The organism is Streptacidiphilus sp. PB12-B1b (genome assembly GCF_014084125.1).
Taxonomy (GTDB): Bacteria; Actinomycetota; Actinomycetes; order Streptomycetales; family Streptomycetaceae; genus Streptacidiphilus.
This window is the reverse complement of sequence record NZ_CP048405.1, coordinates 229024-286694: the sequence shown is the minus strand read 5'-3', so window position 1 is coordinate 286694 and position 57671 is coordinate 229024. Positions and strand designations below refer to the sequence as shown.

47 protein-coding genes, 1 tRNA gene and 1 other RNA gene (2 of these 49 only partly in view) are annotated in these 57671 nt (G+C 69.5%); 28 read left to right on the top strand and 21 right to left on the bottom strand.

From position 1 onward, the window contains the following. Positions 1–1672, bottom strand: partial view of an acyl-CoA carboxylase subunit beta gene (locus GXW83_RS01280; RefSeq protein WP_225446678.1) — the 5' portion only. The gene continues 128 nt to the left of window position 1, outside the view; 1672 of the gene's 1800 nt are visible here — the first part of the coding sequence; its start codon is at positions 1670–1672; its stop codon lies off the left edge, out of view. A 495-nt stretch (positions 1673–2167) separates the two neighbouring features. Between GXW83_RS01280 and GXW83_RS01275 the strand changes: the two genes are divergently transcribed. The 3 genes from GXW83_RS01275 to GXW83_RS01265 all read left to right on the top strand — a co-directional run bounded on the left by GXW83_RS01275 (position 2168) and on the right by GXW83_RS01265 (position 9414). Continuing rightward, positions 2168–3613 (top strand): MFS transporter, encoded by a 1446-nt coding sequence (locus GXW83_RS01275; RefSeq protein ID WP_225446677.1) that lies wholly within the window; start codon positions 2168–2170, stop codon positions 3611–3613. 705 nt (positions 3614–4318) lie between these two features. Then, positions 4319–7426, top strand: coding sequence for a S53 family peptidase (locus tag GXW83_RS01270; protein WP_182441030.1), 3108 nt, complete (start codon positions 4319–4321; stop codon positions 7424–7426). 137 nt (positions 7427–7563) lie between these two features. Continuing rightward, on the top strand, positions 7564–9414 hold the full coding sequence (locus GXW83_RS01265) for a prolyl oligopeptidase family serine peptidase (protein ID WP_182441029.1): 1851 nt from the start codon (positions 7564–7566) through the stop codon (positions 9412–9414). 240 nt (positions 9415–9654) lie between these two features. Here the strand turns inward: GXW83_RS01265 and GXW83_RS01260 are convergent, their stop codons facing one another. From GXW83_RS01260 to ffs, 9 genes are all read right to left on the bottom strand, one after another. Next, on the bottom strand, positions 9655–10431 hold the full coding sequence (locus GXW83_RS01260; RefSeq protein WP_182441028.1) for an SURF1 family protein: 777 nt from the start codon (positions 10429–10431) through the stop codon (positions 9655–9657). Positions 10432–10547: 116 nt separating this feature from the next. Continuing rightward, the gene (locus tag GXW83_RS01255; RefSeq protein WP_182441027.1) at positions 10548–12038 is read right to left on the bottom strand and encodes a hypothetical protein; all 1491 of its coding nucleotides are present in this window, start codon (positions 12036–12038) and stop codon (positions 10548–10550) included. After that, positions 12035–12703 carry a SigE family RNA polymerase sigma factor gene (locus GXW83_RS01250; protein ID WP_182441026.1) on the bottom strand — a complete coding sequence of 223 codons (669 nt, stop codon included), beginning with the start codon at positions 12701–12703 and terminating at the stop codon, positions 12035–12037. The genes GXW83_RS01255 and GXW83_RS01250 overlap by 4 nt, the downstream gene beginning before the upstream one ends. 305 nt (positions 12704–13008) lie before the next feature. After that, positions 13009–14277, bottom strand: coding sequence for an aspartate kinase (locus GXW83_RS01245; protein WP_182441025.1), 1269 nt, complete (start codon positions 14275–14277; stop codon positions 13009–13011). A 209-nt stretch (positions 14278–14486) separates the two neighbouring features. Then, positions 14487–15197 (bottom strand): DUF5063 domain-containing protein, encoded by a 711-nt coding sequence (locus GXW83_RS01240; protein ID WP_182441024.1) that lies wholly within the window; start codon positions 15195–15197, stop codon positions 14487–14489. Continuing rightward, complete coding sequence (recR, locus tag GXW83_RS01235) at positions 15190–15789, bottom strand: recombination mediator RecR (RefSeq protein WP_182441023.1); 600 nt, start codon at positions 15787–15789, stop codon at positions 15190–15192. Before recR ends, GXW83_RS01240 begins: the two co-directional genes overlap by 8 nt. 532 nt (positions 15790–16321) lie before the next feature. Further along, on the bottom strand, positions 16322–16663 hold the full coding sequence (locus tag GXW83_RS01230; RefSeq protein ID WP_182441022.1) for a YbaB/EbfC family nucleoid-associated protein: 342 nt from the start codon (positions 16661–16663) through the stop codon (positions 16322–16324). A 184-nt stretch (positions 16664–16847) separates the two neighbouring features. Further along, complete coding sequence (locus GXW83_RS01225; protein WP_182441021.1) at positions 16848–19142, bottom strand: DNA polymerase III subunit gamma and tau; 2295 nt, start codon at positions 19140–19142, stop codon at positions 16848–16850. A gap of 47 nt (positions 19143–19189) precedes the next feature. Continuing rightward, positions 19190–19285: signal recognition particle sRNA small type (gene ffs, locus GXW83_RS01220), an RNA gene on the bottom strand. A gap of 98 nt (positions 19286–19383) precedes the next feature. Between ffs and GXW83_RS01215 the strand changes: the two genes are divergently transcribed. Then, a tRNA-Ser gene (locus GXW83_RS01215) sits at positions 19384–19468 on the top strand. Between the two features lie 93 nt (positions 19469–19561). Here GXW83_RS01215 and GXW83_RS01210 read toward each other — a convergent pair. From GXW83_RS01210 to GXW83_RS01200, 3 genes are all read right to left on the bottom strand, one after another. Beyond that, positions 19562–20797, bottom strand: coding sequence for a site-specific integrase (locus tag GXW83_RS01210; protein WP_182441020.1), 1236 nt, complete (start codon positions 20795–20797; stop codon positions 19562–19564). A 10-nt stretch (positions 20798–20807) separates the two neighbouring features. Next, the gene (locus GXW83_RS01205) at positions 20808–21113 is read right to left on the bottom strand and encodes a helix-turn-helix domain-containing protein (RefSeq protein ID WP_182441019.1); all 306 of its coding nucleotides are present in this window, start codon (positions 21111–21113) and stop codon (positions 20808–20810) included. Between the two features lie 282 nt (positions 21114–21395). Continuing rightward, a complete protein-coding gene (locus tag GXW83_RS01200) occupies positions 21396–21902 on the bottom strand; it encodes a helix-turn-helix domain-containing protein (RefSeq protein WP_182441018.1) in 507 nt (168 codons plus the stop codon). 409 nt (positions 21903–22311) lie between these two features. Between GXW83_RS01200 and GXW83_RS01195 the strand changes: the two genes are divergently transcribed. The 5 genes from GXW83_RS01195 to GXW83_RS01175 all read left to right on the top strand — a co-directional run bounded on the left by GXW83_RS01195 (position 22312) and on the right by GXW83_RS01175 (position 28243). After that, positions 22312–23655, top strand: coding sequence for a DUF3631 domain-containing protein (locus GXW83_RS01195; RefSeq protein ID WP_182441017.1), 1344 nt, complete (start codon positions 22312–22314; stop codon positions 23653–23655). Positions 23656–24079: 424 nt separating this feature from the next. Next, a complete protein-coding gene (locus GXW83_RS01190) occupies positions 24080–24994 on the top strand; it encodes a DUF2637 domain-containing protein (protein ID WP_182441016.1) in 915 nt (304 codons plus the stop codon). A gap of 426 nt (positions 24995–25420) precedes the next feature. Next, positions 25421–26005 (top strand): MobC family plasmid mobilization relaxosome protein, encoded by a 585-nt coding sequence (locus GXW83_RS01185; RefSeq protein ID WP_182441015.1) that lies wholly within the window; start codon positions 25421–25423, stop codon positions 26003–26005. A gap of 6 nt (positions 26006–26011) precedes the next feature. Beyond that, entirely contained in the window at positions 26012–27754 is a 1743-nt protein-coding gene (locus GXW83_RS01180) for a mobilization protein (protein WP_182441014.1), read from the top strand. Between the two features lie 162 nt (positions 27755–27916). Beyond that, positions 27917–28243 (top strand): hypothetical protein, encoded by a 327-nt coding sequence (locus GXW83_RS01175; RefSeq protein WP_182441013.1) that lies wholly within the window; start codon positions 27917–27919, stop codon positions 28241–28243. 59 nt (positions 28244–28302) lie between these two features. On the opposite strand, the gene GXW83_RS01170 is transcribed toward GXW83_RS01175, so the two are convergent. From GXW83_RS01170 to GXW83_RS01160, 3 genes are read right to left on the bottom strand one after another with little or no spacing between them, the layout of a single operon-like run. Next, positions 28303–28668 carry a hypothetical protein gene (locus GXW83_RS01170; protein ID WP_182441012.1) on the bottom strand — a complete coding sequence of 122 codons (366 nt, stop codon included), beginning with the start codon at positions 28666–28668 and terminating at the stop codon, positions 28303–28305. Positions 28669–28688: 20 nt separating this feature from the next. Next, a complete protein-coding gene (locus GXW83_RS01165; RefSeq protein WP_182441011.1) occupies positions 28689–29324 on the bottom strand; it encodes a GNAT family N-acetyltransferase in 636 nt (211 codons plus the stop codon). 23 nt (positions 29325–29347) lie between these two features. Continuing rightward, positions 29348–30754 (bottom strand): hypothetical protein, encoded by a 1407-nt coding sequence (locus GXW83_RS01160; RefSeq protein WP_225446676.1) that lies wholly within the window; start codon positions 30752–30754, stop codon positions 29348–29350. A 377-nt stretch (positions 30755–31131) separates the two neighbouring features. Here GXW83_RS01160 and GXW83_RS01155 point away from each other — a divergent pair, with 377 nt between their 5' ends. The 6 genes from GXW83_RS01155 to alaS all read left to right on the top strand — a co-directional run bounded on the left by GXW83_RS01155 (position 31132) and on the right by alaS (position 37568). Further along, entirely contained in the window at positions 31132–31956 is an 825-nt protein-coding gene (locus tag GXW83_RS01155; RefSeq protein ID WP_182441010.1) for an aspartyl/asparaginyl beta-hydroxylase domain-containing protein, read from the top strand. A 37-nt stretch (positions 31957–31993) separates the two neighbouring features. Further along, complete coding sequence (locus GXW83_RS01150) at positions 31994–32878, top strand: hypothetical protein (RefSeq protein ID WP_182441009.1); 885 nt, start codon at positions 31994–31996, stop codon at positions 32876–32878. Continuing rightward, positions 32875–33474, top strand: coding sequence for an LOG family protein (locus GXW83_RS01145; protein ID WP_182441008.1), 600 nt, complete (start codon positions 32875–32877; stop codon positions 33472–33474). Before GXW83_RS01150 ends, GXW83_RS01145 begins: the two co-directional genes overlap by 4 nt. Then, the gene (locus tag GXW83_RS01140) at positions 33471–34022 is read left to right on the top strand and encodes an orotate phosphoribosyltransferase (RefSeq protein WP_182441007.1); all 552 of its coding nucleotides are present in this window, start codon (positions 33471–33473) and stop codon (positions 34020–34022) included. Before GXW83_RS01145 ends, GXW83_RS01140 begins: the two co-directional genes overlap by 4 nt. Beyond that, a complete protein-coding gene (locus GXW83_RS01135; RefSeq protein ID WP_225446675.1) occupies positions 34019–34687 on the top strand; it encodes an HAD family hydrolase in 669 nt (222 codons plus the stop codon). The genes GXW83_RS01140 and GXW83_RS01135 overlap by 4 nt, the downstream gene beginning before the upstream one ends. Positions 34688–34913: 226 nt before the next feature. Further along, entirely contained in the window at positions 34914–37568 is a 2655-nt protein-coding gene (gene alaS / locus GXW83_RS01130; RefSeq protein ID WP_182441006.1) for an alanine--tRNA ligase, read from the top strand. An 81-nt stretch (positions 37569–37649) separates the two neighbouring features. On the opposite strand, the gene GXW83_RS01125 is transcribed toward alaS, so the two are convergent. Together GXW83_RS01125 and GXW83_RS33640 are read right to left on the bottom strand one after the other, a co-directional pair. Next, positions 37650–38198: a GNAT family N-acetyltransferase gene (locus tag GXW83_RS01125; protein WP_182441005.1), complete on the bottom strand. Its 549-nt coding sequence runs from the start codon at positions 38196–38198 to the stop codon at positions 37650–37652. Between the two features lie 288 nt (positions 38199–38486). Further along, positions 38487–38762, bottom strand: coding sequence for a very short patch repair endonuclease (locus GXW83_RS33640; RefSeq protein ID WP_225447403.1), 276 nt, complete (start codon positions 38760–38762; stop codon positions 38487–38489). 163 nt (positions 38763–38925) lie between these two features. Here GXW83_RS33640 and GXW83_RS01115 point away from each other — a divergent pair, with 163 nt between their 5' ends. From GXW83_RS01115 to GXW83_RS01080, 8 genes are all read left to right on the top strand, one after another. Continuing rightward, positions 38926–39132, top strand: a complete 207-nt coding sequence (locus GXW83_RS01115) for a helix-turn-helix domain-containing protein (RefSeq protein ID WP_182441004.1) — start codon at positions 38926–38928, stop codon at positions 39130–39132. Between the two features lie 68 nt (positions 39133–39200). After that, positions 39201–39833 (top strand): DUF1819 family protein, encoded by a 633-nt coding sequence (locus GXW83_RS01110; protein WP_182441003.1) that lies wholly within the window; start codon positions 39201–39203, stop codon positions 39831–39833. Continuing rightward, positions 39830–40429, top strand: coding sequence for a DUF1788 domain-containing protein (locus GXW83_RS01105; RefSeq protein WP_225446673.1), 600 nt, complete (start codon positions 39830–39832; stop codon positions 40427–40429). The genes GXW83_RS01110 and GXW83_RS01105 overlap by 4 nt, the downstream gene beginning before the upstream one ends. Positions 40430–40434: 5 nt before the next feature. After that, the gene (gene brxC / locus GXW83_RS01100) at positions 40435–43914 is read left to right on the top strand and encodes a BREX system P-loop protein BrxC (RefSeq protein ID WP_182441002.1); all 3480 of its coding nucleotides are present in this window, start codon (positions 40435–40437) and stop codon (positions 43912–43914) included. Next, the gene (gene pglX, locus GXW83_RS01095) at positions 43914–47462 is read left to right on the top strand and encodes a BREX-1 system adenine-specific DNA-methyltransferase PglX (protein WP_182441001.1); all 3549 of its coding nucleotides are present in this window, start codon (positions 43914–43916) and stop codon (positions 47460–47462) included. Before brxC ends, pglX begins: the two co-directional genes overlap by 1 nt. Continuing rightward, the gene (pglZ, locus tag GXW83_RS01090) at positions 47455–49950 is read left to right on the top strand and encodes a BREX-1 system phosphatase PglZ type A (RefSeq protein WP_182441000.1); all 2496 of its coding nucleotides are present in this window, start codon (positions 47455–47457) and stop codon (positions 49948–49950) included. Before pglX ends, pglZ begins: the two co-directional genes overlap by 8 nt. Positions 49951–49967: 17 nt before the next feature. Next, positions 49968–52106, top strand: a complete 2139-nt coding sequence (gene brxL, locus GXW83_RS01085) for a BREX system Lon protease-like protein BrxL (RefSeq protein ID WP_182440999.1) — start codon at positions 49968–49970, stop codon at positions 52104–52106. Between the two features lie 81 nt (positions 52107–52187). Then, positions 52188–52901 carry a hypothetical protein gene (locus tag GXW83_RS01080; protein ID WP_182440998.1) on the top strand — a complete coding sequence of 238 codons (714 nt, stop codon included), beginning with the start codon at positions 52188–52190 and terminating at the stop codon, positions 52899–52901. A 3-nt stretch (positions 52902–52904) separates the two neighbouring features. Here the strand turns inward: GXW83_RS01080 and GXW83_RS01075 are convergent, their stop codons facing one another. After that, entirely contained in the window at positions 52905–53246 is a 342-nt protein-coding gene (locus tag GXW83_RS01075; RefSeq protein WP_182440997.1) for a hypothetical protein, read from the bottom strand. Between the two features lie 176 nt (positions 53247–53422). On the opposite strand from GXW83_RS01075, the gene GXW83_RS01070 reads away from it, so the two are divergent. After that, positions 53423–53662 (top strand): hypothetical protein, encoded by a 240-nt coding sequence (locus GXW83_RS01070; protein ID WP_182447736.1) that lies wholly within the window; start codon positions 53423–53425, stop codon positions 53660–53662. Positions 53663–53725: 63 nt separating this feature from the next. Here GXW83_RS01070 and GXW83_RS01065 read toward each other — a convergent pair whose 3' ends face one another. Continuing rightward, entirely contained in the window at positions 53726–54571 is an 846-nt protein-coding gene (locus tag GXW83_RS01065) for a hypothetical protein (RefSeq protein ID WP_182440996.1), read from the bottom strand. Positions 54572–54965: 394 nt separating this feature from the next. On the opposite strand from GXW83_RS01065, the gene GXW83_RS01060 reads away from it, so the two are divergent. The 4 genes from GXW83_RS01060 (at position 54966) to GXW83_RS01045 (ending at position 56692) form a co-directional block, all read left to right on the top strand. Then, positions 54966–55529, top strand: coding sequence for an SMI1/KNR4 family protein (locus GXW83_RS01060; protein ID WP_225446672.1), 564 nt, complete (start codon positions 54966–54968; stop codon positions 55527–55529). A 42-nt stretch (positions 55530–55571) separates the two neighbouring features. Then, the gene (locus GXW83_RS01055) at positions 55572–55841 is read left to right on the top strand and encodes a type II toxin-antitoxin system Phd/YefM family antitoxin (RefSeq protein ID WP_225446671.1); all 270 of its coding nucleotides are present in this window, start codon (positions 55572–55574) and stop codon (positions 55839–55841) included. Then, the gene (locus GXW83_RS01050) at positions 55838–56104 is read left to right on the top strand and encodes a Txe/YoeB family addiction module toxin (RefSeq protein ID WP_182440994.1); all 267 of its coding nucleotides are present in this window, start codon (positions 55838–55840) and stop codon (positions 56102–56104) included. The genes GXW83_RS01055 and GXW83_RS01050 overlap by 4 nt, the downstream gene beginning before the upstream one ends. 162 nt (positions 56105–56266) lie before the next feature. After that, on the top strand, positions 56267–56692 hold the full coding sequence (locus GXW83_RS01045) for a helix-hairpin-helix domain-containing protein (RefSeq protein ID WP_182447735.1): 426 nt from the start codon (positions 56267–56269) through the stop codon (positions 56690–56692). A 137-nt stretch (positions 56693–56829) separates the two neighbouring features. Here the strand turns inward: GXW83_RS01045 and GXW83_RS01040 are convergent, their stop codons facing one another. Next, positions 56830–57671 carry the 3' portion of a VWA-like domain-containing protein gene (locus tag GXW83_RS01040; RefSeq protein WP_182440993.1) on the bottom strand. It continues 364 nt past the right edge of the window, so the window shows 842 of its 1206 coding nt (coding positions 365–1206); the start codon falls outside the window, past its right edge; it ends in the stop codon at positions 56830–56832.

The following is a 57671-nucleotide window of genomic DNA, read 5'->3' as shown; positions in this document are numbered from 1 at the left end:
CGGCCGCGTAGTAGGGGTGCATCAGCTCCTCCTTGTACTCCTTGATGAGCCGCGCCCGGGTCACCTCGGGCTCGTCCGAGGCGGCGATCTCGCGGCGGAACACCACGTTGGCGGCGCCCTCGGCGCCCATCACCGCGATCTCGTTGGTGGGCCAGGCGAGCGAGAGGTCGGTGCCGATGGACTGGGAGTCCATGACGATGTAAGCACCGCCGTACGCCTTGCGCAGGATCAGCGAGATCCTGGGCACGGTGGCGTTGCAGTACGCGTACAGCAGTTTCGCGCCGTGCCGGATCACCCCGCCGTGCTCCTGGTCGACGCCGGGCAGGAAGCCGGGCACGTCGACCAGGGTGACCAGCGGGATGTTGAAGGAGTCGCAGAACTGGACGAAGCGGGAGGCCTTCTCGGAGGAGTTGATGTCCAAGACCCCGGCCAGCACCGACGGCTGGTTGGCGACGATGCCGACGACCTGTCCGCCGAGCCGGGCCAGGGCGCAGATGACGTTGCCCGCCCAGCGCTCCTGCACCTCGAAGAACTCGCCGTGGTCGGTGATCTCCCGCAGCACCGCGCGCATGTCGTAGGCGCGGCCCGGGTCGGCCGGGACGAGGTCGAGCAGCGCCTCGCAGCGCCGGTCGGCCGGGTCGTCGGGCTCCTCCGCCGGGGGCAGCTCGCGGTTGTTGGCGGGCAGCAGCGACAGCAGGTAGCGAACGTCGGCCAGGCAGCTCTCCTCGTCGTCGTAGGCGGCGTGGGCCACGCCCGAGGTCACGGCGTGGACGTCGGCGCCGCCGAGGCCCTCGGCGGTGATCTCCTCGCCGGTGACCGCCTGGACGACGTCCGGTCCGGTGATGAACATCTGCGAGGTGCCGCGCACCATCAGGACGAAGTCGGTGAGCGCGGGCGAGTACGCGGCGCCGCCCGCGCAGGGCCCGAGCATCACGCTGATCTGCGGGATCACCCCGGAGTTGCGGACGTTGCGCTGGAAGATGCCGCCGTACCCGGCCAGTGCGGTGACGCCCTCCTGGATGCGGGCCCCCGCGCCGTCGCACAGGCCGACCACGGGGCGGCCGGTGGTGGCGGCCATGGTCATGATCTTCTGGATCTTCTGGGCGTGGGCCTCGCCCAGCGCGCCGCCGAAGATGCGGAAGTCGTGGGCGTAGACGAAGACCTGGCGTCCGTCCACCAGGCCCCAGCCGGTGATCACGCCGTCGGTGTGCGGCCGCTTGTGCTCCAGGCCGAAGCCGCTGGCCCGGTGTCGGCGCAGGCCCTCGACCTCGGTGAAGGAGCCGGGGTCGAAGAGCAGCTCGATACGTTCCCGGGCGGTGAGCTTGCCCTTGGCGTGCTGTGCGTCGGTGGCCTGCGGGCTGGGCCCGCTCAGCACCCGTGCGCGGAGCTCGGCCAGCTCGGCCGCGCGGTCGACGGTACGCGCGGCGGCTGGCTGCGCGTCGGCGGGCTGCGCGGCAGGTACGGCGTCTGGCGGGGCGGCAGCGGGCGGGGCGGCGGCGGGCTGCGCGTCGGCGGGTGGGTCGGTCGGCGGGGCCCCGGCCGGACGCGGGGGTTCGGCGGCGTGCGGCGACGGGGACGCGGCGGGCCTGAGCGGGACCTCCTGGACGACGAGGGCCGGACCGGCCTCACATTCCAGGACGGCGGCTGCGGTGCTCTCGTCCATGATGGTCATCTGCGTCCTCCTGTGGCGTTCCGAGCGGCGCCCGGGCGGCGGCCCCCGAGCACCGGGCCTGCCCGGGGGCGGCCCCCGGAGTCCCGCCGGGGGCTCCGGTCCTGCCGTCGTGCGCGCCCCTGACCGATGCGCCGGCGGCAGCGGGGCCAAAGGATGCAAGCCGCCGCTCGAGCGCGGGTGGACCGCGCGGGCGCCCCAGGCGAGGGCGGCTCCAGCGGGCCCCGACGGGGTTCGAACCGGAACCCAGCGCGCACAGGGACGGCCGCGCGGCGAAGCCGACCGCCGGGGCCCGTGCCTGACCGGGCTGAGCCGCATCCCCCGTCCGAATCGGCGGTGTCCGGGCTGCCGCCGAGCGGCCAGAGACGGACTTCAGCCAGGGCGCGCCCGAAGCACCGCCGACGACGGGAAGCATCCCTCTACGAGTATGTCTGTGGCAGACATATAATCGGAGCGGAGGGCGGCACCTGGCCGCCCGGTACCGCTCGGGGAGCGATCGTGGCGACCGTCAATGACCAGCTCCCGACGCTGCCCTCCGGGCGGCCGCGCGGCTGGGCGGTCCTGCACCAGGAACGCCCCCGGCCGGAGCGGATACGCACCCGTCCGTGGGCTTGGCGGCTGGCCGTCGCCACCGTCTGCTTCGGCGCGTTCATGGGCCAGTTGGACGCCAGCGTGGTCACGCTCACCTACCAGCCGCTCGGCGAGCAGTTCCACGCCGGGCCCGCCGCCGTCGAGTGGGTCTCGCTCTCCTACCTGCTGGCGTTGGTAGCGCTGCTCGTCCCGGTCGGCCGCTTCTCCGACGCGCACGGCCGCAAGCTGATGTACCTGTACGGCTTCGCGGTGTTCACCCTCGCCTCCGCCGCCTGCGGGCTGGCGCCCGGCCTCGGCGTCCTGGTCGGCTTCCGGGTGGTGCAGGCGCTGGGCGCGGCGCTGATGCAGGCCAACAGCGTGGCGCTGGTCACCACCAGCGCCCCCGCCGCGCGGATGCGCTCGGCGCTGGGGATGCAGGCCGCCGGGCAGGCCGTGGGGCTGGCGCTGGGCCCGACCGTCGGCGGGGCGCTGGTCGCCACCGTCGGTTGGCGCTGGGTGTTCCTGGTCAACGTCCCGATCGGGATCGTGGCGCTGGTCAGCGGGCACTACCTGCTGCCGCGCACACGGGCCGCAGCCCCCGGGCGGCCCCGGGTGGACGCCCTCAGCGTGCTGTTGCTGGGCGGCGCCACCACCGCCGGGATGCTCGTCCTCTCCGTCGGATCCGGCCTGGGACTGCCGGTGTGGACCGCCGCCGGTCCCGCGCTCGCCGCCCTGACCTGCGGCCGGGCCTTCGTCCGGCGCCAGCGGCGGGGGCCGGACCCGCTGGTGGATCTGGCTTTGCTGCGCCGGGGCGGCATCGCGCCCGGGCTGGTCGGCGGGCTCTGCGGCTACCTGGTGCTGTTCGGCCCGCTGGTGCTGGTGCCGGTGGTCCTCGGCCGAGGCGGCGCGTCCGCGCTCTCCTGCGGGCTGGTGCTGACCGCTCTGCCGCTGGGCTTCGCACTCGCCGCCACCCTGGCCGACCGGCTGCTGCCGCCCGGCTGGGACGACCGCAGACGCTGCCGGGCCGGTGCGGCCGGCTGCGTGGCGGCGCTGGCTCTTCTGGCGGCGCTGCCGATGACACCCGGGCTGCTGCCGGTGCCGCTGGGCCTGCTGGGCATCGCCCTGGGCGTGTTCACACCGGCCAACAACACGCTGGTGATGCGAGCCGTCCCGCAGACCTCGGCGGGCACCGGCGGCGGCATGGTCAACCTCGGGCGCGGCCTGGGCACCGCGCTGGGAGTGGCGGCGGTGACGCTGACGCTGCATCTGGCCCCCGCCGGGGCGGGCGCCCGGGCAGCGGCCGGAGTCCTGCTGGCCTTCGCGGCGCTGGCACTGGCCACGACGAGCGCGAGGCAGCCCCGGGCCAAGGCGTAGGCCGCACAGCGGGTGCAGGCGCGGGCTGCGGGCCGCGCGGCGGGCGCAGGCTGCGGTTGGTCCGGGCGAGCGGCGGACACGGACCGAGCAACGGTCCCGGCCGAAGCGCAGACCGAGGGCGGCAGACACGGCCGAAGCGTAGGCCAAGTGACGGGCACAGACAGAGCGACTGGCGCTGACGGAGCAGCGACACGGGCCGGACGGCGGGTGCAGGCCAAGCAGAGGGCACGGGCCGGGCGGCGGGCACAGGCCAAGGGCGGGCGTAGGCCGAGCGACGGGCACGGGCCGAGCAACAGGCGCAGGCCGGGCGATGGACACGGGCCGGACGACGGGCGCGGCCGAAGCGCAGGCCGAGCAGCGGGCGCAGGCCGCGGGCCGCGCGGCGGACACGGCCGGGCTGCCGCCGGTGGTGGTGGGCACGGGGCAACAGGGACATCCTGCCCACCCGTTGCGTCAATCTCATAACAAAAGCTCACCCCAACCACCCTGCCCGGCCACCGATCGATCACCACTGATAGAAAACTCTTCTGATTAGTCCACACACGGTGGCTGTTCCCGTGCATTTGTGCGCACCGAGGAACACCCTGCGCCGACATTTGTCTCGTATTCGGGCCTGACGCCCCTACTTGACGGCGAATGTTCGCACGGGTCCTGTTCGCGCGGGGCCGCCGACGTTGACGTCGCGCACGTTCATAGGAGAGCTGTATGACCGACAAGGTCATTGCGGCGCCGGGGGGTTCCATGGACCCTGCCCCTGGCAGCCGCGACCACGCCGCCCGCAAGCGGCGGCACACCACCCGTCTGGCGATCGCCGCCTCGACCGCGGCCCTGGCCATGGTCTCGGTGGCGGCCACGGCCGACGCCGTCACCGTGGCGCCGGTCTCGGCGAGCCCGCTCGCCGGGGGCGTGTCCGCCTCGCCGCAGCGGGTCGGCACCGCCGCCCGCGTCCCGGCCGGAGCCGTCAAGACCGGCGCGCCCGCCGGGAGCACCGCCGTCCAGCTGGCCGTGGGGCTGACGCCGCGCGACCCGGGCGCGCTCCAGGCGTTCGCCACCGCCGTCTCCACCAAGGGCAGCGCCCAGTACCACCGCTACCTGGCCAAGGGGCAGTTCGCCTCGGTGTTCGGCCCGACCCAGGACACCATCGCCAAGGTGACCGCCGCGCTCAAGGCCCAGGGCCTGAAGCCGGGCAAGGTCAGCGCCGACGGCCTGACCATCCCGGTCGACACCACGCTGGCCGCCGCGTCGCGCGCCTTCGGCACCGGCTTCGCCGACTACCGGCTGAAGGACGGCACCACCGGCTTCGTCAACACCGCGGCGCCGCAGATCTCCGGGTCGGTGGCGGCGGACATCTCTGGCGTCGGCGGCCTGGACACGCTGAACCGCCGCGAGACCGACCACACCAAGCTGATCACCCCGGCCACGGCCGCGTCGGTCCACGTCAAGGGCTCGACCCGGAGCCGCGCCACCGCCCCGGCGGCCACCACCGGTCCGCAGCTCTGCGGCACCGCCGCGCAGACGCTCTCGAACGACTACGGCTTCAGCGACGGCAACGGCTACTACAGCGCTGAGGACCTCGCCGCGTCGTACAACATGGCGCACAGCAGCACCAGCGGCGCCGGCACCACCATCGGCGTCTTCGAGCTGGAGAACTACTCCGCCTCGGACCTCGCCGCCTACCAGGCCTGCTACGGCACCCACGTGCCGGTCAGCGTGGTCAAGGTCGACGGTGGCCCGAAGCAGGCGCCGAACCCCTCCGCGAACGTCGGCGTCGAGTCGCTGCTGGACCTGGAGGACGTCACCAGCCTCGCCCCCGGCGCCTCGGTCATCGACTACGAGGGCCCGGACCTCGGCCCCAACCTCACCGACGCCCAGTGGCTCGCCACCTACCAGGCGATGGTGACCGACGACCGCGCCCAGGTGCTGTCCATCAGCTACGGCGGCTGCGAGTACTACACCGACGGCTCGGTCATCAACGCCGAGAACTACGACTCGCAGGAGGCCGCGGCGCAGGGGCAGACGATCTTCGTCGCCTCCGGTGACGCCGGCGCCAACGCCTGCGAGCCGGCCGGCGGCACCGACCAGAACGTCCTCTCCGTCTCCGACCCGGCCAGCCAGCCGTTCGTGACCGGCGTCGGCGGCACCCTGCTCTCCGGCGACCCCGCCACCTCGCGTTCCGCCTGGAACAGCAACAACGGCGGCACCGGCGGCGGCACCTCCAACGTCTGGTCCCTGACCGGCGCCGGCTTCCAGAACGGCTTCACCGGCGCGGGCTTCAACTCCGCCGCGTGCAAGGCGGCTTCCGGTTCCGTCTGCCGCCAGGTCCCCGACGTCTCCGCCCTGGCGGACCCGGACTCGGGCTACCCGGTCTACATCGGCGGCGGCTGGGGCACCATCGGCGGCACCAGCGGCGCCTCGCCGACCTGGGCCGCGCTGACCGCCATCGCGGACGCGCAGCCGACCTGCCAGGCCAACGGCCCGCTCGGCTACCTGAACTACGCCCTGTACGGGCTGGCGTCCAAGAGCTACGGCAGCTACTACACCGACATCACCGCCGGCAACAACAACGTCTACAGCCACGGCGGCTACAACGCCGGCACCGGCTACGACCTGACCACCGGCCTCGGTGAGCCCAACGCGGCCACCCTCACCGCCGCGCTGTGCGCCGCGGACCCGGCTCCGGCCACCGGCCCGGGCACCTACCACCCGGTCACCCCGACCCGGCTGCTGGACACCCGCACCATCAGCGGCGGCAGCGTCGTCCCGGCCAGCGGCATGACCGGCGTCCAGATCGAGGGCAACTCCAAGATCGCGGGCATTCCGTCCACCGGCGTGACCGCGGTGGTCCTGAACGTCACCGTCACCAACACCACCGGTGCGGGCAACCTCACCGCCTGGGGCGACAACACCACCCGGCCGAAGACGTCCAACCTGAACTGGACGGCCAAGGGCCAGACCATCTCCAACCTGGTGACCGTGGCGGTCCCGGGCGATGGCGCGATCGACTTCTACACCAACAGCGCCACGTCCGTCATCGCCGACATCCAGGGCTACTTCACCAAGGCCACCACCGGTGACACCTTCACCGGCGTGAGCCCCAGCCGTCTGCTGGACACCCGCAACGCGACCGGCATCGCCACCAAGACGCCGATCACCAATCAGACGGTCAGCCTGGCCGTCCGCGGCCACGGCAACGTCCCCGCCGACGCCACGGCCGCCGTGCTCAACCTGACGGCCACGCAGACCACCGGTGGCGGCGGCTACATCGAGGCGTTCCCCGAGGGCGTCTCCGCCCCCGGCGTCTCCAATGTCAACTGGGCCGCCAACGGCACCACCCAGGCCGGCCTGGCGATCGTGCCGATCGGCGCGGACGGCAACGTCAGCCTGATGGTGCACGGCAGCGCACACGTCATCGCGGACGTCTTCGGCTACTACACCGCCGACGCCACCGGCACCTCGTTCACCGGTGTCACGCCGAACCGGATCCTGGACACCCGCAGCGCGGTCGGCGTCTCCACCACCGCCCCGATCACCGGCGGCAGCACCATCGTGCTGCAGGTCACCGGCAAGGGCGGGGTTCCGTCGGGCGCCAAGACGGCGGTCCTGAACGTCACCGTCACCAGCACCGCCGGCTCGGGCAACCTGATCGCCTGGGCCGACGGCAGCACCAAGCCGACCACCTCCAACCTCAACTGGATCAAGGGCGAGACCGTCCCCAACCAGGTCGTGGTCCCGATCGGCGCCGACGGCAAGGTCGACCTGTACGTCAACAGCACCACCCACGTGATCGCCGACGTGTTCGGCTACTACATGTAGTGCACAGCCCCACCGCACCAGCGCCGCAACGGCGTTGACGCACAGCCGACGCCCCGCCGAGCCCTGCGCCCGGCGGGGCGTCCGCATTCCCGCGCACCGACTCCCGCCCGCCGCCGGGAGGCGGCAGGATGGTGGCCATGAGCAGCGAGACGCAGCAACAGCAGGACTTCGCCGAACTCCCCGTCTGGGAACAGCGGTACCGGGCCGCCCGGATCAGCCTGCCCGCGTGGGCCGACCAGGCCCCCGACCGGTCCCTCTTCGTGTCCAACGCCACCGGCACGTTCGAGGTCTACGCCTGGGACCGCGCCACCGGCGCGCAGCGCCAGGTGACCGCCCGCGCCAACGGCACCACCGACGCCCTCCTCACCCCGGACGGCGAGTGGATCTGGTGGTTCGACGACAAGGACGGCGACGAGTTCGGCATCTGGCGGCGGCAGCGCTTCCACCCCGGCCCGGACGCCGCCGACGGCCGCAGCGGGGGCGCGGCCGACGAGGAGGCCGTCCCCGGGCTGCCCCCGGCGTACGCGGAGGGCCTGGCCCTGGGCCGCCCGGGCACCGGCGTCACCGCGGTCGTCGGCCGCTGCACCGACGAGGACGGCACCACGCTGCACCTGGTGCGTCCCGGCGCGGAGCCGGTCGAGGTGTACCGGCACCGCGAGTCGGCGCATGTCGGCGGGCTCTCCCAGGACGGCACGCTGATCGTGATCGAGCACACCGAGCACGGCGACGCCATGCACGCCTCGCTGCGGGTGATCCGCACCGCCGACGCCTCGACCGTCGCCGAGATGGACGACGCCACCGGCCGCGAGGAGCCGCTGGGCCTGGGCAGCCTGGGCTTCGCCCCGCTCGACGGCGATCCCCGGCTGCTGGTCGCGCACCAGCGCCGGGGCCGCTGGGAGCTGATGCTGTGGGACACCGCCACCGACGACCGGACCGAGCTGCGGCTGGAGCTGCCCGGCGACATCTCCGCCGAGTGGTACCCGGACGCCTCCGCACTGCTGGTGGACCACACCTACCGGGCCCGCAGCGAGATCTACCGCTACGACCTGGCGTCCGGCTCGCTGGAGCAGCTGCACACCCCGCCCGGCACGGTGTTGGACGCGACCGCGCGGCCCGACGGCAGCGTGGAGTACCTGTGGTCCTCCTCGGAACAGCCGCCGGTCATCCGCTCCACCGACGGCACGGTGGTGCTGGCCGCGCCCGGCCCGCAGGCGCCGCCGTCCGCCCCGGTCGAGGACGTCTGGGTGGACGGCCCCGGCGGCCCGGTCCACGCACTGGTGCAGCGTCCGGCCACCGGCAGCGAGCCGTTCCCGACCGTGTTCCACATCCACGGCGGGCCGATGGCCCACGACGGCGACGAATTCGCGGCCGCCCCGGCCACCTGGCTGGACCACGGCTTCGCGGTGATCCGGGTCAACTACCGCGGCTCGACCGGCTACGGGCAGGCGTGGGCCGACGCGCTGAAGCACCGGGTGGGCCTGATCGAGCTGGAGGACATCGCCGCCGTCCGTGCCTGGGCCGTCGACTCCGGCCTGGCCGACCCGGCCCGGCTGGTGCTCACCGGCGGCTCCTGGGGCGGCTACCTGACCCTGCTCGGCCTCGGCTCCCAGCCGGAGCTGTGGACGCTGGGCGTGGCCGCCGTCCCGGTCGCCGACTACGTCACCGCCTACCACGACGAGATGGAGGGGCTGAAGGCCATCGACCGCACCCTCTTCGGCGGCGCCCCGGAGGACGTCCCCGAGCGGTACCGGGACTCCTCGCCGATCACCTACGTGGACGCGGTCAAGGCCCCGGTCTACATCAGCGCCGGGCTCAACGACCCGCGCTGCCCGATCGCCCAGATCGACAACTACATCCAGCTGCTGGAGAAGTCCGGCAAGGTGCACGAGGTCTACCGCTACGAGGCCGGGCACGGCACGCTGGTGGTGGAAGAGCGCATCAAGCAGCTCCGCCTCGAGCTGGACTTCGTCGCCCGCCACCTGGTCTGACCCCCGAGCGGCCCGCACCCCGGCACCGGGCCGGGCAGGGCCGGGCCCGCGCGGCACCGGGCCGGGACAGCCGGGCCGGGCGGGGCCGGGGAGGCCGCTGGGACCGCTGGCCGCGCGACTCGGACGGCCGGGGGCGGGTGGGTGCTCGGGCCGGTGACCGCCCTGCCGGGGAGCGCGGGCCGGGACGGCCGCGCGGGCTGGGGCGGGCGACGGCTCGGGCCGGGGCGGGCGTGGTGGGGGCTAGGCGGTGACGATGCCGAGTCGGCGGTCGCGGACGAGTTCGGCTTCGCGGCGGACCAGCCGGGCCCACATGAAGACGGCGAAGCCGGCGAAGACGAACCACTGGCAGGTGTAGCCCAGGTTCTGGAACGCCTCCAGGGTCAGCCCGTCGCCCTCGGCGGCCTGGTAGGTCGGCACCGGCACGAGGTCGGTCGAGCCGGCGTCCAGCGCGATCCAGCCGTCGTACACCCCGTACGGCAGCAGGTTCACCAGCGTCGAGGGGCTGATCATGCCCACCTGGCCCTGGGGCAGGCTACCGGTGGAGATCACCTGCGGGGAGCTCTCGTCCTCGGAGATCTGCAGCCGTCCACGCAGCTGGACCTCGCCGGTCGGCGGCGCGGCGAGGTGCGCGGCGCCGGCGGTCCAGCCGCGGATCACCGCGATGTGCGTGCCGTCGGCCAGTTGCAGCGGGGTGAGCACGTAGTAGCCGTTCCGGCCGTTCACCACCCGCTGCGGGACCAGCAGCTGTTCCTTGGCGTCGTACCGCCCGGAGAAGGTCACCTCGCGGCCGGCGTCCCCGGCGGTCACGGTGTGCGCGTCGGCCCCGGCCATCAGCCCGGCGAGCGGCACGGGGTGGGTGACCAGTGCGGCGGCCTGGGCGGCCCGGTGGTCGCCGGTGTGCGTGCGCTGCTCGAAGCGGCTGAGCTGCCACACGCCCAGCCAGATGCACAGCGGCACGGCCAGCACGGCGAACAGGTGGAGGCCGAGCCAGCGCGGGGTCAGGAGGAACCGGTACACACCCCCACGGTAACCACCCTTCATTCGGCGGCCGCAGAGGGGTCAGCCCCCGGCGAGAACCCCAGCTGACGGCCGCGCCCACGGCCCCTCCCGGCAGTCCGGCCAACCTCAGGCGCTCAGCCGGTGGCGAGCGGGGCGGTGGCGTAGACCGTGCCCGCGCAGGCGTCGGTGAGGGTGGCGCTGGCCGCCAGCGGCCCGCCCGAGCCGGGGGTGTGCGCCAGCGTGACGGTCGGGTCGGCGCCCGGCTGCGGGGAGGGGCTCAGCCCGGCGTCCTGACCGTGCCGGGCGGCCGGCGCCGGGGGCGCGGGCGGGCCGTTGCTGACCGGGCTGTCGGTGCTGGCCGAGGCGGTCACGGTCGGACCGGCGCTGCCGCAGCTGGGCGCGTTGGCGCCGGTGGCGGGCACGTACGCGAAGTCCACGACGTACGACTGCCCCGGCGCGAGCAGCACCGGGCTGGGCGTGGCCGCCGGGGGCGGCAGCAGCGTCGCCGGGTCCGAGGCGCTGTGCTGCTGCACGGTGATCCGGGAGGCCAGGGTGCCGCTGACGGAGACCACCGCGACCGTCCCCGGCTCGGACACCTGGCAGGTGGTCCGGGAGACGTTGGTGACCTGGAACGAGCCGTACATGGTGCCGGCCGCGTCCGGGGCGCCCACGGTCGCGGCGCCGCTGCCCAGCTGCGCCCGGCTGCACTCGGCGGCCGGCGGGGAGGTGACCGAGCCGGTCCCCCCGGCCGTGGTCCCGCCGGTCCACGGCGCGGACGATCCCGACCGGGAGCCGACGGCCGCTCCGGGCGCCGGACCGGACGGCGCGCCCCCGGAGACCGGCCAGGCCGAGCCGCCGGTCGGGCCGGGCAGGTAGGGCACGACCGGATCACCGGTGGAGTCGGGGCTGCCGCTGCGGGCGGAGGAGGCGGTGGCCGCGTTCTGGTAGCCCGGCCCGGACTGGGGGCCCTGCGAGGTCCCGCCCGCGTCCGCCAGCGAGTGCAGGACCAGGCCGCCGAGCACACCGAGGACCAGCGCGGTGGCGATCCCGCCGCATCTGCGGCGGCGGGCCCGGCGCAGCGGCACCGCCCGGCGCAGCAGCTCCAGCGAGTCCGGGGCGGGCTGCAGCCCGTCGACGGAGCGCTGCAGCAGCTCGCGCAGCTGCGCCTCCTCCGGGAGGAGGCCGCCGTCCTGCGCCGCCCCCGTACCGCCGGTGCCCGCCGAGCCGGCGGCGGTCAGCCACGGCGGCAGCACACTGGGCGGTGCCATCGGCATCGGCGGGATCTCCCCGAGGCGGCCGCTGCCCCCGCCCACGCTCCCCCCGGGCCGCACCACCCGCACATACGCCCGTCCCCCGGCCTGGCCGACGGCCTGTCCCCCGGCTTGTCCAGCCGCCCCGGTGCCCGAGGGGGCGGCGGGGACGGCCGGTCCGCCGACGTCGCCGCCCGCGAGGGTGCCCGCCAGGGCGGAGTCGCCGCCCGCAGGCCCGTGGCCGCCGCCGGGAGGGACGTCCGGGCCGACGGGCAGGCTACCGGGCAGGCCGCCGCCCGGCTGCCCGCTGCCGGTTCCGGTTCCGGTTCCGGTGCCGGTGCCGGTGCCGGTTCCGTCCAGGATGCCGTCGGTCATGACGCCGACTCCATGCTCAGCCGCAGCGCCGCGAGCCCGCGCGAGCCGTACGCCTTGACCGAGCCCACCGAGATGCCGAGGCTGTCCGCCACCTGCGCCTCGGTCATGTCGGCGAAGTACCGCAGCACCAGCACCTCGCGCTGGCGTCGCTGGAGTCCGCGCATGGCCTGCAGCAGCTGGTCGCGTTCGAGCGCGTCGTACGCGCCCTCCTCGGCGCTGGCCATGTCCGGCATGGGCTTCTGCAGCAGCCGCAGGCTCATGATCCGGCGGCGCAGCGTGGAGCGGGACAGGTTGACGACGGTCTGCCGCAGGTACGCCAGGGTCTTGTCCGGCTCGCGCACCCGGCGCCGGGCCGCGTGGACCCGGATGAACGCCTCCTGCACGACGTCCTCGCAGGAGGCGGCGTCGTCCAGGAGCAGCGCGGCCAGGCCCAGCAGCGAGCGGTAGTGCGCCTGGTAGGTCTCGGTGAGCAGGTCGACGCTGGTGCCCTCGGCGACGGCCGCGGCCGCGGTGTACTCGGCCCGGTCCAGCCCGTGCTCGACGCCGCGCCCGTGCTCGACGGCGCGGTCGATCGTACGGTCGACCACCCGGTCCACCGCTCTGCGGACGCCGGGAAAGGGCGCGGTCACGGGCAACCCCCCGACCAGCACCGGACTCCCCGCCATCTCTGCCACGACTCTTTGACGTCCGGGAGGCCGGGATGGTTGTACCGGCGCGCCAGGGAATCGCCGGGCCGACACGGTCGGTCCTGCCGGGAGCTTCCGCCCATCCCGTCCGCCTCCCCGCAGCCAGCGCCCGCCGTTGTGAAGCACCCACGGTACGGGGCGGTTTCACCTGCGTCACCGGAACGGGCCGACTGAGATGAATGGATCGGGCGGCGACCCCCGCTCACGCGAAAGACGCAGCCCGATCCCCGTCCGTCCAGCGGCCGTTGGCGCCGGCAACCGCCGACGCCGGAGGGCCCGCGGTGTCAGCGGCCGGTGCCGCCGTAGACCACGGCCTCGTCGCTCTCGGTGTCGAGTCCGAAGGCGCTGTGCACGGCCCGGACCGCCTCGCTGACGTCGTCCACGCGGGTCACCACCGAGATCCGGATCTCCGAGGTGGAGATCAGCTCGATGTTGACGCTCGCGCCGGACAGCGCCTCGAAGAACGCCGCGGTCACCCCGGGGTTGGACCGCATACCGGCCCCGACCAGCGAGATCTTGCCGATCTCGTCGTCGTAGCGGAGTGAGGTGAAGCCGATCCCCTCCTGCACCCGCTCCAACGCCTCGATGGCCTTGCGGCCCTCGGCCTTGGGCACGGTGAAGGTGATGTCGGTCAGACCGGTCGACGCGGCGGAGACGTTCTGCACCACCATGTCGATGTTGATCTCGGCATCGGCGACGGCGCGGAAGATCCGGGCCGCCTCACCGGGCTTGTCGGGCACTCCGACGACGGTGACCTTGGCCTCCGACGTGTCGTGGGCGACCCCGGAGATGATGGCGTGCTCCATTTCGCCCCCTTCGGGCTGGTTACGGACCCAGGTACCGACATGTCCGGAGAAGGACGACCGTACGTGGATGGGCATGTTGTAGCGGCGGGCGTACTCGACGCAGCGGGCGAGCAGCACCTTGGAGCCGGACGAGGCCAGCTCCAGCATGTCCTCGTAGCCGATCTCGTTGATCTTGCGGGCCTTCTTCACCACGCGCGGGTCGGCGGTGAAGACGCCGTCGACGTCGGTGTAGATCTCGCAGCACTCGGCGTCGAGCGCCGCCGCCAGCGCCACCGCGGTGGTGTCCGACCCGCCCCGGCCCAGCGTGGTGATGTCCTTGCTGTCCTGGGAGACGCCCTGGAAGCCGGCCACGATGGCGATGTTGCCGCCGTCGAGCGCGGTACGGATCCGACCCGGCGTCACATCGATGATGCGGGCCTTGTTGTGGACGGAGTCGGTGATGACCCCGGCCTGGCTGCCGGTGAAGGACTGGGCCTCGTGGCCCAGGGATTTGATCGCCATGGCCAGCAGCGCCATGGAGATGCGCTCGCCGGAGGTCAGCAGCATGTCCAGTTCGCGTCCGGCGGGGAAGGGTGACACCTGCTCTGCGAGGTCGATGAGCTCGTCCGTCGTGTCGCCCATCGCGGACACCACGACGACGACCTCATGGCCCGCCTTCTTGGTGTCGACGATTCGCCTGGCGACGCGCTTGATGCCCTCGGCATCGGCGACGGAGGAGCCGCCGTACTTCTGCACGACAAGGCCCACGTGCGCTCCTCGTATCTTCCGGTCTCCCGGTACTGCGGTGGTTCAGGCCGCGCAGCCTCACAGGGCGTGCGCGGGGCCCAGTCTATCGACCGGGGCCCCCGCGCCCAGCGTCATCCGCATGATGAGACCGTCGGCTCAACCGTCGAGACGCCCGCGCCTCGCGTGCCGCCGCCGTACGCCGGCTTCACAGGCCGCCTCGTGGGCCGCTGCTAGCTGGTCGGCTCCTGGCTGTGGACGCCCAGCTCGGCGGCCATCAGCTCGCCCGCCTGCTGTCCCAGCTGCTCGTCGGTGAGGCCGTCGTCGTCGGTGTCGGCGCCTTCGACCGCCGCGCCGATCGGGCTGTCCAGGCGGACGTGCGCCACCAGCGAGTGCAGGGCGCGCAGCACGGACGTCGTGGTCGAGCCCCAGTTGGCCAGGTAGGAAAACTGCCACCACCACAGCGCCTCGGAGATCCGGCCCTCGCGGTAGTGCACCAGCCCGTGCTGCAGGTCGGCGACCACCCCGGCGATGTCGTCGGAGATCCGGCAGGCGACCGGCTTGTCCGGGATGCCGTACGGGTCGAACACCTCGTGGTAGACGTCGATCGGCGCGAGCAGCTCGGCCAGGCACTGGCGCAGGTCGGACTCGTCCACGTCCGGGCCGGTGTCCGGCTCGTAGCGGTCCTCCGGCAGGACGTCCTCGATCGCGCCGAGGCGGCCACCGGCCAGCAGCAGCTGCGACACCTCCAGCAGCAGCAGGGAGATGGCGCTGCCGGGCTCGTCGCCCTTGGCGACCTCGTGGACGGCGAGGACGAAACTGTCCACGGAGTCCGCGATCTGCACGGCGAACTCGTCCGGCTCCGCCGCGTGCCCGGGCTCCGCTCCCGACCCCGGTTCCGGCTGGCGGGCGCGCGTGGTCGTGGTGGTAGTGGCGTCAGACATCGAGAAGTCGTCTCCCTTCGAAGGCCCGTCCGAGGGTGACCTCGTCGGCGTACTCCAGGTCTCCCCCGACCGGCAGGCCGCTGGCCAGACGGGTCACTTTCAGGCCCATGGGCTTGAGCAGGCGTGCCAGGTAGGTGGCAGTCGCCTCACCCTCAAGGTTGGGATCGGTGGCCAGGATCAGTTCGGTCACCACACCGTCGGCGAGCCTGGCCATCAGCTCCCTGATCCGCAGGTCGTCCGGCCCGACGCCCTCGATCGGGCTGATGGCCCCGCCGAGGACGTGGTAGCGGCCCCGGAACTCGCGGGTCCGCTCGACCGCGACGACGTCCTTGGGCTCCTCGACCACGCAGATCACCGAGAGGTCGCGGCGCTGATCCAGGCACACCCGGCAGCGCTCGGACTCGGAGACGTTCCCGCAGACCACGCAGAAACGTACCTTCTCCTTGACCTCGTTGAGGGCGTGCGCCAGCCGGCGGACATCCACCGGATCCGACTGCAGGATGTGGAAGGCGATCCGCTGCGCGCTCTTGGGGCCGACGCCGGGCAACCTGCCCAACTCGTCGATGAGGTCCTGGACCACGCCCTCGTACACGCTGCTCGTCCTGCCCTTCCGCTGTCGGTACTGCTGCCGTCCGGCTGCTCGGCCGGACATCTGGATAACACGTGCTGGGAGCCATCATCCTCTGGCCCCGGCGGTCTACACACCCGTGCGACACACCAAGAGTGGTCGTGCGAGGGGGCGCGCGGAAGTCTTCGGGACTGCGAAGAAGTAAACAGAAACGCCCACCCCTCGCGCACGAGCGCTCCGTCCGGGCCTGGCTGGGCACTGCGCGGCCAGGCCGCAGGGTCGCAGGCCCGCGCGGCGGGGCCGACCCCGGTCCGGTGTGGCCCGGCGGAGGACCGCTTGCTCGCCGCACTGCGTCCGGCCCAGCGCCGAAGCCCGGCACCGCAGCCGGGCACCAGCGTCCGCCGCCGCTCACGCCCACGGTAGCGCCCCCGCCCACGGTAGCCCGTCGGCTTCGCCCGGGACAGCGTCCCGGGCCTCGCCGGTCAACCGCCGAACCCGCCCTGCCCCGCGTGCGTCCCGCGTTTCGCGCCCTGGGCCCTGCGCCCTGCGCCCTGCGTCAGAACGGAAGGCCGGGGATTCCGCCGCCGCCAAGCCCCTGCGCCAGCGGGCCGAGGCGCTCGGCCGCCAGCCGCTGCGCCGCGCCGTTGGCGTCCCGGACAGCGGCCAGCACCAGATCGGCGAGGGTCTCGGTGTCCTCGGGGTCGACCGCCTTCGGGTCGATCACCAGGGCCTTCAGCTCGCCCGCACCGCTGACCGTGGCCCGGACCAGGCCGCCACCGGCCGACCCGTCCACGGTCGCCGCCGCCAGCTCCTCCTGCGCATGCGCGAGTTGCTGCTGCATCTGCTGCGCCTGCTGGAGCAGGGCCTGCATGTCGGGCTGTCCGCCACCGGGAAACATGAACCACTCCTGACCTTGTGAACCGACCGCGCGCACCGCAACCGTTCGCGGCCGCACGTACGGTGCGAGCCTACGTGGCCCGCGACGGCCCAGTCCCGCGAACCGCCCCCTGGCCTGCCCCCGGCTTCCACGACAACCCGCCGCCGCACGGCCGCAGGACGCCGCTTCCGCCCGCCGACGACGGCTAGCGGCCGTGTTCGATCTCCTCGATCACCGTGGCGCCCAACTCCCGCATGATCAGCTCCTGGCCCGAGATCGACCCCATCCCGTACCCGGGATCCTCGTCGTCCGGGAACTCGTCGTCCGGGGAGTCCGGCATCGGCGGTGGCGGCAGGTCGGGCACCGGGGGCGGCGGAGTGGGCACCGGCCGCGACACCGGCTGCGCCGCAACCGTCGGCGCCGGCGCCTCGGCGACCGGGGACGACGACACGGGCGCAGCTACGGACGCGACCGGCGCGACGGCCGTCGGAGCGAAGGACTGCGGCGGTTGCGGCGCAGCCGGCCCGGGCCCGCCCGGACCACGGTCCGCACCGAAGCCCCCGAACCCGCCGCCAGGAGCACCTCCACCCCCGCCGAACCCGCTCGCGCCACCACCGCCATTGCCACTGCCGCCATTGCCACTACTGCCGAAGCCGCCCCCGGCACCACCGCCGCCCGCTCCGCCGGAGGGATCGACGATGCAGTCGATCTTCCAGCTGACACCGAGGGCGTCCTGCAGCGCCAGGCGCAGGATCTCGTCATGGCCGCCGTTGACGAAGCCGTCGCGGGTGCCCGCATGCTCGAAGGAGATCTGCAGCGTCGTGCCGTCGAACGCGGCAACCTGCGCCTGCTGCACCAGCATCCAGGTGACGCGGCGGCGTCCCTTCACCGCCTCCAGGATCTGCGGCCACTGGTTCCGGACATCGCCCACACTGCCCTGCGCCCCCGCCGCTGCCTGCGGCTGCGGCGGCTGCGCCTGCTGCTGAGGCCGGGCCTGCTGGACCTGTTGCGCCTGGGCCTGCTGGGCCTGGGCCTGCTGTTGGGCCTGGGCCTGTGGCTGAGCGACGGCAGCAGGCGGCGCAGCCTGCTGCTGGGCGCTGAAGCTGGGTGTCACCGGCCAGGCCCCCGAGCCGGGAGCCTGCGCGCCGACGGACTGCGCCGGCTGCGCCGCCGCCCGGGGCGCCGGAGCCTGCACCGCCGCAACGGCCGGCGCGGGAGCCATCGGCGCAGGCGTCGCCGGCACTGCGGCCACCGGCGCCGGTGCTGCCCCGACGACCGGCTCCGCTCCCCCGACCGGTCCGGCTCCCGCCACCGGCCCGGCCCCCGCGACCGGCCCGCCGAAGGCCGCGCGCCGCTCCAGCTTGTCCAGCCGGGCCTGCACCGACCGCGTGTCGTCGTACGCGCCGGGCAGCATCACCCGGGCACAGATCAGCTCCAGCTGCAGCCGGGGCGAGGTCGCCCCGCGCATCTCCGTCAGGCCGGTGTTGACGATGTCGGCGGCCCGGCTGAGCTCCGCCGCACCAAAAAGGGCGGCCTGCTGCTCCATCAACGCGATCCGGTCGGCCGGGGCGTCGATCAGCCCCTTCTCACCGGCGTCCGGAACGGCGGAGAGGATGACGAGATCGCGCAGCCGCTCCAGCAGGTCCGCCACGAAGCGGCGCGGATCATGGCCGCCCTCGATCACCCGGTCGACCATGCCGAAGACCGCCGCGCCGTCCTGCACGGCGAAGGCGTCGGTGACCTCGTCCAACAGGCCCGCGTCGGTGTAGCCGAGCAGCGCGGTCGCCATGGCGTATGTCACACCGCCCGCGTCCGATCCGGCGAGGAGCTGGTCCATCACCGACATCGAGTCACGCACCGACCCGGCCCCCGCGCGCACCACCAGCGGGTAGACAGAGTCCTCGACCTGGATCTCCTCGCGCCCGCACACCTGCGCCAGGTAGTCCCGCAGGGTGCCCGGCGGCACCAGCCGGAAGGGGTAGTGGTGCGTACGGGAGCGGATCGTCCCGATGACCTTCTCGGGCTCGGTGGTCGCAAAGATGAACTTGAGATGCTCCGGCGGCTCCTCGACGACCTTCAGCAGGGCGTTGAAGCCGGCCGTCGAGACCATGTGGGCCTCGTCGATGATGTAGATCTTGTAACGACTGCTGGCAGGCGCGAAGAACGCCTTCTCCCGCAGGTCACGGGTGTCGTCGACGCCACCGTGCGAGGCGGCGTCGATCTCGATGACGTCGATGGACCCCGGCCCGCCGCGCGCCAGATCCGTACAGGACTGGCACTCGCCGCACGGCGTGGGCGTCGGACCCTGCTCACAGTTGAGGCAGCGGGCGAGGATGCGGGCACTGGTCGTCTTGCCGCAGCCGCGCGGACCGCTGAACAGATATGCGTGATTGACCCGGTTGTTGCGCAACGCCTGCTGGAGCGGACCGGTGACGTGCTCCTGACCGATGACCTCGGCGAAGGTCTCGGGACGATAGCGGCGATAGAGAGCGAGCGACACGTCACTGACCCTAACGGTCCCCACTGACAAGCGGGGGCCCCTGGAAACGACAGGACCCCCCGTGCACCCGCCAGAGCCCACTTACCCTTGCTGCCTTCCGGCCCTGGGGGGTTCAGCGAGATAGCGCCACACGAGGGGCTGTGGAACAGCGTACCGGATCCCCGACCCCTCTCACGACGCCCCACCCCCTCCTCCTGATCAGGTGCGCGAGCACCCCCAAACGTCTAGTAAGCTCTCCCACGGAGGATTCGCCTAGTGGCCTAGGGCGCACGCTTGGAAAGCGTGTTGGGGGCAACCCCTCACGAGTTCGAATCTCGTATCCTCCGCCTTTGCCCGCCAGGGCAGTTGAAGGCCCCGACCGCTCAGCGGTCGGGGCCTTCGTCGTGGGCCAGTTGCAGTTTTAGTTGCAGTTGGCCCGATCAGGCGGCGGGCGACTCCTCGGGCGTCGGCCAAAGCAAGCCGCCGATCTTGTCGGCCGTGTCGGTGAGCACCCGGTTGGTGAGGTGCTGGTACCGGCGGCGCATGCGGGCGGACTTGCCGGGTTCCCAGCCCATGATCGCGTCGACGATCGTGTCCGGGACGCCGAGGATCAGCAGGACGGTGGCCGCCGTGTGGCGGGCGTCATGGAGCCGCCCCGCGCGGATGCCCGCCGCCTTGAGGAGGTCCTTCCACTCGTGGTGGTCGGTGTTCGGGTTGAGGGGCTCGCCGGCCGGCGAGGCGAAGACGTACCCCTTCTCCACCCAGAGGTCGGCGGCGATCCGCCGCTCGCGCTCCTGCTCGCGCCGATGCTGGAGCAGGAGAGTCAGCAGCGGGTCCGGGATGCCGATCGGACGGCGTCCAGCGCGGGACTTGGTGTCCTTGGTCTCTCGCCGGATGTTGACCTTCTGCGGGCAGTAGCCGGGCTTGCGCCCGCAGCGGTCGCCGCAGCCGTGCTCGTAGCGGGGCCGCAGCCGGTTCCGGTGGACCGTCAGGACGCGCAACTCGAAGTCGACGTCGGTCCACTTGAGGCCGAGGACCTCGCCCTGGCGCAGGCCGAGCGCCAGCGATATGACCCAACGGGCAGGGTGCCGCGTCTTGTTGGCCAGGTCGAGGAGCTGCTGCACCTCCTCGACCGTGTAGGGCTCGACTTCCTCCTCTTCGAGGCGCGGGGCCTTGGCGATGGAGGCCGGGTTGACGGTGAGGTGCCCTCGGCGGACCGCCTCGTTCAGTGCAGTGCGAACGGTGCGGTGGACCTGGTGCGCGGTACCGGCGGCGCTGCCGGCCTTCCGCATCTTCTGGTAGAAGCGCTCCAGGTGCTCGGGCTCCAGTTTGGCGAGGCGGTGTGCGCCGATGCCGGGGATGAGGTGGTGGTAGACCGCGACGCGGTAGCCGTCGATGGTGTTCTCACCGACGTGCGGCGCGGCGATGTTCTCCACCCAGTGGGTCAGCCAGGTCTTGACGGTCCAGGTCTGCCCGGCCTTGGCGACGGCGCCGGAGTCGCGCTTCTTCTCCAGGTCGCGTACGGCCTTGGTGGCATCGGCGCGGCGCTTGCGCATGACGTGGCGTCGGTCGGGCTTGCCGTCGTCCTTGATGCCGACGGTCACGTAGCCGTGCCAGTAGCCGTCCTTGCCGAGGAAGATCGAGGAAGCGCCGTTGGGCTGTCGAGACTTCGTCATGTGATCCCCCTCAGGCCGCGAGCGCGACGGTCGTGTCGGCGGCCTGCACGCGGGCGGCCATGTACGCCTTGAGAGCCTCGGCGGGCACCCGGCGGAGGCGTCCGATCGTCACGGAGGGGATCTCGCCGGAGGCGACGAGGGCGTACATCGTCGTGCGGCCGACACCGAGCCGGCGGGCAGCTTCCTCGACGGTGAGGGCGATGAGCGTCGGGTCCGGCACCTGCGGGCCAGCGCTGGCGACAAGGCTGAGAAGCTGGTGCTCGGTGAGGTCGAGCGCGCCAGCCAGGCGCGCAAGGGACAGGGGCGTTTCAGGCATAGGTATTCCTCCCGGCGGCGCGTGGGCAACGCGCCACTGTGGCGACTGGTGGGATGGGCGGTGGGCGAAGTGAACCCGCTTGTCGGCCCTCGGCGTTCGTAGCGCCGGGGGTCGGGCAGCGGGAGTGCGGTGTGCTCAGGGCAACGGAGCAGCACCGTAGGAGCAGTCCCGGCCGTTTTCCAAAAAACGGGCCGGAGGCCGACCTTTTAGGAAAACGGCCGGGCGCCAGGCGACGATGGGCGCACGAAGTCGTCGCAGCCCGAGGAGGTAGAACGTGCGGGCTTACCGGCCGGCACCCGGGGCCTTGCGGAGCGGATCCCAGGGTGAGTTGGGAGCCGGGTACGACACGACGGTGTCGCCGGTGTCGACGGCGATGCCTTGGGCCTCCAGGCGCTCGGCGATCTCGTCGTACTCGCGCTCCGCCTCGTCGAGCCGGGCCTTGGCGCCCTGCTCGATGTCGTGGGCGGTTCTCCACTCCTGCTCGGCCGCCTGGACGCGGAAGCCCGCTTCCTGCAGCTCGTAGGTCGGCTCGTCAGGGCCGGCGACGGCCTCCGTCATGAAGTTGGCGGCCGGGACACTGAGCGCCTTGGCCAGACCGATCACCTCGTCGAACCGCACCGGGCGGGTGCCGTTCTCGATCTTGGCGATCTGGGTCTGGTGGAGCTTGAAGCCGAGCCGGGTCATGCGCTCGGCGACGTCCTCCTGGGAGAGGCGGGCGGCCTTCCGTAGGACCTTCAGGTTGTGGGCCACCAGGGCCTCGCCCTCCAGGGGCTTAAAGCGATGCACCATGGGGTTGACCATACCAACCTCCCTTCGATTGCACGTGGGCGCGACTCGCCCACGTAAAGAAGGTAGCAGCATGCTCCTGCCATTCGCCAAGCGCTTGAGCAATCCTTCACGAGATCCACACACAGTCACCCGCCAGGCAAAATGCTGATGCAGCATGGAACCAGAATGCTCTGACAGCTTGACTGCAACGTCGCGAGAGTGCTTATACTGCCCATGTCAGCATGAAGATCCCAACCCGAAGGAGGTTGCACCGGGCCGAGCAGCAGCCTCGAGTATCCCGAGAGAAACGCGAAGCCCCCGGCGCTACGAACACCGGGGGCTGATCGGAAACCTCGCCACCGCCCATCCCAGGACAGTCGAACTACGGCGGACCGGGTTGCCCCCCGGAGCCGCCGAGTGAGGAATCGCCATGACCGAGAGTACTGCCTCGCGCCCCACCCCCGCAGCCCCCAGCACCCCACAGTCGGCCTCGGGCTGGCCGCCCGTGGCGAAGGCCGGCAAGCCGGGCACCTACCTGCCCGCTCAGCAGGCCGCCGCGTCCACACCCTGTGGACAGCCGCAGGACGCCGCACCGGACGAGCCCGCCGGGCCGACCGGCTACGACGACATGCCGGACACTCCGGCAACCGGGGGCGCCGAGGTCCTCGCGGAGCTGAAGGCCCTGATCGCCAGGTTCGTGATCCTCCCGTCCGACGAGGCTCTGGACGCCGCCACGCTCTGGGTGGCAGCGACCCACCTGCAGCCCTCGTGGCAGCACGCCCCGCGTCTGGCGGTGGTCGGGCCCGCGAAGCGCTGCGGCAAGTCCCGCCTGCTCGACGTCCTCGCCGAGACGGTGCACCAGCCGGTCCTGACGGTTAACTCGACCCCGGCGGCGGTCTTCCGCTCAATCACCGAGGAGCCGCCCACGCTCCTGGTGGACGAGGCCGACACGATCTTCGGCAGCCCGAAGATGGCGGAGAAGAACGAGGAGATGCGCGGCCTGCTCAACGCCGGGCACCAGCGCGACCGCTACGTGCTGCGCGTGGTCGGCAACGACCACACCCCGCACCGCTTCCACACCTTCGCCATGGCGGCCATCGCCGGCATCGGCGACCTCCCCGACACGATCATGGACCGCTCCATCGTGATCCGCATGCGCCGCCGGGCCGAGGGCGAGAAGGTCGCCCCGTACCGCACCAAGCGCGACAGCCCCGCCCTGCACGAGATCCGTGCCAAGATCGCCCTCTGGACCAAGCCCCTCACCGACCAGGCCCTGCACCTGGAGCCGGCCATGCCGGTCGAGGACCGCGCCGCCGACACCTGGGAACCCTTGGTGATCATCGCCGACCTCGCGGGCGGCCCCTGGCCCCGCCGGGCCCGCCAGGCGTGCTCCCGCATGGTCGCCTCCGAGGCCGAGACGGAGGAGGAGAACCCGAGCGGCGCCAGGATCCTCGCCGACATCCGACGGATCTTCCACGCCGCCGGCGACCCGGACAGCATCACCACCGACCAACTGCTGTTCACGCTCAACGGCGACCCCGAAGCCCCCTGGGCCGAGTCCGGCCGAGGCGGCCTGACCCCGCGCGGCCTCAGCACGATGCTCCGCGAGTTCGGCATCTCCTCGGGCAACGTGCGCATCGGCGACGGCACCCAGCGCAAGGGCTACTTGCGCCACAAGTACGCCGACGCCTGGCGACGCTACTGCCCCACCGTCCACCCCCTCGCCCCCAGCACCGGCTCGGGCACGGGCACGGGCACGGGCAGCAGAGGCTGACCGCCATCCCGAGGTTGCCGTCCCTGCCGTCCCTGCCGTCCCTGCCGTAACAGCGCAGGTCACAGCACCTGCGGGCAAGACGGCAACCACGTCCAAGACGGCACGTGAGCCGACACCGCCACCGGCCTGCCACCGCGCGCACCACCGCGCCGACGGCAGGCCGGGCCGGGACGGCACCCACATCCGTCTCGTGCCGTCCCAGCCGTCCCTGCCGTAACAGCGCAGGTCAGACGGCCTGCCGCCAAGACGGATCACCGTCCCAAGACGGCAGCGTCTCCGTACCCGAACGGCAGCAGCCCGCATCCAAGACGCCACCGGCCACCCGAGCCCGCCCTGCCGTACCCGCCCTGACCTGCGGATGCAACGGCCAAGACGGCAAAGACGGATCCCACAGCATCCCCTCCACCCCAAGGACCCCGCCCGCATGCCCACCACCTCGCCGGCCACCCGCCCAACCGGCTCCGGTGCCTTCGCCCGCACCACCATCACCACCGTGATGGCCGTCATCGCCGCCCTCGCCTTCACCTTCTCCTTCGGCAACGTCTGGGCCCTAGCCCTGCGCCTCGGTGTCTCGCACCCCGTCGCCCCGCTGATCGCCCCCATGGTCGACCTCTCCGTGGTCGGCCTCATGGTCGCCCGGCACCACCTCGTCACCACCGGCACCGACCCCCTCCACCTGCGCTCCGCCGACCACCTGATGCTCTTGTGCGGCCTGCTGACCCTCGTCCTCAACTGCGCCGAACCGCTCCTCGCCGAGCACTACGGGCGAGCCGCTCTCGACACCGTCGCTCCCGCCCTCCTCCTCGGGTGGGGAACCGTCGGCCCCACCCTCCTCCGCCACCTCCACCACCCAACCCCTGCCATCACGGACTCGGCGGACCAGAGCCCCTCGGCCCAGACGCCCACCACCGACCTCCCGCCAACCGAACTCGGGACCGAGCCCGAAGCAGGGCCCCAGCAGGCTCAGCCGCCCACCAGCAGCGAGGCCCCACCACCCGAACATGACACCGAGCCGCAGCCGGAGCTCGTGCAAGCCAGCGATGACAACCTGGCTGAGCCGTCGGCCGCCGCCGCCGACACCCCGAGCGCGGACCACGAGCCCGCCACGCCGCGTAAGCGCACCGGACGTCCGCCGAGCGCGAGCATGGACGAGCTTCTGGCGGTCGCGCGTCCGGCCGTCGCCGAGGACGGCGTCAGCGTGGCCGTCGTCAAGGAGGCCCTCCGCGAGGCTGGCCTCCCGATCAGCAGCGAGCGCTTCACGAAGCTGATGAAGCTCCTGCGCGCCGAGCAGGACGGTCCTCAGCACGAACGGGCTCTCGCGCATCCGGCCGTCGACTGACCGCCCAACCAGTCCGCCAAGCCGCCTGCTCGCCGATCCGTCCGGACCGGGCAGGCGGCTCCGCTTCGCCGGACGGTCCGGTCGCGGATTTCCGACGCGCTGTCAACCGACATCCGCGAACACAGGTCCGCCGCCTTCTACACCGCGATCCCGGCATAGCCAAACCGCCTGCCGCCCGGATCATCGCCCGCACACCACGCGAGCAGGCCACGACCTGTCCCGCCCACCGTCCGCTCTGATGGGAGCCAAGCCGTGACCCAGGACCAGCAGACCCCCGACCGAACCGACGAAGGCTCCGACGAGCTTCCGAAGTCCCATACACTGAAGGCCCTTTGGCGGCTGGCGTTCGGTAATCGAGCACCTGGCGGAGCCAGTAGTCCCCCGAGTCCGACTCGCGGCCGGACTCGGGGATCCTCCGCCCCAGGGGTGGCGGAGGAGGCCCAGCGCGAGGGCGCGCCGGGCCAGGAGGTCAGGGCCGAGGGCGGCCCCGACCCGGACAAGCTTCAAGCCCTCCAGCACGACGTCCTCGCCGCCGTCCGCGCCAGCGACGCCGACGACAGCACCAGCAGCAACGACAGCGCCGAAGTCCGTGAACCTGTCCTGCAGAGCGTCCAGCCGGCGCTGCGCCGCTTCACCGGCACCAAACGCACCGAGCGTGTCGGCCCACTGCGCTTCACGCCAGAGGAACTGGAGCGCCTGCACACCGCAGCAGCGGCCCACGGCTACTGGGGCACGTCCGGGATCGCCGCGGACGTGACCCTGGCGTTCATCGACGGCCAGTTCTTCGTCGACCTGCCGCTCGCGGAAGAACGCCGCCAGACCCACGTCTTCCGTGCCCGCGTCCTGCGCCACCTCAACAAGATCGGCCACAACGTCAACCAGATCGCCCGCGCCTTCAACGGCGCCTACCAGCCCCACCCCGACTTCCGCGAACAGCTCGACGAACTGCGCGCCCTGCTGACGCAGATCGCCGAAGCCCTGCGCCCGTCCGCCAACGTCGAGGAGGCCTGACCACCTGTGATCGCAGCGATCAAGGACCCCGGCTCCAAAACCCGCGGACTGCTCGCCTACCTGTACGGGCCCGGACGCCAAGACGAGCACCTCGACCCGCACATCGTGGCCGGCTTCGCCATGCTCGCCGTTCCCGACCCCGGCCGCGACCAGCACGCCACCCTCACCCAGCTCGCCCGCTACCTCGACGAGCCCGTACGCCTGCGCAACAGCGAACTCGGCCAGAAGATCACCGACCACGTCTGGCACTGCCCCGTGCGCGCCGCACCCGAGGACCGCTACCTCTCCGACGCCGAGTGGGGCGAGATCGCCGAGCGCATCGTCCGCGCCGCCGGCATCGCCCCCGAAGGCGACGACCTCGCCTGCCGCTGGATCGCCGTGCGCCACGCGGACGACCACATCCACATCCTCGCCACCACCGTCCGCGAGGACGGCCGCCGCCCCAAGCTCCACAAGAGCGGCGAGCGCGCCGGAGCCGAGTGCCGCGAGATCGAAAGGAACTACGGCCTGCGCCAGCTCGGCACCGGCGACGGCACCGCCGCCAAGCGGCCGACCCAGGGCGAGATGCACAAAGCCAAACGCCTCGGCTGGCAGCAGCCCGCCCGCGAATGGCTCGACGAGCGCATCCGCGCCGCCATCCCCCACGCCGCCGACATCGAGGAACTGTTCGCCTACCTCCAGGCCGAAGGCATCGAGGTCAAGCTCCGCAGCCTGCCCTCCGGCGACCTGGCGGGCTACTCGGCCGCCCGCCCCGGCGATCTGAAGAAGGACGGACAGCCGAACTACATCCCCGGCAGCAAGATCGCCCCCGACCTGTCCTTTCCCCAGCTGAAGGCGCAACTCGAAGACGGCCAGCCCGAGGAGCACCCCACCGCCCGCCGCAACCGGCCCGGCACCCCCTGGACACGCGCCACCGACGCCCTCGACACCCTCCACGCCAACCTCGCCGACAGCCACCAGAGCGGCAGCGGCGACGATGACGGCGCGCTCGCGCAGGCCCAAATCACCGCCCTGGGCGAACTGATCGAGGCCACCTCCCAGACCGCGCCCGCCGAACTGCGCGCCGAACTACGAGCCGCCACCAAGACGTTCGCCCGCGCCCAGCGCTCCCAGATCCACGCCGACCACCGCGCCGCAGTCGGCCTGCGCCATGCCGCCCGCGACATCATCCACGCCGCAGACGGCAAGGACGGCAGCGCCCTCGCAGTCCTGCTCGCCACCCTCGTCTGGACCGCGATCCTCGCCGGACGCTGGCACCAGAACCGAGGCCACCACCAGCAGGCCGAAGCAGCCCACCAGGCCGTCCAGCACCTGCAGACCGCCTACGACCACGCCGCAGCACCGCAGCTCGCCGCCCTCACCCACCGCCAACCCAAGGAACAAGTCCGCAACACCCTCGCGAACGACGTCCGCTCCGCCGTCCCCGAGCACGCGACACGGATCCTCGCCGACCCCAACTGGCCCGCCCTCGCCACCGTCCTCGCCGACGCCGAAGCCGGCGGCCACAAGCCCTACGGTCTTCTCGCCGACGCCGCCGCCCAGCGTGAACTGACCACCGCCCGCCTACCCGCCAAGGTCCTCATCAGCCGCATCCAGCACACCAGCCGCAACCCTGCACCCAACCGCACCGCCGAAGCCGCCCGCCGCCGATCCCCCGCCGCCACGGCCATCCCCGCCCAGCAGCACACCCCTCCCGTCACGCCACTACCCGCCGCCCCGGCGGACATCCGACAGCAGCACCGCCGGTAGAACTCGCAACACCAGCAGGGCCGTTCACCACCAGGTGAGCGGCCCTCGCGGCGGGCGGCGGGCGAGTGATGTCGGTTCGGTGTCGTCTTCCGCGATCGGGAACTTCCCCGACCGCCGGCGTCTTGTGTGTGTTCCAACGATCACCCGACCAGGAGGGCGCCCATGACCGACTACGACCCCGCCGACCGCCCCGAGCCGCTCCCCGGCCAGCCCGTCATCCGAGCCGTCCCCCACCCCGACGAGCTCAACCCGCGCGGCATCACCATCACCTGCGACCGCTGCGGAGCCCGCCGCGGCTGGCTCCTCCTGAACGTCCGCGCCCACGTCTTCGTCCGCTGCCGCTGCGCGCACGAGTGGAACGAACCCGACCTCACCCGCGCCGACTGCGACCAGCACTACACCGAGCCCGACCGCGAGTGGGACGACTTCAACACCGCCATGACCAGCCTCGGCTACGACGGACTGCTCGCCGGCGCCACCTGGAACTAAGCCCAACTGCCGGCGGGGCCACCACCTCACGGTGGCGGCCCCGCCGCTGCTCGCGCAGCCTACGGCCGTCGCAGCAACCTGCGCTGGCCCCGATGACGTCCAACACGGCGACCGTCGACCACACCGACCTCGCCCGGCTCCACCGACGACGTGGGACGTGCCGGTGCATCGCTGAGGAGGATCGACTGCCAGACCCGCTCGTGAAGCTCCTCGATGCAGGGCCCGCACGAGAACATGGCCGCCTGGGCGCCCGCGACGCTCGCCGGACCGATCCACAGCACGCGGGTCCACCGCTGTCCGCAGTAGAGCCAGCAGAAGCCATCGACCCACCGGCTGCCGTCGTCGGTGGCCGCCGGGGCGGGCAGCCCACCCCGGGCGAAGTCGGCGACCCCAGGAATGACCCAGTGCGGCGCTTCCAAGTCCATAGCCACAGACTCTCCCCCGGTCAGCTTCCACCATCGGGCAAGTCGACGAGGGGAACCTGCGCGGCGCCCGAGGCTGCCCCGCTCCCACCTTCCTTCGCGGCCTCCCCCATCTCGCTGATCGGCGACCACTCGTACTCCAGGATCGAGTAGGTGATCGAGTCCCGCCATGCGCCTCGGACGAAGACGTGGTCGCGGATCCGGCCGTCCTCGGTCATACCGGCCCGCAGGAGGGTCCGCGCCGAGGCCTCGTTCAGGGGCGAACGGGCGGCCCAGATGCGATGGAGCCCAAGGGAGTTAAAGCCCAACGCGCACAGCAGGTGGACGGTCTCGATGCCGAGCCCCTGCCCCCACTTCGCCGGGTGCAGGGCGAAGCCGATGGTGGCCGCTTGCTGCGGCTCGGTGGCGAGGCGGGCGTAGCCGATCAACTCCGGCTGGCCGAGCAGGGTGACGGCGAGGCAGTACTCGGTGCGCGGGCTGTCCTGGGCCGAGGTGATGGAGCGGTCGACGATCAGCTGGACCTGGTCGGGCGTTCTCGGTTCGAAGCTGAGGTGCCGGGTGGCCTCGGGGTCGCCGTAGATGGTCAGGAGGGCGTTGGTGTCCTCCGGTTCGACTTCGCGCAGTGCCAGGCGGGGGCCGCCCAGGTGGACTGGGGTCATGGCTGCGGAGCCTACCTGCGTGGTCATCGGATGAGGACCGAGGTCGGCGTGGCGGTGAAGGCTTCGATCTCCTCGCGCAGGCCGGCGGTCGCGCCGCCGCCTCGTCGGCTGTCGGCGTGCAGCGCGCCGTGGACGCGCTGGACGCTGCCGATGATGCCGAAGTTGCGCTGCGCGATGGGGAGGTCGAGGACCGGGCGGACGGCCTCGGCGGCGCCGTCGACCTCTCCGCGGGCGATCCGGGCGAGCGCGAGGTCGCTCTGGGCGCCGGCCTCGTCACCGAAGGCCCACTCGTCCTCGGATGCGGTGCGGTAGGCGTTGACAGCGGCCTCCGACTGCGTCTCACCGAGTACGGGGTCCTCGCCCAGGTGCACGGTGGCCTCGGCGACGTAGTAGAGCTGGCGGACTGCTGGGAAGGTCATGATGCCGCCGAAGCCGTCGAGGTCGTCGAGTTGGACCACCTCCCGGGCGTCCTCGGCTCGCTGGATGGCGGCGCGGGTGGCCTCGCCGTTGCCGAGCAGGGCGTTGGCGCGTGCTGAGAGGCAGGCCAGCCACACGCTGGTGGTTCCCCGGACATCGCGGGCCCCGGCCTGTCCGAGGGCGGCGTACTCGGCGGCTTCGGAGGGGCGGCCGGCCCAGTAGGAGATGAGTGACTGCAGGGAGCGGACCCAGGCGCGCATCGCGTGGTGGTCGGCGTTGTCGGCGCACACGAAGGCGGTGCGGGCCTGCATCATCGCGGCGCTCGGGTTGCCCAGGTCGTGGCTGGCTTTGGCGAGCATGCCCGAGGTGATCCCGGCGAGTAGGTACAACTCGCGGGCCTGCAAGGGCTTCACCCTGCCGTGCTCCAGCAACTGGAAGGTGAGGTCCTGCACCTCGACCAGGTCGCCGAGCAGCGTTGGCAGCGCCAGCTTGGGATACGCGACGGTCAGCCGCCGCACTTCGTCATGGATCTGCCCCAGGGTCTCCGGGCCGACACTGCTGCCTTCCGCCATCGCGGTGAAACGAAGCGCACGACGAGCCGCCATCGCGACCTGCCTTTCTAATTCCGTGGTGCCCGCGTCGAAGCGGGGCTCGCTGCTGAACGGACCACCGGCAGGCAGAACCTGTGCCTGCTCAGGTGGGAGGAGGACAGAGACCGGCCGTGGCGGTTGGATGACGAGCGAGGACCCGATCGCAGGGCCAGCAAGCGAAGTGGCCGGCGCCGGTGCGAGGAGAAGATCGACAGCGACGCCGAACATGGCCTCCAGGACCCGGCACTGATCCGGATACGGTCGAGTCTTCACCGCACCGCCGTACCAGCGCTCGAACTGCCGCTTGGAGACCGACAGACCACCCAACGAGGGGTCCTTCTCATCCAACGCGAGCCGACTCGCAGCCTCTTCGAACCGAAGCAGGAATGTCTTGTAGACCTGCCAGTGCCGCTGCAGCGTCAAGACCCTAAAAGCGTGGGAGATTCAGCCACATCAGGTCCTCTCCGGTCCCCGTTCGTCTGTTCTGACGATAGCCCCGGCCGGTCGACAGGAAACCCCCTTGGCGGTCGCGCTGCCGAGATGACGGCAGCCATGACGGCGGTCCTGACGCACCATGACGCAGGCCCCCGGACCGGCCCGGAATGACGGCGGCCCCGCGACGGCAACCGCGTCGTATCGACGCCTCCCGACCCGGCGCCATGCTGAACGACACTTCGCTTTCCGTGAATCCCCGACAGCGAAGCGTGAGATCAGCTCGGGTCAGCACCATCCGAGCGAACCCATCCAGCACCACGTGCTTACCGGCCGCCCTTCGGAGGGCCGGCAACGGGAGGGAACTGATGGACAGCACCTTGACCGGGCAGATCGCCCAGCTGGACACCCTGGACTTCACGCAGCTCGAACGCGTGCGCCAGGAGGCCCTGACCACCCAGGCTCCATGGAAGGCCGAATACGGCGCCTACCAGTCCGGCGGCTGGTGGACGACCTCGCTGATGAACGCCTCCGGCGACGCCGGCGACGTGACGATCGGCGACTGCGCCGCCCAGCCGACCCAACTGCTGGAGCAGATGCCGGCCACAGCCGCGCTGCTGGCGGAACTGGGCCTGAACTACATGTGGGTGCGCCTGGCCCGCTTGGAGGCCAACGCCTTCCTCTGGGAGCACCGCGACTACGACGAACTCGAACAGGTCGAGCGGCACCGCCTGCACATCCCCCTGCACACCAACACCTCCGCGTTCCTGGTCACCGGCGGCACGAAGGTGCACATGGCCGGGGGCCGGATCTGGCGGCTCACGCCGACCTACGCCCACGGGGTCTGCAACCTGCTCGGCCCCGACCGCATCCACCTCATCGCCGACGTCTACGCCGACGACGCCTACCACCGGCTCGCGCGGCGCCCGGCCCTGCACCCCACGGCCGCCGAATCGCTGCCCACCGCGGACCCGGCGGTCCTCGCCGAACGGCTGGAGACCGCAAGGGGAATGGCCGCCCTGGGCTACACCGAGGCGGCCGAGCGGATGCTGCTGCGGCTCTTCTACGCCTACGCCCTGCCCGAGGGCACCGTCTACGACCTGATCGCCGAACTGCACACCTCGCTCGGCGACATGGAGGCCGCGACGCGCTGGACGACGGCCAAGAAGCACCTCCTCGCCCTCACGGACTGATCCCGCCCTGCTCGTACCTCTCGAAGGGAGAACGCGCATGCCCACCCTGGTTCCGGCCCTGCACCTGGCCGAACTCACCCAGGCCAACCGCCCGGCCCAGCTTCCCCTCCTGACGAAGCTCGCCGACATCCTCGCCGCCTCCCCGGCGGTGACCCACCTGATGGTCCGCGGCTCGCTGGCCCACGGCACCGCCGACCGCCTCTCGGATGTCGACTTCGTTGCCGGGATTGACGACGCCCAGCTGCCCGCCTTCGTGAGCGCGTTGGACGACCTGATGTCCATCGAGGCCGGCGCGCTGCTGCCCGGCTGGCGCGACACGATCGTCGCCGACCTCGGCGGGGTCGGGACGGTCTTCCTCATCCCGTACGAGGGCCGGCTGCACCAGATCGACCTCTACCTCGCGCCCTCCTCGCGCATCCCGCACCTGCGGGCGACGGTCGCCACCGCCTCACTCCTCGACCGCCAGCCGGCTCCCAGCGGACTGGAAGCTGTCGCGGTGGCCGAACACTTCACCGCCGAGTTCCTCGCCCGGCCGCGTACCTCCACCGAGCTGCTGATCGAGCACCTGGTGCTGGCCGTGCTGCTGCACAAGCGCATCAAGCGCGGCCAGCGGTTCGTCGCGTACGCCGAGTGGCACCGGCTGCACACCGCCACGAAGGACCTCATCAAGACCGCCCTCGCCCCCAACTCCCGGTACTGGGGCTGGTACCAGCTGCGCGAGGAGATCGCCGTCACGCCGATCGGCCGGGCCTGCCTGGGCGACCTGGACGCGGCGATCAACGGGCCGGCGATCCCGCTGGCCGGGGACGTCGACGCCGCGATCGAGCGTGTCCTCGACCTGGTGGACCGGGCCTGCCCGGAGGCACTCGACAGGCTGCGCGAGGCCGTCGCCGCCTACCGCACCTACCTGGAACTGGTGTGAACGCACTCCACCTCTCGGGCCCGGCCGCCAGCCGGGCCCGAGAGGGCCGCACCGCCGTCTTCTTCGGCGGCGTCGTCCCCGCCTCCGCCGAGGAAGAGGCGCTCGCCGAGGACATCGGCCGGACCCTGGCCCAGGCGGGGTACTCGCTCCTCCATGGCGGCTACAACGGACTTATGGAGGCCGCCGCGCGCGGAGCCGGCGGCCAGGGCGCTACCGTCACCGCGGTCACCCTGCTCGGCAAGCACGACGAGTGGGGAGCGTTCAACCGGCACGCCACCATCTCGGTGCACCTGCCCGACCTCGGTGCCCGCCTCAACTACTACCTGGAGCACGCCGATCTGATCGTCGCGATGGGCGGAGGCGTCGGAACCCTGCACGAACTGACCGCCGCCCTCTACTACGCGACCACCATCCGGCCCGTGCCGGTCTTCGTCACCGGGCCCACGGCCCTTCGGCTGCTCGCCTTTCTGCGCGAGGAGAAGTGGCTCTTCGAGACCCCGACCCGATCCCTCGGCTTCTTGAGTGCCATCGAGTCACCGGACGCATTCCGCACCCGACTCGCCACCATCGACACAGCCCCGATCGGAGGAGCATGACCACCAGCTCCGCGCCCGCCGGCCTCGCGGCCAGGCTCGCCGAAACCGCCTGCGTCACCGCCCCGTTCAAGCTCGCCACCGGCTCTCAACTCGACTCCTACTTCGACGAGTACCGCCTCGCGAGCGACCCCGCACTGCTGCGCGACACCGCCACGGCAATGGCAGCCCTCGTCCCCGACAGCGCCGAGGTCCTGGCCGGCGTCGAGCTGGGCGGCGTCCCCCTCGTCGTCGCCCTGTCCGCCGCCACCGGCCTGCCCGCCGTCTTCCTACGGCGGCAGCCCAAGCGCTACGGCTCACGACGCCAGATCGAGGGCGCCACCGTCGACGGCCGACGTGCCGTGCTCGTCGACGACGTTGTCCGCTCGGGTGGCCAACTGCTCACCATGGCACGCACCTTGCGGATGGTCGGCGCGCCGGTCACCGACGCCCTGTGCGTCCTGGAGCGCCCCCTCGGCGGCCGGATGATGCTGGCCGACCACCGCGTCACCCTGCACGCCCTGCTCACCGAGGCAGACCTACCGGCTCCACGGGCGGGTGAGTGCACGTGAAGCGAGCCGTGCTCTTCGACCTCGACGGCGTTCTCGTCGACAGCCGCAGTGCCCAACTCGCAACCCTGGCAGGCTTCGCGACCTCCGCGCTCGGCCGCCGAGTCACCGTTGCCGACCTTCCCGCCCACGCGGCGAGCACCCCGCGTCAGCGGGTGATGGCCGACTTGGGACTGCAAGGCGAGATCAACGAGGACCGCTGGGACGCCGCCACGGCCACCGCCACCCTCAGCTGCCAGGTCTTCCAGTACGTCCGCGAGACGCTCACCGCACTGCGGGCCTTCGGCGTGGCAACCGGCGTCATCACCCTGAGGAGCCGACGCCGACTTCCCTGGCTCCTGCCGCCCGACATCCTCGCCCTGGTCGACACCGTCGTCTGCTACGAGGACGCAACACCCAAGCCCGCCCCCGACGGCCTGCTCCTCGCCCTCGACCAGCTCGGCGTCGCTCCCAGCGAAGCCGTCTTCGTCGGCGACCTGGAGACCGACGTGCACGCCGCCCGCGCAGCCGGAGTCATCGCCGTCGGCGCGGGCTGGGGCTTCGCCGGCCCCGAGGCGCTCGCCCAGGCCGGCGCCGACGTCGTCCTTCCCCACTCGCTGGACATCACCGCCGCACTGCTCCTTCTGGTCGGCATCGGGCAGCGATCAGAAGAAGCCAAGCGATCTTGACACCGGACCCGCTACTCTTGGTGGTGCGGCCACAGCACACCGTTCTGTCAGTGCTGGCCGCACCACCTGTGAGCAACGGATCTGGAGTCATGGTCTACACCGTGGGGGCGCGAGCTATCTGCGTCGAGCTGGAGAACTGAGAACCTCTCAGTCCCTGTTCTCGGCCCGGCTCGGCGTGTGATCACCCCCCACCTCTCCACGACTCTTCCGTGAGGGCCATACCGCCATGCGCTCGACGCAGATCCGCTCCACCTTCCTGGACTACTTCACCAACCGCGGTCACCGCCAAGTCCCGTCCAGTCCACTCATCCCCTCCGACCCGACCCTGCTGCTGGCCAACGCCGGCATGAACCAGTTCAAGCCCTACTTCCTGGGCGAGGTCACCCCAGAGCACCCGCGCGCCACCAGCCTCCAGAAGTGCGCCCGCACCTCCGACATCGACAACGTCGGCCGCACCAACCGGCACGCCACCTTCTTCGAGATGCTCGGCAACTTCTCCTTCGGCGACTACTTCAAGGCCGACGCCATCGCCTACGCCTGGGAACTCCTCACCCAGGGCTACAACTTGGAGAAGGACCAGCTCTGGGTCACCGTCTACGAGGACGACGACGAAGCCGAACAGCTCTGGCGCAAGATCGGCGTCCCCGCCTCGCGCATCCAACGCCTGGGCATGGACGACAACTTCTGGTCCATGGGCGTCCCCGGCCCCTGCGGACCCTCCTCCGAACTCCACTACGACCGTGGCCCCGCCTTCGGCCCCGAAGGCGGCCCCGCCGTCGACGGCGAGCGCTACATGGAGATCTGGAACCTCGTCTTCATGCAGTCCCAGCGCGGCGAAGGCGACAAGAAGGGCAACTTCCCGATCCTCGGCGACCTCGCCCAGCAGAGCATCGACACCGGCCTCGGCCTCGACCGCCTCGCCGCGATCCTCCAGGGCGTCGAGAACGTCTGCACCACCGACCTGCTCCTGCCCACCCTGAAGGCCGTCCAGGAACTCGCCGGCCGCGAATACCCCGGCACCGGCGAGGAGAAGGTCTCCTTCCAGGTCGTCACCGAGCACGCCCGCTCCGTCGCCTTCCTCATCGCCGACGGCGTCCTGCCCGCCAAGGACGGACGCGGCTACATCCTGCGACGCCTCATGCGCCGCGCGATCCGGCATGCCCGCCTGCTCGGCATCACCGGCCCCGCCCTCCCGGAAGCCACCGCCAGCGTCATCGCCAACCTCAGCGACGTCTGGCCTGAACTCGCCGGCCACTCCTCGCTGATCGAGCAGGTCGTCACCTCGGAGGAGGAGTCCTTCGCCCGAACCCTCACCCAGGGCACCCGACTGCTGGACGCCGCCATCACGCACACCCGCGGTACCGGATCGCCCTCGCTCGCCGGCGACACCGCGTTCGAACTGCACGACACCTACGGCTTCCCCGTGGAACTCACCATCGAGGCCGCCCGCGACGCCGGCCTGACCGTCGACGAGGACCGCTTCGCCGCCCTACTCACCGAACAGCAGCGACGAGCCAAGGCAGGCGGCAAGGCCAAGACCACCGAAGCCCTCCGACGCCAGGACGCTTACCGCGAACTCTCCGCCCAGCACGGCCGCACCGACTTCGTCGGCTACGACCGGCTCAACGCCGAAGCCACCATCCTCGGCCTCATCGGCAACGGCACCGTCGTGCCCGCCGCCGAACAGGGCGACACCGTCGAACTCGTCCTGAACCGCAGCCCGTTCTACGCCGAGTCCGGCGGCCAGGTCGGCGACACCGGTACCATCCGCACCACCGACGGCGCTGTCCTGGAAGTCCTGGACACCAAGCTCGGCCTGGAGGGTTTCCACGTCCACACCGTCCGCGTCGTCGAAGGCGAGGTCCGCACCAGCGAGTTGACCGAAGCCGCCGTCGACGGCCGCCGCCGCGACGCGGTCGCCCGCTCCCACTCCGCCACCCACGTCCTGCACGCCATGCTCCGCCGCACCCTCGGCGACCACGCCCACCAGCACGGCTCCCTCGTCGACGCCAGCCGCCTGCGTTTCGACTTCACCCACTTCTCCGCCGTCGACCCCACCCAACTGGCCGCCATCGAGACCCTGGTCAACGACCACCTCCTCGACGACCCCGAAGTCCGCATCTGGACCGCCTCCCGCGCCGACGCGGAGGCCGCAGGCGCCACGGCCCTGTTCGGCGAGAAGTACGGCGACCACGTCCGCATCGTCGACATCGGCGACTTCTCCCGCGAACTCTGCGGCGGCACCCACGTCGGCCACGGCTCCAACGCCGGCCCCGTCCGCATCCTCGGCGAAGCCTCGATCGGCTCCAACCTCCGCCGCATCGAAGCCCTCACCGGCCGCGACGCCCTGGACTACTACGACACCGAACGCCGCCTCCTCGAAGAACTCTCCACCCTGCTCGGCACCCGGCCGGCTGACGCCCCGGGCGCCCTCCGCAAGCGCCTCGACGCCCTGGCCACCGCCCAGCAGCAACTCGGTCACCTCCGCGAGGCTGAGCTGCGAAGCCGTGCCCAGCAGCTCGCGGCATCCGCCCGCCTGGTCACCGGCGGCCGGATCGTCGCCGAGAAGATGACCGACCTCGGCCCGGCCGAACTCCGCACACTGGCCACCAACACCGCCGACCTCCTCAATGGCGACCACGCAGTCGTTGTCCTAGGCACCGAGCACGACGGCAAGGCCCTGCTCGCCGCCGCGATCACCCACAGCCTCCACGCCGCCAACACCCAGGCCAGCCAGATCCTCGCCTCTGCGGCCCGCGCCGTCGGTGGCGGAGCCGGTGGCAAGGGAGCCGTCGCCAACGCCGGCGGGCGCCGTATCGAGGCCCTCGACGAAGCCCTCACCATTGCCGCTCAGGTAGCCGCACAGCTCCTCGACCGATAGCTCCGTCACGGCGTCGGACGCCGGTCTGCGGGTGTGTCCCCGACTTGGGGATACGCCCGCCAACCGCTCACCGCAAGGCAATCAGGCCGCCGACAGGTCCTTCAAGAGGACGACGCTCTCGTAGTTGGTCACATCCCACTGCCACGTCCCGATCGGCACGTAACCACGTCGGCCATACCATCCGACGAGGTCGGCGGCCTGGGCCGACGTGTCGATGACCACCTGCGTAGACCCCCGGGCGGCGATCCTTTCCTCCGCGAGCGACAGGAGCCGCTGCCCGAGGCCGGTACCGCGCTGCGACGGATCCACCGCCAACTGCCAGAACGACCCCGAACCTGCAGGGGCCGGGTACCCGACCGGGGCCTCGTACGGAGCCGCCACCGTTACGGTGCCCACCAGCTCATTCCCCCGCACAGCTAGCCAGCACTCGCCCGCCCGCAGCCGGTTGGTCGTGTCCTGGACGGACTGGTACGAGGCGAAGAACACCCGCCCTTCGGCGGCATGACCGGAGTAAGCGCGATGAAGCAGGCCTGTCAGCTCGTCGATGGAGTTGCCCTCCGCGAACCGCCGCAGCACTACAATTTCGCTTGGGCCGGGCGCCGTCGATCTATGGATTGATCGCCTGGTCACGCAATCAAGTGTCGGCCGAGCGGTGACCTGCCGCTCGTTGAGCCGCGAGCGTGCGATGGCACCAGCCGTTCCGCGGGGTAGCCGAGGCCTCAGCCACCTACAAGCAGGGCCGTACGCCACCTGGATCTTCTTCAATCGCGCAGCGGGAGCGCCTTGTCAACGCTCTCTGAAACCACGGTTCAACCGCCGCCGACACTGATTCTTCAGCACGCTCCGGACCTCAGGTTCCACCTGGGGTGATAGGCGCACCGCACAGTTGGCGCCCAGCGTGTCGGCGTCGGCCACCGTTCACTTCGGGGCTGTCCTGCTCGTACCTCCGCGATCCTGTCGGCCGCTGTGGCAGCTTCCTCGTGTTCCCATACGCGGATGACCGTCCAGCCCGCGTTCATCAAATGCTGGTTGGTGTCCTGCGTCTCGCAGACGATTTCGTTGCACCTTATCCGTCCAGAACTCGGGGTTCTTCGTCGAGGCGCGGTGGTGCTCGGGACAGCCGTGCCAGAAGCATCCGTCTACGAAGACCGCGACTCTATCCTGCGGGAAGAGGACGTCAGCTCTACGGCCAATTCCGAGCGGTCGAGCGGCGACGCGGTAGCGGAGTCCTCATGCGTGCAGCATCGACCCGGTCGTTGCCTGGCATACCTGGCAAAACCCGGTGACAACCGGTCTCGTTCGGTAGGGTGGAGCGCGGACTGCTTCGTGGGTCCGCTCGCCTGTGGAGGTGCATCTCTTGTCGGACCCCTGGCTCTCTGCCGACGACATTGCGGCTCACCTTGGCGTCAGCAAGGACACGGTCTACGCCTGGATCGCTGAGAAGGGCATGCCCGCCCACAAGGTCGGCAGGCTATGGAAGTTCCAGGCCAGCGAGGTCGACGAGTGGGTCAGGAGTGGCAGCGCCGCCTCTACGGGCGACGATCTGGCCCCGGACCCAGGCTGAACAGCCGCCAGTGTCGGTGCCCAAAGGTATCCTGATCGACTTGCCCAAATCTGGAGAGGAGGACTCTCGTGAATGATGCTCTCGTCCCGTCGCCTCGGCGCTACGCCCTGTCGTTCACGACAGGTGCCCTCCTGGCGCGTGAGGGTGCGCTGCTCGCTCCCGTTTACGTCGAGCGTCGAGATTGGGAGCAGGTCCGGGACGAGGCGGTTGAGGGAAACCTCCTGCAGGCTCGGACGTATCGCACGGGCGTTCGACTGGTGCGGGAGGCGGTCAAGCGCCTGTCGACCCTCTCGGACGACGAGGTCGAGCTGTTGGTCGAGACCACGGCGTCGGAGCGGGCGCATCTCATGTGGGCAGCCGCCTGCCGCCGCTACGAGCTCATCGGGGAGTTCGCCGAGGAGGTATTGCGCGAGCGGTACCTCATCCTGGCCTCGACGCTGGCCTATGAGGACTTCGACAGCTTCGTCCGTACCAAGGCGCTCTGGCACGAGGAGCTGGCGGCCATCAAGGAGTCGACGCTGCAGAAGCTGAGGTCAAACGTGTTCAAGATGCTGCGGGAGGCCGAGCTCCTGTCCGAGGCGGGCTGCATCATGCCTGCTGTGTTGTCCGAGCGGGTGGCGGCGGGGCTGATTGCCCGCACACCGAGTGACCTGCGCTTCTTCCCGACCCAGACCGCTACCGAGCAGGGGACTGCATCGTGATCCCGAAGACCCTGCCCGAGCAGGAGGAGCACCTGTTCGCGGTGCTCAGTGGCCGGCGCTTCCTGCAGATGGAAGGCCTGAGCAGCGAGGTCCCTTTCTTCATCTACCCATACCCGCCAGAGGACGCGCTGACCGTCGCCGCGGCCAAGAAGCGGATCAAGAACCGGCTGGCCGGCGCTGGGGTGACGGTCTTCGAGATCAACCTCTATGACCTGTCGGTCGAACTGCTCAAAGAACGGAACGTCTGGGATCGGGTGCTGGCGATCGAGCCGGACCAGGACAAGGCCGATTTCCGCGAGATGCTCCAGGGGATGCTCGACCCCCAGCTGCACATTGCCCCGGCGATTCGCGATCGGCTCGTTACCGAGACCTTCGACATCTTCTTCCTCACCGGTATCGGTGAGGCCTTTCCGTACATCCGCTCGCACAACATCCTGAACAACCTGCAGTCGGTGGTCACGGGCAAGCCGATGCTCATGTACTTCCCGGGCCGCTACGAGCAGTCCGACACGTTGGGCTCATCGCTCGTGCTGTTCGGTCGGCTCAAAGACGACCAGTACTACCGAGCCAAGAACATCCTGGAACAGGAGGCGTGAGCTCGATGCAGCTCGACCAGATCTTCGCCAAGGACATCCAGCGTCCGATCGAGGGCGTCATCAAGGCCGATGACGCCGCGCACCTGGGTACTGAGGTTGACGAGTACGTCCTGACCAACGAGGCGGCCAAGGGGCTGGAGATTCTGCTGGAGGAGTACACCTCCTACACCAACGCCAACGGCGTGTGGATCTCCGGCTTCTTCGGCTCCGGTAAGTCGCACATGCTCAAGATGCTCGCCCACCTGCTGGGTGACGTTGAAGGCCAGGGCTACCCGCGCCAAAGCGTCTCGGACAGCTTCCGCTCTAAGACCCCGGACGCCTTCCTGCCTGGCCTGCTTAACAAGGCCGACCGGATTCCGGCGAAGAGCCTGCTGTTCAACATCGACCAGAAGGCCACCCTGATCTCCAAGGATCAGACCGACGCCCTGCTCAAGGTGTTCGCCAAGGTGTTCGACGAGTCTCGGGGCTACTACGGCAACCAGGGCCACGTCGCCCGCTTCGAGCGCGATCTCGACAACCGCGGCCAGTACCACGCCTTCAAGGAAGCGTTCGAGCGCATCGCTGGCATCCCGTGGACCCGGGGACGCGAGCAGAGCGCCTTGGAGGGGCCGAGCATCGACCGGGCCTTCGCCGAGATCAACGGCGGGACGGCCGACGGCATCATCCGGCAGTACAGCGCCTCGCACTCGGTCTCGATCGAGGACTTCGCCGACGAGGTCAAGGCCTGGCTGGACAAGCAGGGCGACCCAACCTTCCGGCTGAACTTCTTTGTGGACGAGGTTGGCCAGTTCATCGGCTCCGACACCAAGCTGATGCTCAACCTGCAGACCATCGCTGAGTCGCTCAACACCAAGTGCGGTGGCCGGGCGTGGGTATTCGTGACCAGCCAAGAGGACATGGAGAAGGTCATTGGCGACCGCACCCGGCAACAGGGCAACGACTTCTCCAAGATCCAGGCCCGGTTCAAGACCCGCCTCAAGTTGACCAGTGCCGACGTCGAGGAGGTCATCCGCAAGCGTCTGCTGGAGAAGAACGACGCCGGTGTCGGTGCGCTGTCCGTGATCTACTCCGAACAGCACGCCAACTTCAAGACGCTGTTCGACTTCGTCGACGGGGCTAAGACCTACCGCAACTACACCGACGAGGCGCACTTCGTCGGGACCTACCCGTTCGTCAGCTACCAGTTCCCGCTGTTCCAGGCCGCAATCGAGGGCATCTCCGACCATAACGTCTTCGAGGGACGGAACAGTTCGGTCGGCGAGCGCTCGATGCTCGGCGTCGTCCAGCAGGTCGCCAAGGACATCGGCAACGTCGAGGTCAGCCAGCTTGCGACGTTCGACAGCATGTTCGCCGGCATCCGCGCCTCGCTGAAGTCGGCAGCCCAGCGCTCGATCGACGTTGCCGAGCGCAACCTCGACAACGACCTGGCCGTCCGGCTGCTGAAGGCGCTGTTCCTGGTCAAGTACGTCGAGAGCTTCCAGGCCACCCCGCGCAACCTGACCGTGCTGGTCTACGACCGCTTCGGCCTCGACCTCCCGGCGCTGTCGGAGCAGGTCAAGGAGGCGCTGACCGTTCTGGAGACCCAGACCTACATACAGCGCAATGGCAACACCTACGAGTACCTGACCAACGAAGAGCAGGTTATCGAGGAGGAGATCAAGAACGTCGACATCGACGCCTCCGAGATCAGCGGCCGGTTGTTCAAGATCCTGTCCGGTGACGTCATCAAGGCCAGCAAGATCCGCTACGCCAAGAATGGGCAGGACTTCCCGTTCGGCTTCAAGCTCGACGACCAGGTCCACGGCTCCCAGAAGGAGCTGGCGGTCCACTTCATCTCCCCGGAGTACCCGTACTCGCCCGAAGAGATCCGCATGCACAGCGCGGGCAAGGACGAGCTGCGCGTCATCCTCGAGCCGGACGCCCGGGTGCTGTCGGACCTGCGCCTGCTGATCAAGACCGAGAAGTACATCAAACGGAAGCAGGGCACCTCGATCTCGGCTATCGAGGGCCAGATCCTGCAGACCAAGGGTGCGCAGAACATCGACCGCGAGAAGGAGCTGATTGAGCGGGTCAAGGCATCGGTGGGCAAGTCCACTCTGGTCATCAATGCCGCCGACATCACGTCCAGCTCTCAGGACGCGCTGGTCCGGGTGACTGATGGCTTCCAGGACCTGATCAGCCGCACCTACACGCAGCTCAAGCTCCTCGACGGCAGGACGTACAGCGAGCAGCAGGTCGCCGGAGCAGCTAACCCCGACGGTGGCCTGTTCGACGCCGCCGACGCCAGCAAGCTGTTCGCGCCGTCGGAGGAGGTGCTGTCGTTCGTCCTGCGCAAGGAGGCCCTCGGCGAGCAGGTCACGGTCAAGACGATCGTCGACAGCTTCACGGCCAAGCCGTACGGCTGGGACCTGGCCTCGATCGAAGTCCTGATCGCCCACCTGATCGGCACCTCCAAGGTCACGCTCACCGTCGACGGCAACGTCCTCAAGCGATCTGAGGTCGCCACGGCGCTGCGCAACACTCAGAAGCACGCCCACGCCGTGGTCTCTCCGCAGAGGACCTTCGACGAGCGCAAGGTCGCGGCCTTCCGCAAGTTCTGCACCGACTTCTTCGACGAGGGCAACACCCCCAAGGATCCGCTGGAGCTGGCCCGCCACGGCGCCGACAAGCTGAAGGCCAAGCGCGACGAGCTCAAGGCCACGATCACCGGCTCGAAGTACCCGTTCGTGGCTCAGCTCTCGGCCCCGATCGACCTGCTGGACCAGGTGGTCGGCAAGTCCGACGACTGGCACCTGACCGACTTCAACCTTGGCGACGATCTGCTCGACGCCAAGGAGTCCACGATCGACCCGATCCAGGCCTTCCTCAGTGGCGGCCAGAAGACCATCTACGACGACGCCGTTGCTCTGCTGACCACCCACAGCAGCAACCTTGGCTACCTGCCGTCCGGCCGCGACGCCACGGTGCGCACGGCGCTCGACGACCCGAATGCCTTCCGTGGGAACAAGATGGCCCAGCTCAAGCAGGCCACCGACCAGCTGCGCGATCAGATCGACCAGGTCATCGCTACCAACTGCGCCGAGGTCGTTGAGGCGATCGAGGGACGCAAGTCCGAGATCGAGCAGAGCGCCTTCTACGCCAAGGCGACACCGGACGCCCAGGAAAGCGTGCTGCGCCGTGTCGATCAGACGATCGCCCGCGTTCGTACCCAGAACCAGATCGCCCTCATCCGTGAGACCGGCTCGAGCTTCGAGGAAACCGTCTACCCGGGTCTGCTCGACCAGCTGGCTGCCTCGCAGCAGGTCGACGGCGACGGCGAAGGTGGCACGCCACCGCCGCCGAAGCAGACCGTGTCGGTCAAGACCATTTCCGCTACCGGCGTCTCCGGAGTACTGGAAACAGAGGCGGACGTCGACCGCTACCTCGACGCCCTGCGCTCTGCGCTCGTGAAGACCCTGAACGACGGAAAGCGAATCTCTCTCTGATGGAAACCGCACCGCTGAAGTCGTTCGCCACCTGGGCACGGACCGCGCTCATCCGCGAGGTGACCGCCCGGATCGCCGTTGTGCTGGCTCCTGCCTCGTCCAAGCGGGTGGAGCAGCCCACAGCCGTCGAAACCCTGGAGAAGGCCGTCACGGCGGCTGGTGGGGGAGACAAAGGCAAGGCCGCGGTCGCCGACAAGGTCGCCTACACCTGGTTTAACCGGATCATTGCTCTGCGCTTCATGGACGCCAACGGCTACACCGGCATCGGCGTCGTCTCCCCGCAGGCCGGCGTCGAGACCGGTCAGCCCGAGATCCTGGCAGAGGCCAAGCGCGGCAACTTCGACACCGCAGTGGTCGGAGGCAAGACTTGCGAGACAGTGACGGCACTTCTCAACGGCACCCGCCAGAGTGACGACGCCCAGGGCGAGGCCTACGCCCTGCTGCTCGCGGACTACTGCCACTACTGGAACCGCGCTATGCCGTTCATGTTCGAGCACGAGGGCGACTTCACCGAGCTGCTCATCCCCGCCAACCTCCTGGCCGACGACTCCGTGCCGAGCCGTGCGGTCAAGGTGCTCACCAAGGACGTCTGCCAGGACGTCGAGGTCATCGGCTGGCTGTACCAGTTCTACATCTCGGAGCGTAAGGACGAGGTCTTCGCCGGGTTCAAGAAGAACAAGAAGGCCGGTGCCGACGAGATCCCCGCAGCCACCCAGCTATTCACGCCGCACTGGATCGTCCGCTACCTCGTCGAGAACTCCCTCGGCCGGCTGTGGATGCTCAACCGCCCGACCTCGCGCCTGGTCGACCAGATGCAGTACTACATCGCCCCGGTCGACCAGGAGACCGACTTCCTTAAGATCACCGGCCCCGAGGAGCTCAAGGTCGTCGACCCGGCATGCGGATCGGGCCACATGCTGACCTACGCCTTCGACCTGCTGTACGCCATCTACGAGGAAGAGGGCTACGCCCCAGCCGCGATCCCCGCCCTGATCCTGACCAACAACCTCTACGGCGTGGAGATCGACCCGCGAGCTGGAGCACTCGCCGCCTTTGCTCTGAACATGAAGGCGCGCGCCAAGCAGCGCACGTTCTTCAACAAAAAGGTTGAGTCCAACGTCTGCGTTCTCGACCCGATCCGCTTCACACCGGACGAGATCGACTTCCTACTGACGCGCGGTGGCGACAAGCACGCCGAGGCGGACTTCTGGAACCAGTTCGAGCACGCCGACACGTTCGGATCGCTCATTCAGCCAGACCCAGAACTGACGGCTCGCCTCAAGCAGCACATCGCTCAGCTCGATGACGGCGGAGACATCCTCCTCGCTAACGTGCTCGACTGGGCGGAGCGAGTCGTACTCCAAGCCGAGTACCTCGCGCCGCGGTACGCCACTGTCGTTGCGAACCCGCCCTACATGGGTAGCGGCAACATGAATGCGCGCCTGTCCGAATGGACCAAGAGAGCCTTCCCGAAGGCGAAGGCAGACTTGTTCGCGTGCTTCATTGAGCGGGCGGCGGAGCTAGCAGTGCCGCTCGGCCGAGTGGCGATGATCACTATGCAATCGTGGATGTTCCTGTCATCGTTCGCTGCCATGCGAGCGGCGCTATTGAAGAACCATGCTCTTGAGTCAATGGCACACTTGGGTACAGGCGCCTTTGACAGTATCGGCGGCGCAGTTGTGTCGACCACCGCGTTCGTTTTCGAGGTGGCAGCGTCGTCAGGGCCAGGAAGGCGTGGAGCCTTTGTTCGGCTGGTTGACGATTCTGGGGAGAGGGGTAAGTCCACCGCTCTTCTGTCTGTGGCGAGTGGGCAGGATGTGGCGCGGCTACACGTATCGAGCAGCTCTACGATGCTCGGTCTGCCTGGAGCTCCGATCGCCTATGCAGCGAGTCCGGCGCTGGTCGCGGCGATGTCGAGTGGTGTACCACTTGGCGAGATGTTCCAGCCACGAACGGGCATGAACACGGGTGACAACGCAAGATTCGTGCGCGACTGGTGGGAAGTCTCAAGCTCCAAGTCGATGCTCAGTGCAGGCTCCACTACTGAAGCCCATGCCACTGACCGGAAGTGGTTCCCGTACAACAAGGGCGGGGCATATCGTCGGTGGTACGGAAATCAGCAGAGTGTCATCGCATTTGACGCCGCCAACTACGAGATTCTTAGCAATCAAGGCAATCACCTCCCTTCTCGCCAGTACTACTTCCAGCCGTGCGTCGCATGGACGAAGATCGCCACGAGTTCGACATCGTTCCGATTGTTCCCACAGGGGTTTGTGTTCGATGGAGCGGGGGTGTCACTGTTCGCGGACACCGACGAGCAGCGAGTTGCGATTCTGGGCTTTCTAAACTCGAGCGTCGCAGAACGTTCCCTAGAGCTCCTGTCGCCGACTCTCAATTTCCAATCCGGCGATATCGCTAGGCTCCCCGCGCCACCCGAGGCCAGCTACAGCGAGGTGGCCGCCACTGTGGGGGAGCTTGTCGATGTGGCGAAGAGCGACTGGGACAGCCAGGAACTCTCATGGGGATTCCAGTGGAACCCGTTGCTCTCCACCGGAAGCGCGGAGGAAGTGTTGCTGGCGGAGCGGTGTGGCGCACTCCTGCATGAGGCGGATGGTGTCGTCCATAGGCAGGCCGCATTGGAGGAGCAGAACAACGAGATCTTCGCTCGCCTGTTCCAGCTCGACGGCGAGGTGCGGCCGGACGTCCGGCTGTCGTCTGTGTCGCTCTGGTGTAACTCAGCCTTCTTGTACGAGAGCCTCGAACCGGATGCGCAGGTGCGCGCTGCGGAACAGCGAGCGGTCATCGACCTCGTCTCCTACGCCACTGGCTGCATGTTTGGTCGCTACAGCCTGGACGAGCCGGGGGTCATCCTGGCCGACCAAGGGACCACAGTGCAGGACTACCTGGTCAAGGTGCCGAACCCGACGTTCGCTCCGGACAAGGACAACGTCATCCCCATCGTTGATGGCGACTGGTTCGAGGACGACATCGTTGCTCGCTTCCGCACCTTCCTCCGCGTAGCCTTCGGGAAGCAGCACTTCGAGGAGAACCTGCGCTTTGTTACCGAGTCGCTCGGCGTCAAGGACATCCGCGAGTACTTCGTCAGGACAGGTACTCGGGCAACGTCGTCGAGGTTCTACGATGACCACGTCCAGCGGTACAAGAAGCGCCCGATCTACTGGCTTTTCTCCAGCCCCAAGGGATCGTTCAACGCCCTGATCTACATGCACCGCTACACGCCGTCCACGGTCTCGACGGTGCTGAACGAGTACCTGCGTGAATTCCGGGCCAAGCTCTCGTCGAGCCTGCAGCAGCAGGATCGTCTGGCCGCCAGCGGTGGGACGCCACGCCAGCAGGCGGCCGCCCAGAAGGAGGCCGACCGGCTGCGCAAGGTGCTGCTGGAGCTCGAGGAGTACGAGCACGACATGCTGTACCCGCTGGCGTCTCGTCAGCTGGCGATCGACCTGGACGATGGCGTGAAGGCCAACTACCCGAGGTTCGGAGCCGCCCTGAAGAGGATCCCTGGACTTGAGGCCACCGATGAGTGACGCCGCTACGGTCCGTCCGCACCTACTGCGCTGGTTCGACAACCACCGGGTCGTCTTCTGGCACGATCCGGAGGGCCAGTACGTCGCGGACGTGGACGGTCTCGACCTGCCCGGCATTCAGACCATCCGTGTTGCCAACGACGAGTTCGCCATCAAGAACCGGCTGCTGCACGACGAGCCGGAAGGCAAGTTCCTCGTCTACCGCTCCGGTCAGGTGCCGAACGGTATCGGGGACTGGCTGCTCGACCTGGAGCTGGCCTACGGGGTCTTCACGGCCGACCGCACCGCACTGGTCGCCCAGGATCTCGGCCTCGCGGGCGAGGGCATCGACGAGGTCGTCCAGGCGCACGAGAAGTTCTTCAACGCCACCAAGCGGGTCCAGAGCCTGAAGGTACTGCTGAGCCCCGAGGACGATGCCGCCCGGCTGCGGGCGAAGATCAGCGCCGTGGTGCTCGGTCAGCGTGAGCACATCCTGCTGGAGATTACGAGGACGCTCCTCACCGAGAACGCCAAGGGTGCTCACGCCAAGTACGACGCCCTGGCCGACTACGGCCTCGACGGCTTCTACTGGCAGGGCGTGGCTCGCATCTACCGCTATGAGTCGTCCACGCCGAGCATTGACGACTTGGTGCTGTGGATCTTCCAGCGGGCCATTGAGGGCTTCAAGTCGGACAGGCCAGGTGGTCTGCAGAACATCCAGCTCGACTTCGCCAGCCTACGCAACGACCGGCGTAGTCAGGAGGCCATGGCTGCGCTGGCCAAGCGCGCGGCCGGCGACCTCGACTACAAGTCGAAGATCGAGGACGCCAGCTTCCGCGACCTGGTCAGCATCGACCTGTTCGAGGAGACCGACCAGAAGATCATCAGCGACCTGGCACGGGCAGTGGCCGAGCAGACCGTCACCCCGCGCGAGGTGGCCGAGGTGGTCCGGGCACGGCAAAGCAGCGCCTGGATCGACAAATACAAGCGGCTCTACACGGCTGTGGCCAGCGCCTCGGAGCTACTGGGCGAACTGGCCTCGCTCAACCTGACCATGCAGTCGTTCGACGACGGCTTGGAGCGCTATCGGCGCGAGTGGTTCCGCATCGACCAGCTCTACCGGCAGTTCGTCTTGGCCGCCCGCACCGCCGAGTACCCCAGGCCCCTCGAAGCGCTGCGTGAGCAGGTCGAGAAGCGCTACACCAACAAGTATGTCTACGAACTTGGCAACGCCTGGCAGCAGCAGGTCGACCAGGTCGAGAAGTGGCGCTCGATGGCGTTGCGTTCCCAGACCGCCTTCTACTCCCGCTACATCGAGCCGCTGGTGCGCGACAGCGACAAGAAGGCCGTGGTCATCGTCTCCGACGCCATGCGTTACGAGGTGGCCGACGAGCTCGGTTCGCTCATCCGGCAGGAGGACCGCTTCGACGCAACCCTGGAGGCGGTCCTCGGGGTGCTGCCCAGCTATACCCAGCTCGGCATGGCGGCACTGTTGCCGCACTCGACCCTCAAGCACTCGGCCGATGCCAAGACGGTGGTGGCGGACGACCAGCCGACCAACAACACCACCTTCCGGGGCAAGATCCTGGAGGCGGTTGGTGGTTCGGCGATTCAGGCCGAGGACTTCAAGGCCCTGAACGCCGACGAGCGACGCGAGCTGTACAAGGCCAACCGGGTCTTGTACGTCTACCACAACCGGATCGACGCCACGGGAGACAAGCCCGGCACCGAGCGCCAGGTGTTCGAAGCCGTGGATGACACGTTGCGCGACATCGTGGACCTGGTGAAGAAGCTGGCCAGCGCCAACGCCACCAATATCTTCATCACGGCCGACCACGGCTTCCTGTTCCAGGACGAGGCGCTGGCCGACACCTTCTTCCTATCGACCCAGCCCCAGGGCGACGACATCAAGCTGGTCAACCGGCGCTTCGTGCTCGGCACGGGCCTCAAGGTCGATCCGGCCTTCGCCACCTTCGAGGCGGCTCAGCTCGGATTGGAGAGCGAGCTGGAGGTCCAGATCCCCAAGTCGATCCATCGCCTGCGACTGGCCGGCGGCGGCTCACGCTTCGTCCACGGCGGGGCGACGCTGCAGGAGATTGTTGTGCCGGTGCTGGCGGTCAACAAGAAGCGCAAGAGCAACACCCGGCTGGTCAACGTCGAGGTGTGGCCGGAGTCGGACAAGATCACGACCGGACAGGTCGTCGTCCGGCTCTTCCAGACCGATCCGGTCAACGACAAGATCCAGCCCCGCACACTTAGGGCTGGACTCTACGTCGGCGAGACCCTGATCTCGAACCTCGTCGACCTGACCTTCGACCAGACCTCGACCGACAAGCGCGACCGTTACCAGAGTGCACGGATGCTCCTCAGGCAGGAGTCGAGCGACTACAACAACCGGGCGGTGGAGTTCCGTCTGGAAGAGCACATCTCCAACACCAACCAGTGGCGGGTCTTCGTCAAGGCGGTCTACACGCTGAAGCGTTCGTTCGCGTCGGACTTCGATTTCTAGAGGGGAAGGGAGCTGAGATGAGCGAGACCGACAACGAGGAAGCCGACGCCGGCACACCGCAGCAGAGCGATCTCGACTTCAAGATCAACCTGCTGTTCCCCGGAGTCGTCGTCCGGAAGGACCTGGTCAAGGCCGTCAAGGGCAACGCCATCGTGCCGTCCTACGTCCTGGAGTACCTGCTCGGGCAGTACGCCGCCTCCGACGACGAAGCCACCATTCAGGCCGGTATCGACACAGTCCGCAAGATCCTGGCCGAGCACTACGTCCACCGCAGCGAGTCCGAGCTGGTCAAGTCGACGATCAAGGAACGCGGCCGGCACCGGATCATCGATAAGGTCACCGTCACTCTCAACGAGAAGGCCGACGTCTACGAGGCCGAGTTCGCCAACCTCGGCATCAAGGGCGTCATCGTCGACTCGCCGATCATCAAGGCTCATCCCAAGCTGCTGGTCGGTGGCGTGTGGTGCATCTGCGACATCGAGTATTTCCACAGCGACGACCAGCGTGTCGTGCCGTGGATCCTCGGCTCGATCAAGCCCATCCAGCTGTCCAAGTTCGACATTGACCAGTACCTCGAAGCCCGGCGCGGGTTCAATACCGAGGAGTGGATCGACCTACTCATGCAGTCGATCGGCTTCAACCCGGAAATGTTCAGCAGACGAGGGAAGTTCTTCCAGCTGGTGCGCCTCATCCCGTTCGTGGAACGCAACTACAACCTGGTCGAACTCGGCCCCAAGGGCACTGGCAAGTCCCACATCTTCTCGGAGTTCTCACCGCACGGGATGCTCATTTCCGGCGGCGAGGTCACCGCCCCCAAGCTCTTCGTCAATAACTCCAACGGGCGCATCGGCCTGGTTGGCTACTGGGACGTCGTCGCCTTCGACGAATTCGCTGGCAAGAAGAAGCGCGCCGACAAGGCGCTCGTCGATATCATGAAGAACTACATGGCGAACAAGTCGTTCTCCCGTGGTGTCGAGACCCTCGGTGCCGAGGCCTCGATGGTCTTCGTCGGCAACACCTCGCACACCGTGCCGTACATGCTCAAGAACTCCGACCTGTTCGACGAGCTGCCCGAGGCCTACCACGACCCGGCCTACCTCGACCGTCTGCACCACTACATCCCCGGCTGGGAAGTCGACATCATCCGAGGCGAGATGTTCTCCGACGGCTACGGCTTCGTCGTCGACTACATCGCTGAAGTGCTCAAGTCGATGCGCTCCCAGGACTACTCCGACCGCTACCAGCAGCACTTCACGTTGTCGCCGGACATCTCGACGCGCGACCGCGACGGCATCCACAAGACCTTCTCCGGCCTGATGAAGATCCTCTACCCGGACGGCCAGGCCGAGAAGGAGGAGATCGAGGAGATCCTCCGGTTCGCCATCGAGGGCCGGAAGCGGGTCAAGGACCAGATCCTGCGCATCGACTCGACCATGGCCGAGGTCAAGTTCGGCTACCTCGACCAGGGCGGCACCTGGCACGCCGTCGCCACGCTCGAGGAAGACGAATACCCGGCCTACTACCACCGCGGCCGCAAGGAACAGGAGAGCGCGCCGGAGAAGCCGCCGACCGACACCGACCCGCTTAGCGGTGGTGTCGCCTCGACGCCTGCTACGAGTACTGACAAGCCTACAGAGCCGGAGCCCGAACCAGAGCTGTTCCAGGGCCACCGTGAGTACCGGGAAGGCCAGCGCGGCGTCTCGTTCGACTCGCTACTCGTACCGTACCTGCGGGGCGCCGCCGAGATCACGATCGTCGACCCCTACGTGCGAATGTTCCACCAGGCCAGGAACCTCATGGAGCTGGTCGAAGGCATCGCGCGGGGCAAGGCTCCCGCCGACGAAGTGACCCTCAAGCTCGTCACGGTCGAGAACCAGGACGGTCCCGAGAAGGTCCAGCGCCAGCTGGAGTACCTGCTCCAGATCAAGAAGAGCGCGGGCGTGCTCGGTATCGTCTTCAACGTCGAGCTGGTCGATCCGACCGCCATCCACGACCGCTCGATCACCACCGACACCGGCTGGAAGATCCTGCTCGGCCGTGGCCTCGACATCTTCCAGCGCATGAGCGACAGCCCGTTCGACCTCGCCACCAAATACCAGAAGTACCGCGAGCTCAAGGGCTTCGGCATCACATATCTCCGCGAGGCCGGCGAGTAGACGCCGACATGGAGCCGAGCCCACATTGACACCTGCGTGGAGCCACACCCTGGTCTGGCCGATCGCAACCAGAGGAGCCCAATGAGCAACTGGTGGGAGCTGTATGCAGCTTCGATCCCGGACGGTGCGGACCTGGTCGCATCAAGAGACACCCCAGGCTGGGTCCGTGGCTTCTTCCGGAGAGCGGACGGGATCGGAGGGCACGCGGAGTTCGCGAAAGTAGACCTGCGCGGCCCGGCGGCGGTCGTCGCGGCGATCGGCCTCGCAGTGGGCGTCGTCGGCACCGTCGCCGTCGTCAAGAGCGCGTCCCGCATCCAGCAGTGGTGGGAAGACCAAGCCCTCCCAGCCGCTCAGACTGCGCTAGACCGGATTACCCGACAGGACAAGGCTCCCAGCCAGTCCGCCATGTCTGAGCTGGTATTGAGCGAGTCGGTCGTTGAGAACTTCTCCAACGAGATTGTCGTTGCGCTGGAGGACACCAGGACCAGCATGAGCAGCGCCGAGGCACAACGGCACCTGCTTGAGATCCTGATGGCTGCCTCGATCATCGCTGACAGGATGCGAGCCCTGTCCAACGCTCGCATCGAGGACGACGCCCACCTCCCGGAGTTGGCGAGCGCGATGGCGAAGCTCACGGCTCCGCAGGTCACCGACACGATCAACCGGATGCTTGAGACGAACACGTCCCTGCTCGACGACGAGACATCGGCGATCTTCGCGAAGATCTTCGGCGGCGGTCAGGTCACCGACCTGGCCACGTGGGGAGCCTGGCAGTACTTCGAAGTCACCCAGTGACCGCTACGGCACCCCGAGGTTGAAGATCGCGTAACCGCCGTACCAGCCCGAGAGCGCGCCCAGGATCAGCAGCACGGCCAGAGCCTGGGCGCGGCTCAGGCGCTTGAGCGCCAGCGCGAGCGGGATGGCCAGCGGAAAGATCGGCATGACGAAGCGGCTGATCGCGCCGAACATCTGCTGGCTCAGCACGATCAGCGCCAGCGTCCCCAGGGTGTAGACGACCAGCACCGCCGGAGGGCGCAGGCGCAGCAGGAGCAACACCAGTATCGACAGGCACATCAGTACCGCCAGCCCCACCAAGTTCTCGGTCGGGCAGGGGAAGAGGTAGTCGTAGCGGCCAAGCATCAGGCCCTGGATCGACTGGAAGGCGTTCGCGCCCCAGTCGAAGGAGTGCGCCCAACCGACAGGTCACGCTGCTGGAAGGCGGCGTGGTCGTCCTGCCACTGCTTCGTTAGCCGGGTCACAGTGGCCGCCGACAGGCTGGCCGCCGAGCCGAGGAACTGCCCGAGGCAAGCATCGAGGTGCCCTCCGGGCGCATCGCAATCCTGGGATGCACCGACTACCTCCCGGATGTCGCGCGCTTCGAGGTCCCCGAGGGCTTCGTGCTCGTCCGTGCCTCGCGCACGAACCTGGCCAATGCCCGCCAGCCCGGTGAAGAGGGCTCCGAAGCGCCGGAGGCCGTCGAGCGGGTTCACCTTCAGATCTGGCCCGCTCCCCACGCGGCGCCGGTCGTGATCAAGCGATGGACGCCCACAGGCTGAACCGATGGAGAGTGCAGCTCTGGTCGCCATCAGCCTTCCTGCGCGTATGACGTGATCACGAAGTCAGCCGCCCAAGAGCCGCCTCCGGAGCCAAGAGCGATGCTGCGGACGGGCCTCCTCTCCCGTGAGCGGAACGTTGGCTGCCGCCAGACAGCTCTGGGTCACGGCGGAGAAGAGCTCGCGCGAGAGCCGCTCGTACTCCGTGTGGGTTTCGGCGTCGGCGAACCCTAGATCGTTCCAGGACCCCATGCCGCCGAAGACCCAGGCCGACTGGGCCGCTGCTGCGAGCCGACGGCTGGCCAGGTCGAACCGACCCTCTGGGAAGAGATCCTGGTGATAGACGTCTTCGAAGGTGTCGGCGCCAAGCAGAGCTCGTGCCTTGACGAAGACGGAGTCCCACGGACGGAGCCCGTGCACCTGTGAGAACTCGACTGCGGCCTCCAGCGCTGAGTCCAGGGTGCTCGACGCGTCCGCCACGGGGATGCGGAAGTCGTCGGGGGTGAGCGTGACCTCGTCGCAGCGGTAGTGGATGTCCCAGACGCGATGGTCTGCTGCCGCTGGGTCGCCGGCCTCCCATGAGGCCCGCCACAGCTCGCTGCCGCGGCGGCCGGTGGTGAGCAAGCCTGCTTGCATCCCACCCGCGAAGGCGGCTGCAATGTGCGCCTCAAGGCCTTTCCCCCCGTTGGACGGCCGACCAGGAGCGGCGAGCCAAATGCGGTCGACTCCGCGGGCTGCCAGCTTCTTGAGCCAGGGGCCAGTACCGGGAACCCCGGCGAAGGTCACGGTCCGGACGAATTGGAACGTGCTGTTGCTCTGGTCCAGCGCCGGTGCCGTTCGGACGTCGGAGTCTTGCAGCCAGGCGCTGCCGTGCGTAGCCAGGGCGAAGTATTGGGCGAGCTCACCGTTCATGGCGGGCAGGTTACTGTCATCGGCCGTCCCGGCAGTTGCCGGGGTTCACGACGAGGCCGGTGACTCCGCAGGTCAGAGACCACTTCGCGAGCACTCGGCCAGTTGCAGTTCCAGTTGCATTCACCTGCGTTCGGCGGGGTCCGAAGGACGGCCTCCAGGCGGCTGCGCCGCAGGTCAGGACGCTGGCGAACCCGCCCGGACCCCCGGACGAACAGTTGGAAAGCGTGTTGGGGGCAACCCCTCACGAGTTCGAATCTCGTATCCTCCGCAGGTCAGAGGGCCCGCACCGTTCGCCGGTGCGGGCCCTCTGCGTTCTCCGTCTCAGGTGCGGTCTCAATCGGCGGCGCCGCAGCCACAGGTCACGCCGTCAGTGGCCGTCGCTATGTTCCTGGCCATGACAGGCATAGACGATCAGCACGGCGCAGGAGTCGTCGGCATGAGCGCCCCCTCGGACATCCTCGCTCGCGTCCGCGAACGCGCGCTCCAAGAGAGGGGCGAGCTCCCCGCTCGGGTCAGCGAGTGGGAGGTCGCCGCAGCCAGGCGCGAACTCGGCTTCCCACTACCGCGATTGCTGGTCCGGCTGTACCAGGAGGTGGCCAACGGCGGCTTCGGTCCCGAGCACCTCCTGCTGCCCCTGGTCGGCGAGGGCCGGACAGCGGTTGCTGAGTACGGCCCTTGCGAATACTGGCCACACGGCGTCCTGCCGATCCTGGACTGGGGCTGCGGCATGTACGCAGCGGTGGACTGCCTGGACCCCGATGCTCCGGTCCTGCTCTTCGAGCCGAACGCCGGCCCCGAAGACCGGGCGGAGGCGTGGTTCACCGACTCGCCGTCGCTCGCACAGTGGCTGAATTCCTGGCTCGACGGCACTGGCTGGTGGGAGGAGGAGGTCATGATGGCCGAGGACGCACCCGAGCCCCAGCCCTGGCCCGATGCCCCGAGGCGGCTCGCCTCCTAGCTCAGGCAATGAACGTACGCTATTCTGTACGCTATGAAGACGATGAGTGCGACTGAGCTCCGCAGCAATCTCGCTGCCGCGCTCGACTCTGTCGAGAACGACGCCGAGGAACTCGTCATCACCCGGGCCGGCCACGAACCGCTGGTCGTCGTCTCCCTGGCCGAGTACGCGTCGCTCCGCGAGACCGACTACCTCTTGCGCTCCCCCGCCAACGCCGACCATCTGCGTCAGTCCCTTCGGGACTACCAGGAAGGTCGCACTCAGAACCGCGAACTGATCGACCCCGAGGACGCCACCGAGCAGTCCACATGAAGATCCAGTTCACCGACGGCGGTTGGACCGACTACCTGTACTGGCAGGCGAACGACCGCCGCCTCCTCAAACGCATCAACCAACTCATCGACGACATCCGCCGCAACGGCCACGAGGGCATCGGCAAACCCGAACCCCTACGACACGAACTCGCCGGGGCCTGGTCCCGCCGAATCGACCAGGAACACCGCTTGGTCTACGTCCTCGACGAGCAGGCCGACATGGTGTGCGTCATCGCCTGCCGCTACCACTACAGCAAGTAGCCCATTTCGCCCTGATCGCCCCGACACGTTGGGCCCGGGCAGGGATGTCGGCCAGTTGCAGTTTCAGTTGCATTCACCCCCGTCCGCGAGTGTCCGGCCAGCCCTCGCCTGGGCACTTCTCTGCTCAACTCGGTCTTCGCGGTCCTGGCACCAGCCCTGATAGTGGCCGCCTGCTTCCAGTTGGTCCCGCTCCGCCGGGAGGTCTACGGCCTTGGGGCCGGACTGGCACAGCCTGCCCACCCCGCAGCAGCCCATCCGCTTGTCGCAGCGCACCTTGCCGCTCGCGCGCGGCGGAACGAAGCTCGCGCCCTCGCGCAGAACGATCCTGTTCTCGCCCACGCCCTCCACATCGGACGTCCTGACCTGCCGCGCCAGTACGACGACGGCGGCCTCGTCGATCTCAACAGCGCGCCGGCCCACACCATTGCGAACGCGTGCTCCATTGAGCCGGCCTTGGTCGAACGGTTCGTGACAGCCCGCCAGGAACTGGGATCGTTCAGCTCGCTGGACGAGGTGATCGTCTTCGCCCGGATCGAGGACGGCGCGGCCGCACGAATCCGCGACTACGCGCTTCTCCTGCCGAGGTAGCCGATCAGCTCGACCATCAGCAGTGCGGCTTCACGGCCGTTGACCACACTCGTGGCGACAGGCCCGGGGCAGGAGGGAAGCCAACCGTGCTGAAGGTGAACGTCAGACCGCGTTGTGTACCGCGTCAGTGCGCTTTCTCAGCTGATGGTGACGACGCGGGCCCAGTGGGGCGGGGCGTCCGGGGCGTAGTCGGAGTTCTCCTCGTTCACTGCGCGCGTTGGACGGGGGAAGAGACCGACGACGGTGCGGCAGGGAGGCTGTGCTGAAGGCCAGGGCGTCTGACCATCCGTCAGAGCGACGATCACGTCCGGTCGGGGCCGGGAGCGGAGCGCCCGGGCGAACCCGGAACGCAGATCGGTTCCCCCGCCGCCGACCAGTTCGATGTTCTCGGCGCGGCAGAGCGGGACGGCGATCCCGGCCGCCGCGTCGCAGGAGATCACCGACACCAGGTCGCGCCGCCCGCCCACAGCCCGCGAGATCGCCGCCACCTCCAGCAGCGCGCTGCCCAACTCAGCGTCGCTCACCGACCCTGAAGTGTCGATCACGACGCAGACCCGGGGCGGCGTACGGCGCAGGCTCGGCAGCAGCACCCCGGGGACAGCGGCCGATCGGCGGGACGGACGCCGGTAGCTGTGGTCCTCGCCCGCTCCCGACGCACCCGCCGCGGAGCGGACCGCCGCCCCCAGCAACTGCCGCCACGCCTGTGGTGGATGGAACGCCTCCTCCGCCCACCGGCGCCATCCCTCCGGAGCATCGCCCGGCCGGCCCTTGATCCCCTCGGCGACCCGGAAGCGGACCGCGTCCCGCTGCTGCTTGTTCAGCCCGTGTGCCCCGTCGGGTCCCCGTTCCCACGGCCGGTGCTGCCCATCGGCCCCGCTGCCGCAGTCCAACCAGGCCAGGTCTGCGGCGAGCCCGGACATGGACGCCCTCCGCAGGTATTCCTCCATCAGCAGCCCGTCGGGCAGCCGCAGCAGCGACG

What these genes read in the sequence shown, in the direction of transcription:
- brxC (WP_182441002.1), top strand. Translation starts at nt 40,435, where the DNA reads ATGCAGCTCGACCAGATCTTCGCCAAGGACATCCAGCGTCCGATCGAG.
- GXW83_RS01155 (WP_182441010.1), top strand. Translation starts at nt 31,132, where the DNA reads ATGGACAGCACCTTGACCGGGCAGATCGCCCAGCTGGACACCCTGGAC.
- GXW83_RS01175 (WP_182441013.1), top strand. Translation starts at nt 27,917, where the DNA reads ATGACCGACTACGACCCCGCCGACCGCCCCGAGCCGCTCCCCGGCCAG.
- GXW83_RS01170 (WP_182441012.1), bottom strand. Translation starts at nt 28,668, where the DNA reads ATGGACTTGGAAGCGCCGCACTGGGTCATTCCTGGGGTCGCCGACTTC.
- brxL (WP_182440999.1), top strand. Translation starts at nt 49,968, where the DNA reads ATGAGCGAGACCGACAACGAGGAAGCCGACGCCGGCACACCGCAGCAG.
- GXW83_RS01190 (WP_182441016.1), top strand. Translation starts at nt 24,080, where the DNA reads ATGCCCACCACCTCGCCGGCCACCCGCCCAACCGGCTCCGGTGCCTTC.
- pglZ (WP_182441000.1), top strand. Translation starts at nt 47,455, where the DNA reads ATGAGTGACGCCGCTACGGTCCGTCCGCACCTACTGCGCTGGTTCGAC.
- GXW83_RS01195 (WP_182441017.1), top strand. Translation starts at nt 22,312, where the DNA reads ATGACCGAGAGTACTGCCTCGCGCCCCACCCCCGCAGCCCCCAGCACC.
- GXW83_RS01075 (WP_182440997.1), bottom strand. Translation starts at nt 53,246, where the DNA reads ATGCTTGGCCGCTACGACTACCTCTTCCCCTGCCCGACCGAGAACTTG.
- GXW83_RS01060 (WP_225446672.1), top strand. Translation starts at nt 54,966, where the DNA reads ATGACAGGCATAGACGATCAGCACGGCGCAGGAGTCGTCGGCATGAGC.
- GXW83_RS01165 (WP_182441011.1), bottom strand. Translation starts at nt 29,324, where the DNA reads ATGACCCCAGTCCACCTGGGCGGCCCCCGCCTGGCACTGCGCGAAGTC.
- GXW83_RS01265 (WP_182441029.1), top strand. Translation starts at nt 7,564, where the DNA reads ATGAGCAGCGAGACGCAGCAACAGCAGGACTTCGCCGAACTCCCCGTC.
- GXW83_RS01055 (WP_225446671.1), top strand. Translation starts at nt 55,572, where the DNA reads ATGAGTGCGACTGAGCTCCGCAGCAATCTCGCTGCCGCGCTCGACTCT.
- GXW83_RS01255 (WP_182441027.1), bottom strand. Translation starts at nt 12,038, where the DNA reads ATGACCGACGGCATCCTGGACGGAACCGGCACCGGCACCGGCACCGGA.
- pglX (WP_182441001.1), top strand. Translation starts at nt 43,914, where the DNA reads ATGGAAACCGCACCGCTGAAGTCGTTCGCCACCTGGGCACGGACCGCG.
- GXW83_RS01140 (WP_182441007.1), top strand. Translation starts at nt 33,471, where the DNA reads ATGACCACCAGCTCCGCGCCCGCCGGCCTCGCGGCCAGGCTCGCCGAA.
- GXW83_RS01065 (WP_182440996.1), bottom strand. Translation starts at nt 54,571, where the DNA reads ATGAACGGTGAGCTCGCCCAATACTTCGCCCTGGCTACGCACGGCAGC.
- GXW83_RS01150 (WP_182441009.1), top strand. Translation starts at nt 31,994, where the DNA reads ATGCCCACCCTGGTTCCGGCCCTGCACCTGGCCGAACTCACCCAGGCC.
- GXW83_RS01230 (WP_182441022.1), bottom strand. Translation starts at nt 16,663, where the DNA reads ATGTTTCCCGGTGGCGGACAGCCCGACATGCAGGCCCTGCTCCAGCAG.
- GXW83_RS01080 (WP_182440998.1), top strand. Translation starts at nt 52,188, where the DNA reads ATGAGCAACTGGTGGGAGCTGTATGCAGCTTCGATCCCGGACGGTGCG.
- GXW83_RS01250 (WP_182441026.1), bottom strand. Translation starts at nt 12,703, where the DNA reads ATGGCGGGGAGTCCGGTGCTGGTCGGGGGGTTGCCCGTGACCGCGCCC.
- GXW83_RS01200 (WP_182441018.1), bottom strand. Translation starts at nt 21,902, where the DNA reads ATGGTGCATCGCTTTAAGCCCCTGGAGGGCGAGGCCCTGGTGGCCCAC.
- GXW83_RS01205 (WP_182441019.1), bottom strand. Translation starts at nt 21,113, where the DNA reads ATGCCTGAAACGCCCCTGTCCCTTGCGCGCCTGGCTGGCGCGCTCGAC.
- GXW83_RS01050 (WP_182440994.1), top strand. Translation starts at nt 55,838, where the DNA reads ATGAAGATCCAGTTCACCGACGGCGGTTGGACCGACTACCTGTACTGG.
- GXW83_RS01270 (WP_182441030.1), top strand. Translation starts at nt 4,319, where the DNA reads ATGACCGACAAGGTCATTGCGGCGCCGGGGGGTTCCATGGACCCTGCC.
- alaS (WP_182441006.1), top strand. Translation starts at nt 34,914, where the DNA reads ATGCGCTCGACGCAGATCCGCTCCACCTTCCTGGACTACTTCACCAAC.
- GXW83_RS01240 (WP_182441024.1), bottom strand. Translation starts at nt 15,197, where the DNA reads ATGTCTGACGCCACTACCACCACGACCACGCGCGCCCGCCAGCCGGAA.
- GXW83_RS01210 (WP_182441020.1), bottom strand. Translation starts at nt 20,797, where the DNA reads ATGACGAAGTCTCGACAGCCCAACGGCGCTTCCTCGATCTTCCTCGGC.